This window comes from Agromyces sp. Soil535, assembly GCF_001428255.1.
In the GTDB taxonomy this organism is placed as follows: domain Bacteria; phylum Actinomycetota; class Actinomycetes; order Actinomycetales; family Microbacteriaceae; genus Agromyces.
The window spans coordinates 173,015-227,486 of the sequence record NZ_LMRW01000023.1 but is presented as its reverse complement, the minus strand read 5'-3'; the positions used below and the strand labels follow the sequence as shown (position 1 = coordinate 227,486).

The 54,472-nt window shown below is 68.2% G+C and carries 62 protein-coding genes (2 of these 62 cut by a window edge); 30 read left to right on the top strand and 32 right to left on the bottom strand.

Features of this window, described 5'->3' with window-relative positions; genetic code table 11:
* Positions 1 to 626 carry the 3' portion of an SDR family oxidoreductase gene (locus ASG80_RS14090; protein ID WP_056731759.1) on the top strand. It extends 142 nt beyond the left edge of the window, so 626 of the gene's 768 nt are visible here — the last part of the coding sequence; its start codon lies off the left edge, out of view; the stop codon is at positions 624 to 626.
* A gap of 78 nt (positions 627 to 704) precedes the next feature.
* On the opposite strand, the gene ASG80_RS14085 is transcribed toward ASG80_RS14090, so the two are convergent.
* Positions 705 to 1,319, bottom strand: coding sequence for an HdeD family acid-resistance protein (locus ASG80_RS14085; RefSeq protein ID WP_056731756.1), 615 nt, complete (start codon positions 1,317 to 1,319; stop codon positions 705 to 707).
* A 156-nt stretch (positions 1,320 to 1,475) separates the two neighbouring features.
* Between ASG80_RS14085 and ASG80_RS14080 the strand changes: the two genes are divergently transcribed.
* Positions 1,476 to 1,865 (top strand): META domain-containing protein, encoded by a 390-nt coding sequence (locus ASG80_RS14080; RefSeq protein ID WP_162256636.1) that lies wholly within the window; start codon positions 1,476 to 1,478, stop codon positions 1,863 to 1,865.
* A 3-nt stretch (positions 1,866 to 1,868) separates the two neighbouring features.
* On the opposite strand, the gene ASG80_RS14075 is transcribed toward ASG80_RS14080, so the two are convergent.
* The 4 genes from ASG80_RS14075 to ASG80_RS14060 all read right to left on the bottom strand — a co-directional run bounded on the left by ASG80_RS14075 (position 1,869) and on the right by ASG80_RS14060 (position 5,100).
* Positions 1,869 to 3,557, bottom strand: coding sequence for a SulP family inorganic anion transporter (locus tag ASG80_RS14075; RefSeq protein WP_200952584.1), 1,689 nt, complete (start codon positions 3,555 to 3,557; stop codon positions 1,869 to 1,871).
* Positions 3,558 to 3,601: 44 nt separating this feature from the next.
* On the bottom strand, positions 3,602 to 3,979 hold the full coding sequence (locus ASG80_RS14070; protein WP_056731752.1) for a metalloregulator ArsR/SmtB family transcription factor: 378 nt from the start codon (positions 3,977 to 3,979) through the stop codon (positions 3,602 to 3,604).
* A gap of 157 nt (positions 3,980 to 4,136) precedes the next feature.
* Entirely contained in the window at positions 4,137 to 4,700 is a 564-nt protein-coding gene (locus tag ASG80_RS14065; RefSeq protein WP_235508333.1) for an SRPBCC family protein, read from the bottom strand.
* A gap of 49 nt (positions 4,701 to 4,749) precedes the next feature.
* Positions 4,750 to 5,100: a helix-turn-helix transcriptional regulator gene (locus ASG80_RS14060; RefSeq protein WP_056731748.1), complete on the bottom strand. Its 351-nt coding sequence runs from the start codon at positions 5,098 to 5,100 to the stop codon at positions 4,750 to 4,752.
* A gap of 158 nt (positions 5,101 to 5,258) precedes the next feature.
* Here ASG80_RS14060 and ASG80_RS14055 point away from each other — a divergent pair, with 158 nt between their 5' ends.
* From ASG80_RS14055 to ASG80_RS14030, 6 genes are all read left to right on the top strand, one after another.
* A complete protein-coding gene (locus tag ASG80_RS14055; protein WP_056731746.1) occupies positions 5,259 to 5,699 on the top strand; it encodes a helix-turn-helix transcriptional regulator in 441 nt (146 codons plus the stop codon).
* 9 nt (positions 5,700 to 5,708) lie between these two features.
* The gene (locus ASG80_RS14050; RefSeq protein WP_056731744.1) at positions 5,709 to 6,113 is read left to right on the top strand and encodes a VOC family protein; all 405 of its coding nucleotides are present in this window, start codon (positions 5,709 to 5,711) and stop codon (positions 6,111 to 6,113) included.
* A gap of 53 nt (positions 6,114 to 6,166) precedes the next feature.
* Positions 6,167 to 6,622: a helix-turn-helix transcriptional regulator gene (locus tag ASG80_RS14045; protein WP_235508332.1), complete on the top strand. Its 456-nt coding sequence runs from the start codon at positions 6,167 to 6,169 to the stop codon at positions 6,620 to 6,622.
* Between the two features lie 5 nt (positions 6,623 to 6,627).
* Positions 6,628 to 7,038, top strand: coding sequence for a VOC family protein (locus ASG80_RS14040; RefSeq protein ID WP_056732166.1), 411 nt, complete (start codon positions 6,628 to 6,630; stop codon positions 7,036 to 7,038).
* Between the two features lie 198 nt (positions 7,039 to 7,236).
* Entirely contained in the window at positions 7,237 to 9,618 is a 2,382-nt protein-coding gene (locus ASG80_RS14035) for an excinuclease ABC subunit UvrA (RefSeq protein WP_200952582.1), read from the top strand.
* Between the two features lie 99 nt (positions 9,619 to 9,717).
* Complete coding sequence (locus ASG80_RS14030) at positions 9,718 to 10,176, top strand: iron chaperone (protein ID WP_056731740.1); 459 nt, start codon at positions 9,718 to 9,720, stop codon at positions 10,174 to 10,176.
* Positions 10,177 to 10,309: 133 nt separating this feature from the next.
* Here the strand turns inward: ASG80_RS14030 and ASG80_RS14025 are convergent, their stop codons facing one another.
* Entirely contained in the window at positions 10,310 to 10,762 is a 453-nt protein-coding gene (locus tag ASG80_RS14025; protein WP_056731738.1) for a MarR family winged helix-turn-helix transcriptional regulator, read from the bottom strand.
* A 61-nt stretch (positions 10,763 to 10,823) separates the two neighbouring features.
* Here ASG80_RS14025 and ASG80_RS14020 point away from each other — a divergent pair, with 61 nt between their 5' ends.
* Together ASG80_RS14020 and ASG80_RS14015 are read left to right on the top strand one after the other, a co-directional pair.
* Positions 10,824 to 11,192, top strand: coding sequence for a VOC family protein (locus ASG80_RS14020; protein ID WP_056731736.1), 369 nt, complete (start codon positions 10,824 to 10,826; stop codon positions 11,190 to 11,192).
* 351 nt (positions 11,193 to 11,543) lie between these two features.
* Positions 11,544 to 12,146, top strand: coding sequence for an aminoglycoside phosphotransferase (locus ASG80_RS14015; RefSeq protein ID WP_156401855.1), 603 nt, complete (start codon positions 11,544 to 11,546; stop codon positions 12,144 to 12,146).
* Positions 12,147 to 12,473: 327 nt separating this feature from the next.
* On the opposite strand, the gene ASG80_RS14010 is transcribed toward ASG80_RS14015, so the two are convergent.
* Together ASG80_RS14010 and ASG80_RS23630 are read right to left on the bottom strand one after the other, a co-directional pair.
* Positions 12,474 to 13,091: a DUF4232 domain-containing protein gene (locus ASG80_RS14010; protein ID WP_056731732.1), complete on the bottom strand. Its 618-nt coding sequence runs from the start codon at positions 13,089 to 13,091 to the stop codon at positions 12,474 to 12,476.
* A 292-nt stretch (positions 13,092 to 13,383) separates the two neighbouring features.
* A complete protein-coding gene (locus ASG80_RS23630) occupies positions 13,384 to 13,641 on the bottom strand; it encodes a hypothetical protein (protein WP_156401854.1) in 258 nt (85 codons plus the stop codon).
* 671 nt (positions 13,642 to 14,312) lie between these two features.
* On the opposite strand from ASG80_RS23630, the gene ASG80_RS14005 reads away from it, so the two are divergent.
* A complete protein-coding gene (locus ASG80_RS14005; protein ID WP_056732164.1) occupies positions 14,313 to 15,155 on the top strand; it encodes a UbiA family prenyltransferase in 843 nt (280 codons plus the stop codon).
* Positions 15,156 to 15,231: 76 nt separating this feature from the next.
* Here ASG80_RS14005 and ASG80_RS14000 read toward each other — a convergent pair whose 3' ends face one another.
* Entirely contained in the window at positions 15,232 to 15,834 is a 603-nt protein-coding gene (locus ASG80_RS14000; RefSeq protein WP_235508331.1) for a hemerythrin domain-containing protein, read from the bottom strand.
* Between ASG80_RS14000 and ASG80_RS24510 the strand changes: the two genes are divergently transcribed.
* Entirely contained in the window at positions 15,763 to 16,698 is a 936-nt protein-coding gene (locus ASG80_RS24510) for an SRPBCC family protein (protein WP_235508349.1), read from the top strand. The genes ASG80_RS14000 and ASG80_RS24510 overlap by 72 nt on opposite strands.
* A 159-nt stretch (positions 16,699 to 16,857) precedes the next feature.
* Here ASG80_RS24510 and ASG80_RS13990 read toward each other — a convergent pair whose 3' ends face one another.
* From ASG80_RS13990 to ASG80_RS13970, 5 genes are all read right to left on the bottom strand, one after another.
* A complete protein-coding gene (locus ASG80_RS13990; RefSeq protein WP_056731726.1) occupies positions 16,858 to 17,427 on the bottom strand; it encodes a dihydrofolate reductase family protein in 570 nt (189 codons plus the stop codon).
* Between the two features lie 378 nt (positions 17,428 to 17,805).
* The gene (locus ASG80_RS13985; RefSeq protein WP_156401852.1) at positions 17,806 to 18,036 is read right to left on the bottom strand and encodes a hypothetical protein; all 231 of its coding nucleotides are present in this window, start codon (positions 18,034 to 18,036) and stop codon (positions 17,806 to 17,808) included.
* A 28-nt stretch (positions 18,037 to 18,064) separates the two neighbouring features.
* Positions 18,065 to 18,490: a hypothetical protein gene (locus ASG80_RS13980; RefSeq protein ID WP_156401851.1), complete on the bottom strand. Its 426-nt coding sequence runs from the start codon at positions 18,488 to 18,490 to the stop codon at positions 18,065 to 18,067.
* A gap of 345 nt (positions 18,491 to 18,835) precedes the next feature.
* Positions 18,836 to 19,666: an MBL fold metallo-hydrolase gene (locus ASG80_RS13975; protein WP_056731720.1), complete on the bottom strand. Its 831-nt coding sequence runs from the start codon at positions 19,664 to 19,666 to the stop codon at positions 18,836 to 18,838.
* Positions 19,666 to 20,340, bottom strand: coding sequence for a dihydrofolate reductase family protein (locus tag ASG80_RS13970; protein WP_235508330.1), 675 nt, complete (start codon positions 20,338 to 20,340; stop codon positions 19,666 to 19,668). The genes ASG80_RS13975 and ASG80_RS13970 overlap by 1 nt, the downstream gene beginning before the upstream one ends.
* On the opposite strand from ASG80_RS13970, the gene ASG80_RS13965 reads away from it, so the two are divergent.
* Entirely contained in the window at positions 20,331 to 20,825 is a 495-nt protein-coding gene (locus ASG80_RS13965) for a helix-turn-helix domain-containing protein (protein WP_056731716.1), read from the top strand. The two genes, ASG80_RS13970 and ASG80_RS13965, sit on opposite strands and share 10 nt — an antisense overlap.
* Before the next feature lie 252 nt (positions 20,826 to 21,077).
* Here the strand turns inward: ASG80_RS13965 and ASG80_RS13960 are convergent, their stop codons facing one another.
* The gene (locus ASG80_RS13960) at positions 21,078 to 22,022 is read right to left on the bottom strand and encodes a patatin-like phospholipase family protein (protein WP_082590372.1); all 945 of its coding nucleotides are present in this window, start codon (positions 22,020 to 22,022) and stop codon (positions 21,078 to 21,080) included.
* 162 nt (positions 22,023 to 22,184) lie between these two features.
* Here ASG80_RS13960 and ASG80_RS13955 point away from each other — a divergent pair, with 162 nt between their 5' ends.
* Positions 22,185 to 22,352 (top strand): hypothetical protein, encoded by a 168-nt coding sequence (locus tag ASG80_RS13955; RefSeq protein WP_156401850.1) that lies wholly within the window; start codon positions 22,185 to 22,187, stop codon positions 22,350 to 22,352.
* 75 nt (positions 22,353 to 22,427) lie between these two features.
* On the opposite strand, the gene ASG80_RS13950 is transcribed toward ASG80_RS13955, so the two are convergent.
* The gene (locus ASG80_RS13950; RefSeq protein WP_200952573.1) at positions 22,428 to 22,970 is read right to left on the bottom strand and encodes a dihydrofolate reductase family protein; all 543 of its coding nucleotides are present in this window, start codon (positions 22,968 to 22,970) and stop codon (positions 22,428 to 22,430) included.
* Positions 22,971 to 23,167: 197 nt separating this feature from the next.
* Between ASG80_RS13950 and ASG80_RS13945 the strand changes: the two genes are divergently transcribed.
* The gene (locus ASG80_RS13945) at positions 23,168 to 24,022 is read left to right on the top strand and encodes a metalloregulator ArsR/SmtB family transcription factor (protein ID WP_056731710.1); all 855 of its coding nucleotides are present in this window, start codon (positions 23,168 to 23,170) and stop codon (positions 24,020 to 24,022) included.
* Positions 24,019 to 24,624 (top strand): dihydrofolate reductase family protein, encoded by a 606-nt coding sequence (locus ASG80_RS13940; protein WP_056731707.1) that lies wholly within the window; start codon positions 24,019 to 24,021, stop codon positions 24,622 to 24,624. Before ASG80_RS13945 ends, ASG80_RS13940 begins: the two co-directional genes overlap by 4 nt.
* A 113-nt stretch (positions 24,625 to 24,737) precedes the next feature.
* Here the strand turns inward: ASG80_RS13940 and ASG80_RS13935 are convergent, their stop codons facing one another.
* Positions 24,738 to 25,571 (bottom strand): SDR family oxidoreductase, encoded by an 834-nt coding sequence (locus ASG80_RS13935; protein ID WP_235508329.1) that lies wholly within the window; start codon positions 25,569 to 25,571, stop codon positions 24,738 to 24,740.
* A gap of 95 nt (positions 25,572 to 25,666) precedes the next feature.
* Here ASG80_RS13935 and sigJ point away from each other — a divergent pair, with 95 nt between their 5' ends.
* Complete coding sequence (sigJ, locus tag ASG80_RS13930; protein ID WP_056731705.1) at positions 25,667 to 26,548, top strand: RNA polymerase sigma factor SigJ; 882 nt, start codon at positions 25,667 to 25,669, stop codon at positions 26,546 to 26,548.
* Positions 26,549 to 26,573: 25 nt separating this feature from the next.
* Here sigJ and ASG80_RS13925 read toward each other — a convergent pair whose 3' ends face one another.
* Both ASG80_RS13925 and ASG80_RS13920 read right to left on the bottom strand, forming a co-directional pair.
* The gene (locus tag ASG80_RS13925; protein ID WP_056731704.1) at positions 26,574 to 26,759 is read right to left on the bottom strand and encodes a hypothetical protein; all 186 of its coding nucleotides are present in this window, start codon (positions 26,757 to 26,759) and stop codon (positions 26,574 to 26,576) included.
* Positions 26,756 to 27,088 carry a hypothetical protein gene (locus ASG80_RS13920; RefSeq protein WP_056731702.1) on the bottom strand — a complete coding sequence of 111 codons (333 nt, stop codon included), beginning with the start codon at positions 27,086 to 27,088 and terminating at the stop codon, positions 26,756 to 26,758. The genes ASG80_RS13925 and ASG80_RS13920 overlap by 4 nt, the downstream gene beginning before the upstream one ends.
* Before the next feature lie 68 nt (positions 27,089 to 27,156).
* Between ASG80_RS13920 and ASG80_RS13915 the strand changes: the two genes are divergently transcribed.
* A complete protein-coding gene (locus tag ASG80_RS13915; RefSeq protein WP_056731700.1) occupies positions 27,157 to 27,921 on the top strand; it encodes an SDR family NAD(P)-dependent oxidoreductase in 765 nt (254 codons plus the stop codon).
* A 20-nt stretch (positions 27,922 to 27,941) separates the two neighbouring features.
* Here the strand turns inward: ASG80_RS13915 and dhaM are convergent, their stop codons facing one another.
* The 3 genes from dhaM to dhaK are packed head-to-tail and all read right to left on the bottom strand — an operon-like array spanning position 27,942 to position 30,317.
* Complete coding sequence (dhaM, locus tag ASG80_RS13910; protein ID WP_056731697.1) at positions 27,942 to 28,655, bottom strand: dihydroxyacetone kinase phosphoryl donor subunit DhaM; 714 nt, start codon at positions 28,653 to 28,655, stop codon at positions 27,942 to 27,944.
* Position 28,656: 1 nt separating this feature from the next.
* The gene (dhaL, locus tag ASG80_RS13905; RefSeq protein WP_056731693.1) at positions 28,657 to 29,304 is read right to left on the bottom strand and encodes a dihydroxyacetone kinase subunit DhaL; all 648 of its coding nucleotides are present in this window, start codon (positions 29,302 to 29,304) and stop codon (positions 28,657 to 28,659) included.
* An 11-nt stretch (positions 29,305 to 29,315) separates the two neighbouring features.
* Positions 29,316 to 30,317 (bottom strand): dihydroxyacetone kinase subunit DhaK, encoded by a 1,002-nt coding sequence (dhaK, locus tag ASG80_RS13900; RefSeq protein WP_056731691.1) that lies wholly within the window; start codon positions 30,315 to 30,317, stop codon positions 29,316 to 29,318.
* Positions 30,318 to 30,525: 208 nt separating this feature from the next.
* On the opposite strand from dhaK, the gene ASG80_RS13895 reads away from it, so the two are divergent.
* Both ASG80_RS13895 and glpK read left to right on the top strand, forming a co-directional pair.
* Positions 30,526 to 31,311, top strand: a complete 786-nt coding sequence (locus tag ASG80_RS13895) for an MIP/aquaporin family protein (RefSeq protein ID WP_082590366.1) — start codon at positions 30,526 to 30,528, stop codon at positions 31,309 to 31,311.
* Between the two features lie 111 nt (positions 31,312 to 31,422).
* Positions 31,423 to 32,943 (top strand): glycerol kinase GlpK, encoded by a 1,521-nt coding sequence (gene glpK, locus ASG80_RS13890; protein ID WP_056731688.1) that lies wholly within the window; start codon positions 31,423 to 31,425, stop codon positions 32,941 to 32,943.
* A gap of 90 nt (positions 32,944 to 33,033) precedes the next feature.
* Here the strand turns inward: glpK and trpD are convergent, their stop codons facing one another.
* Positions 33,034 to 34,086 (bottom strand): anthranilate phosphoribosyltransferase, encoded by a 1,053-nt coding sequence (gene trpD, locus ASG80_RS13885; protein WP_056731687.1) that lies wholly within the window; start codon positions 34,084 to 34,086, stop codon positions 33,034 to 33,036.
* A 130-nt stretch (positions 34,087 to 34,216) separates the two neighbouring features.
* Between trpD and ASG80_RS13880 the strand changes: the two genes are divergently transcribed.
* The 6 genes from ASG80_RS13880 (at position 34,217) to ASG80_RS13855 (ending at position 40,076) form a co-directional block, all read left to right on the top strand.
* Positions 34,217 to 34,855: a heme-copper oxidase subunit III gene (locus ASG80_RS13880; protein WP_056731685.1), complete on the top strand. Its 639-nt coding sequence runs from the start codon at positions 34,217 to 34,219 to the stop codon at positions 34,853 to 34,855.
* Between the two features lie 49 nt (positions 34,856 to 34,904).
* A complete protein-coding gene (locus ASG80_RS13875) occupies positions 34,905 to 35,699 on the top strand; it encodes a c-type cytochrome (RefSeq protein WP_056731683.1) in 795 nt (264 codons plus the stop codon).
* Between the two features lie 38 nt (positions 35,700 to 35,737).
* Entirely contained in the window at positions 35,738 to 36,814 is a 1,077-nt protein-coding gene (locus ASG80_RS23620; RefSeq protein WP_056731681.1) for a ubiquinol-cytochrome c reductase iron-sulfur subunit, read from the top strand.
* Positions 36,811 to 38,445, top strand: coding sequence for a cytochrome bc complex cytochrome b subunit (locus ASG80_RS13865; RefSeq protein WP_056731678.1), 1,635 nt, complete (start codon positions 36,811 to 36,813; stop codon positions 38,443 to 38,445). Before ASG80_RS23620 ends, ASG80_RS13865 begins: the two co-directional genes overlap by 4 nt.
* Before the next feature lie 33 nt (positions 38,446 to 38,478).
* Entirely contained in the window at positions 38,479 to 39,339 is an 861-nt protein-coding gene (locus tag ASG80_RS13860) for a putative RNA methyltransferase (RefSeq protein WP_056731676.1), read from the top strand.
* Positions 39,340 to 39,419: 80 nt separating this feature from the next.
* Complete coding sequence (locus tag ASG80_RS13855) at positions 39,420 to 40,076, top strand: hypothetical protein (protein WP_056731675.1); 657 nt, start codon at positions 39,420 to 39,422, stop codon at positions 40,074 to 40,076.
* A gap of 87 nt (positions 40,077 to 40,163) precedes the next feature.
* Here ASG80_RS13855 and ASG80_RS13850 read toward each other — a convergent pair whose 3' ends face one another.
* The 5 genes from ASG80_RS13850 to ASG80_RS13830 all read right to left on the bottom strand — a co-directional run bounded on the left by ASG80_RS13850 (position 40,164) and on the right by ASG80_RS13830 (position 45,297).
* Entirely contained in the window at positions 40,164 to 40,580 is a 417-nt protein-coding gene (locus tag ASG80_RS13850; protein ID WP_056731673.1) for a cytochrome c oxidase subunit 4, read from the bottom strand.
* Positions 40,581 to 42,305, bottom strand: coding sequence for a cytochrome c oxidase subunit I (gene ctaD, locus ASG80_RS13845; protein WP_156401872.1), 1,725 nt, complete (start codon positions 42,303 to 42,305; stop codon positions 40,581 to 40,583).
* A gap of 15 nt (positions 42,306 to 42,320) precedes the next feature.
* Positions 42,321 to 43,214 carry a cytochrome c oxidase subunit II gene (gene coxB / locus ASG80_RS13840; RefSeq protein ID WP_056731668.1) on the bottom strand — a complete coding sequence of 298 codons (894 nt, stop codon included), beginning with the start codon at positions 43,212 to 43,214 and terminating at the stop codon, positions 42,321 to 42,323.
* A gap of 203 nt (positions 43,215 to 43,417) precedes the next feature.
* A complete protein-coding gene (gene erpA / locus ASG80_RS13835) occupies positions 43,418 to 43,768 on the bottom strand; it encodes an iron-sulfur cluster insertion protein ErpA (protein ID WP_056731666.1) in 351 nt (116 codons plus the stop codon).
* Between the two features lie 101 nt (positions 43,769 to 43,869).
* Entirely contained in the window at positions 43,870 to 45,297 is a 1,428-nt protein-coding gene (locus tag ASG80_RS13830) for a dipeptidase (RefSeq protein WP_056731664.1), read from the bottom strand.
* A 37-nt stretch (positions 45,298 to 45,334) separates the two neighbouring features.
* On the opposite strand from ASG80_RS13830, the gene ASG80_RS13825 reads away from it, so the two are divergent.
* Positions 45,335 to 45,922 carry a DUF3043 domain-containing protein gene (locus ASG80_RS13825; RefSeq protein ID WP_056731663.1) on the top strand — a complete coding sequence of 196 codons (588 nt, stop codon included), beginning with the start codon at positions 45,335 to 45,337 and terminating at the stop codon, positions 45,920 to 45,922.
* A 4-nt stretch (positions 45,923 to 45,926) separates the two neighbouring features.
* On the opposite strand, the gene ASG80_RS13820 is transcribed toward ASG80_RS13825, so the two are convergent.
* Complete coding sequence (locus tag ASG80_RS13820; protein ID WP_056731661.1) at positions 45,927 to 47,075, bottom strand: alkaline phosphatase family protein; 1,149 nt, start codon at positions 47,073 to 47,075, stop codon at positions 45,927 to 45,929.
* Between the two features lie 75 nt (positions 47,076 to 47,150).
* Here ASG80_RS13820 and ASG80_RS13815 point away from each other — a divergent pair, with 75 nt between their 5' ends.
* Positions 47,151 to 49,628, top strand: coding sequence for a DNA topoisomerase (ATP-hydrolyzing) subunit A (locus ASG80_RS13815; protein ID WP_056731659.1), 2,478 nt, complete (start codon positions 47,151 to 47,153; stop codon positions 49,626 to 49,628).
* A 127-nt stretch (positions 49,629 to 49,755) separates the two neighbouring features.
* Positions 49,756 to 51,090, top strand: a complete 1,335-nt coding sequence (locus ASG80_RS13810; protein WP_056731657.1) for an FAD-binding oxidoreductase — start codon at positions 49,756 to 49,758, stop codon at positions 51,088 to 51,090.
* 34 nt (positions 51,091 to 51,124) lie between these two features.
* On the opposite strand, the gene ASG80_RS13805 is transcribed toward ASG80_RS13810, so the two are convergent.
* The gene (locus ASG80_RS13805; RefSeq protein ID WP_056731655.1) at positions 51,125 to 53,218 is read right to left on the bottom strand and encodes a type IIA DNA topoisomerase subunit B; all 2,094 of its coding nucleotides are present in this window, start codon (positions 53,216 to 53,218) and stop codon (positions 51,125 to 51,127) included.
* 144 nt (positions 53,219 to 53,362) lie between these two features.
* Here ASG80_RS13805 and ASG80_RS13800 point away from each other — a divergent pair, with 144 nt between their 5' ends.
* On the top strand, positions 53,363 to 53,599 hold the full coding sequence (locus tag ASG80_RS13800; RefSeq protein ID WP_056731652.1) for a hypothetical protein: 237 nt from the start codon (positions 53,363 to 53,365) through the stop codon (positions 53,597 to 53,599).
* 75 nt (positions 53,600 to 53,674) lie between these two features.
* On the opposite strand, the gene ASG80_RS13795 is transcribed toward ASG80_RS13800, so the two are convergent.
* Positions 53,675 to 54,418: a type 1 glutamine amidotransferase gene (locus ASG80_RS13795; RefSeq protein ID WP_056731650.1), complete on the bottom strand. Its 744-nt coding sequence runs from the start codon at positions 54,416 to 54,418 to the stop codon at positions 53,675 to 53,677.
* On the bottom strand, positions 54,415 to 54,472 hold the 3' end of the coding sequence (locus ASG80_RS13790) for a MurT ligase domain-containing protein (RefSeq protein WP_056731648.1). Its footprint extends 1,199 nt past the window's final position; 58 of the gene's 1,257 nt are visible here — the last part of the coding sequence; its start codon lies off the right edge, out of view; its stop codon occupies positions 54,415 to 54,417. Before ASG80_RS13790 ends, ASG80_RS13795 begins: the two co-directional genes overlap by 4 nt.

Genomic DNA, 54,472 nt, shown 5'->3' with positions numbered 1-54,472 from the left:
CGCGGGCCGAGAAGGTCGCCGCCGAGATCACCGAGGCGGGCGGCCGCGCCATCGCAGTCGGGGCCGACCTCACCGACGCGGCATCCGTCGCCGAGATGTTCGAGCGCACCGCCGCCGAATTCGGCCCGATCGACATCGTCGTCCTGAATGCCTCGGGCGGCATGGAGTCGGGCATGGGGGAGGACTACGCGATGCGGCTCAACCGCGACGCGCAGGTCAACGTCGTCGAGGGCGCGCTGCCGCACCTCGCAGACGGCGCCCGCATCGTATTCGTCACGAGCCACCAGGCGCACTTCATCCGCACCACCCCCACGATGCCCGAATACGAGCCCGTGGCACTGTCCAAGCGCGCCGGCGAGGACGCGCTGCGCGCCAAGCTGCCCGAGTTCGACGCATCCGGCGTCGAGTTCGTGGTGGTGTCGGGCGACATGATCGAGGGCACGATCACCGCCACGTTGCTCGAGCGCGCGAACCCGGGCGCCATCGCCGCCCGCAAGGAGGACGCCGGGCGCCTCTACAACGTGTCGGAGTTCGCCGCGGAGGTGGCGTCGGCCGTCGTCGACCCTGTTCCGGCCGACCACACCCGCTACGTGGGTGACACGTCGGGCTTCACTCGCGAGGACTAGGCCGCGCATCGGCCATGGCGAACGGCCGGTTCCGGAGCGGTGCGCGCTCCGGAACCGGCCTTCGTCGTCGATCGGTCCCTACGCGGCTGCAGCAGCGCTCGCGCCCCGGCCGAACGTGAAGGCACGCACGATCTGCACGATGCCGAGCACGATCAGGCCGATGCCCGCGATGATGAAGAGCACGACCGTTCCCCACAGCGGCGAGAACAGCAACACGATGCCGGCGACGATGCTCAGGATGCCGAAGAAGATCGCCCACCCCCTCGACGGCGCATCGCCCGACTGCACGAGTGCGACGACCCCTTCGACGATCCACAGGATGCCGATGAGGAGGCCGAAGAACACCGCGAGCAGTTCGGCCGCGGCCTGGACGTTCGCGAGGGCGAGGATGCCGCCGATCACGAACAGGATCCCGAGGATGATGTCGAGCGTCCTTGCCCCGCCCGAGATGCCCCTGGAGAAGATGCCGAGGCCTGCGTACGCGAGCCCGGCGATGATGAAGTAGATACCCAGGATCACGGTGATCACGAGGAGGGAGTTCTTCGGCCAGAACGTGATCAGGATGCCGACGATGAGCGCGACGGCGCCCGTGATCCCGAGGGTCGTGCGCACGGTGTTGATCGCGGACTTCGACAGTTCCGCTGAGTCCAGCGTGAACGCGGCGAACCCCATATTGGACTGCGGCGTAGACATGAGATGCCCTTCCTTTTGAACGACGACGTGGTGCGTTGCAGGAGTCAGGCTATTCCTCCATGGCGGCTGAGTGTCGGATGTGAGGGCGCGCGTCCTCGTCGATTTGTCGGCGGGCGCATCGTCCACCGCGAGAACGGCGAGGGCTATGCTGCGAGCATGTCTCGGATGCGTGCTCCGTTCGCAGTGACCATCATCGTGGCCGCCGTGGCACTGGCCGGCTGCGCGACGTCGCCCGGCGATGAGCCGATCGATCCCGTCGGCACGTGGATCGAGTCCACCGACGAGGATGCGCCCTCACTCACGCTCGACGAGGGCGGCGTGCTCAGCGGAACCGACGGGTGCAACCGCCTGTCGGGCTCATGGCGGCTCGAGGACGACGACATCGTGTACTTCGACTCCGTGGCATCGACCCGGATGGCGTGCCCCGACGTCGACACCTGGCTCGACGGGCTGAGCCAGGCGACGATCTCCGGTTCGACGATGACGATCCTCGGGAGCGACGGCGCCCAGATCGGCCAGCTCGAGCGCAGCGGCGATTCCGGCTGATCGTCAGGGCTGCGACTGCTCGGCGGCTCGTCGCACATGACTTCGCGCATGCTCCACCGCGGGCTTGAGCTCGTCGAACAGGTGGTTCTGGTGCCGCAGCGATGCGATCACGCCGACGCGCTCCGCGAGTCGCAGGTGGCGGGTCTGGATTCCCTTCACGAGCACGGTCACCCCGCGGCGTTCGAGGGCGGTGATCAGTTCGGTGATCACCTGCGCGCCGGTGGCATCGAGGATCTGCAGCTGCGACATCCGGATGACGACGACCTCGATGTCGCGGATGTCGCCGACGCGCTCGAGCATGCGCTCGGCGGCGCCGAAGAACAGCGCGCCCTCGAGCCGGAACAGGGCGATGCGCTCGTCGCCGGGCTCGGCCGGGCCGGGCAGCTCCTCGCGATGCACCCCGCTCGAGCGGGCGAGGGCGCGCAGGGCGAAGAACGCGGCTGCGGCGATCCCGATGAGCACGGCGTAGATGAGGTCGAAGCTCACCGTGATGACGGCGGTGACGACGAACACGATGGCGTCGGCGCGGGTGGAACCGACGACGGTGCGCACGGTCGCGATCGAGATCATGCGGAACGCGGTGACCATGAGCACCCCCGCGAGCGCGGCGAGCGGGATGCGCGCGACGATCGCCGCCCCGAATGACACGACGCCGAGGAGCAGGACCGCGTGGGTGATCGCCGCGAGCCGGGTGCGACCACCTGAGCGCACGTTCACCGCGGTACGGGCGATCGCCCCGGTCGCCGGCATGCCGCCGAAGAACCCGGAGGCGATCGACGCCAGTCCCTGGCCGACGAGCTCCCGGTCGGCGTCGTACGGGCCGGTATCGGAGATCGACGCGGCGACCCGCGCCGAGAGGAGCGACTCGATCGCCGCGAGGGCCGCGATGGCGAGGGCGGGGCCGGCGAGGCTGGCGAGCGTCACCCAGTCGGCGGTCGGCAACGTCGGGGCAGGGAGTCCCGCGGGCAGCTGGCCGATCGTGTCGACGGGCAGGCCGGCGACGGCCGTGATGATGCTGACCACGACGATCGCCACGATGGAGCCCGGGAAGCGCGGGTGGATCCGAGGGGCGAGGACCATGATCGCCGCGACGACCGCGACGATCCCGAGCGTCCAGCCGACTTCGGGCCAGCTCGCGCTCGGCACGGCCCCGACCGCGGCGAGGAACGCGTTGGGGCTCGGCCAGGGGTCGGCGCCGATGGCCGCAGGAACCTGCTGCAGGAAGATGATGATCGCGATGCCGAGGGTGAAGCCCTCGATCACCGGCCAGGGAATGTACGTGACCGCGCGGCCAAGCCGAAGTACGCCGGCGACGATCACGATGAATCCCGCGAGTACGCACAGCACGGCCAGCACCCCGACGCCGTTCGCGGCGATGATCGGGCCGAGCACGACGACCATCGCGCCGGTCGGCCCCGACACCTGCACGTTCGAGCCGCCGAACACGGCAGCGACCAGCCCGGCGACGATCGCGGTCACGAGACCGCTCTCGGCGCCGGCGCCCGAGCTCACCCCGAAGGCGAGTGCGAGCGGCAGCGCGACGATGCCGACCGTGACCCCGGCCGCCAGGTCGCCGCGCCACGTGCGTCCCAGCCCTCGGTAGTCGGATGCCGCGGGCGCGAGGCTGCGCACGGCGGCCGCGGCGCGCTGCCATCGAGCGCGCGAGACGGATGCCACGGGGGAGTCGCCCATCGGTGCGTCCCCTCCGGGATCGGCGCCCGTGGAGGTGTCGTCGCTCACGTCGTCACGCTCACGGGAGGGATCTCGGGCAGCCCGTCCTGCTCGACGAGCTGGCGCTGGGTGGTCTCGAGGATCTCGCCGAGCAGCGCCCGCGCGACGCGCAGGAGGTCCGCCACCTGCGGATAGGCGAGCCGGTAGTACACGAGGCTTCCGCGCCGGTCCGCGACCACGAGCCGGTTGCGACGAAGGACCGCGAGGTGCTGCGAGAGATGGGAGGCCTCGAGCGAGGTCGCGGTGATGAGTTCCGAAACCGACGCTTCCGGGGCGGCCGAGAGCACCTCGAGGATGCGGATGCGGATGGGGTGCGCGAGCCCCTTGAACAGGCCCGCCTTCACCTCGTAGAGGGGGCGGTTGGGCTCGGATAGCACCGGCATCCTCCTGCGGCTTTACGACTTGATCAAACCATCATGCCACGCTCGGCTGCGGACTCGCACGACGCGGAGAGCGGAGAGGGATGGGGACCGCGAAACACACGTCGAGGAGCCGCCGAGCACCTGACGGTCGACTCCCGGCGGCTCTTCGGCTGTCGTATCAGGGCACGACGGTGTACCGGGCGACCGCCACCTCACGAGCGCCGGCGATCTCCTCTGCCGTCGCGGTGCCGGATGAGTCGATGGCTTCGACCCACCGATCAATCGACCCACGGTTGAACCCGACGACCTCGGGGGAGTTCGCCGCTTCCAGCGGGTCGCCGACCGCCTCTCCGCGCAGGTGGATGCCGAGCCCGAGCAGGGCCCCGTCCCAACCCGGCCCTACGAAGAGCGCCCCAGCCCCGCTCCCGGCCATCGCCAGCGGAACGGTGTGCGTGAGTTCGACGGTCGTCTCGGCGCCGGACTCGGAGAGACCGACTTCGACGACGCTGTCAGGGCCGCCGAAGGTCACCTGGAGCCGAGTCGGCCGGTCGCACTGACGGATCTCGCCGCCTGCATTGCCCTCGAACTGAAAGCTGCCTCCAATCCTCAGATCGCCACTGATCGGGTAGAACCAGCGGGGGAGGCGCTCGGGGTTGGTCAAGGCGTCCCAGACATCATCTGCGTCGGCCTCGTACGTACGGGCAAGCTTCAGCGAAACGGTCTCGCCGCCGTCGTCGCGCACGACGTCGCGGTGGATGGCGGCGAGTTCTTCGAACATGTCGAACACTTGGTCAATCCTCCTTGGTTGCGGTGCGAGCGCGCCGTTCTCGGCGCCCCCTGGCGAGCTCCGTGCCCAGGGCGTCGAGCCGCTGGGTCCAGAACTGCCGGAACGGCTGGAGCCATCGATCGACGTCCTGCAGTGGACTCGCATCGACGGCATACAGCCGGCGGGTGCCCTCGGCGCGAACGCGCGCGAACCCGTTCTCGCGGAGGACGCGAAGGTGTTGGGAGACGGCCGGTTGGGTGATGCCGAACTCCGCGCGGATGACCGCCACGATGTCACCCGACGACCGCTCATCGTCGACCAGCAGCTCGAGGATCCGACGGCGGACCGGATCACCGAGGACATCGAAGGCGTGCATGGGCAGAGAATATCAAGCACGGCTTAGATAAGTCAATGCTTATAGATGATCCGCCGACGGCTCGTTCTGCTTCTGCCTTCGTCGACGCCGGGATCGACGGCCGACCTGGAGTCGCAGGGGCACCTGACATCCGACGCGCTGGATGCTAGCGTCGAATCATGACCCCGCAGGAGCTCGAGAGCCTCGCATACCTGCGGCGTGCCCGGGATCTGATCGACCGTGAGTACGCGAAACCGCTCGACGTCCCGACCATGGCCGAGCGGGCGCTCATGTCGCCCGCGCACTTCTCGCGCCGGTTCCGCGCGGCATACGGCGAGACGCCGTACAGCTACCTGATGACCCGCAGGATCGAGCGCGCGATGGCGCTGCTGCGGGCGGGCATGAGCGTCACCGACGCCTGCATGGCGGTCGGCTGTACCTCCCTCGGCTCGTTCAGCTCGCGGTTCGCCGAGATCGTCGGGGAGACCCCGACGGCATACCGGAGCCGCGAGCACGACGCGGTCAACGCCATGCCGGCCTGTGTGGCGAAGACGTACACGCGCCCGGTCCGGAAGGATTCGAGCAGGATCGGAGAAGCGACCGGCCAGGCCGCGGCCTAGAGTCACGGTATGACCATCGCACTCCAGTACACCAACATCACCGTCAGCGACGTCGACGAGGCGATCACCTTCTACCGGGACGCGCTCGGCCTCGAGGTGCAGAACGACGTGTCCTCCGGACCGTACCGCTGGGTCACCCTCGGCAGCGACGCTCAGCCCGGACTCGGCATCGTGCTCTCCGAGCCGCATGCCGGCCGTTCGAAGGCCGACGGCGACGCGATGCAGGAGCTCCTCACCAAGGGCGTCCTGCCGATGCTCGTGTTCAGCACCGACGACGTCGATGCGACGTTCGAGACAGTGCGCGCTACCGGCGCGGAGGTCCTCCAGGAGCCCATCGACCAGGGCTGGGGCCCGCGCGACTGCGCGTTCCGCGACCCGTCGGGCAACACCGTCCGGATCTCCCAGGCGGCCTGATCGCGGCAGCCGCCCTCGAGAACCTAGCCACAGTTCACGGCACTCACAACGTCATGCAGGTGACCAGCAGACCCGCCGCAACGCGGCACCTGCGCGACCTCGCGCGGCTGCGCCGCGTCCGCGACCGGATCGACCGGGAGTACGCACAGCCGCTGGACGTGGAGGCGCTCGCCCGCGGCGTGAACATGTCGGCTGGGCACCTCAGCCGCCAGTTCCGGCTCGCCTACGGCGAGTCGCCGTACGGCTACCTGATGACGCGGCGGATCGAGCGCGCGATGGCGCTGCTTCGTCGTGGCGACCTCAGCGTCACTGAGGTGTGCTTCGAGGTCGGATGCTCGTCGTTGGGCACCTTCAGCAGTCGCTTCACGGAGCTGGTCGGTGTGCCGCCCAGCGTCTATCGGCGCCGAGCGGCACGCGCGACGGCGGGGATGCCGTCCTGCGTGGCGAAACAGGTGACCAAACCGATCAGGAATCGAGAAGCGCGGGCCCCCGAGCCGCAATTAGCGTGATTGCCATGGACATCACCATTCACGCGAGTTTCCTCCCGCACACCGACCCGGACGCCTCCCTGGCGTTCTACCGCAACACGCTCGGCTTCGAGGTCCGCAACGACGTCGGATACGAGGGGATGCGCTGGATCACGGTCGGCCCTGCCGACCAGCCCGGCACATCCATCGTCCTGGAACCGCCGGCCGCCGACCCCGGCGTCACCGACGACGAGCGCCGCACCATCGTCGAGATGATGGCCAAGGGCACCTATGCCGGCATCCTTCTGGCCACCGCCGACCTCGACGGCACCTTCGCGCGGCTGCAGGCCAGCGGCGCCGAGGTCGTCCAGGAGCCGATCGCGCAGGACTACGGAGTTCGCGACTGCGCCGTCCGCGATCCCGCAGGCAACCTGATCCGCATCCAGGAGCTGCACTGAGCTGTGCGGCGATGGCAGCCGTGGCGTGCACAGACGGCCCCATGAAGGAGCCCGCGCACGACGTCGGTGGCGGCTGCTGGTTGTGATCGCTGCCGAAGGAGAACCCGACGTGCTGCTCGAAGCTGGTTGAATCGAACCAGACGACGCGGACGGAGACCGCGAAGGCGGCATCGCCCAACAGATGGAGACACGATGAGCATGGCCACGAGGGCTGACACGCAGTCGCCGGCGCTGCAGGCTGCCGACAGCCACGACCTGATCCGCGTGCAGGGTGCGCGCGTGAACAACCTGAAGGACGTCAGTGTCGAGATCCCGAAGCGCCGGCTGACGGTGTTCACCGGTGTCTCCGGTTCGGGCAAGAGCTCACTCGTGTTCGACACGATCGCTGCGGAGTCGCAGCGGATGATCAATGAGACCTACAGCGCGTTCGTGCAGGGTTTCATGCCCACGCTTGCGCGGCCCGACGTCGATGTGCTGGATGGGCTGACGACCGCCATCATCGTCGACCAGGAGCGGATGGGATCCAATGCGCGCTCCACCGTCGGCACCGTCACTGATGCCAACGCGATGCTGCGCATCCTGTTCAGCCGACTCGGCCGGCCGCATATCGGCTCACCGCAGGCGTTCTCATTCAACATCCCCACGGTGCACGGGGGCGGTGCGATCACGATGGAGCGCGGCGACCAGAAGACGGTGACGAGGGAATTCGCGCAGCTCGGCGGAATGTGTCCGCGCTGCGAGGGCATGGGAACGGTCTCCGAGATCGACCTGAGCCGGCTCTACGACGAGAGCAAGTCGCTCGCCGGGGGCGCGATCACGGTTCCCGGTTACACCGCTGACGGTTGGTCGACGCGGATGTTCTCCGAGTCGGGCTACTTCGACCCCGAGAAGCCGATCCGGGACTACAGCGAGACCGAGCTGCGAGACTTCCTCTATCGCGAGCCGACCAAGGTGAAGATCAACGGCATCAACCTCACCTATGAGGGCCTGGTCCCGAGGGTCCAGAAGTCCTTCCTGTCCAAGGACGTGGACGCGATGCAGCCGCACATCCGCGCGTTCGTCGAGCGAGCGGTGACGTTCGCACCGTGTCCCGACTGCGGCGGCACCCGCCTCAACGATGGCGCCCGGTCGTCGAAGATCCAACGGATCAGCATCGCCGATGCCTGCGCGATGCAGATCAGCGACCTGGCCGAATGGGTCCGCGGTCTCGACGAACCATCGGTTGCGCCGCTGCTCGCCACGCTCCAGCAGATCCTCGACTCGTTCGTCGAGATCGGACTGGGCTACCTCTCGCTCGACCGGTCGTCGGGAACGCTGTCCGGTGGCGAGGCGCAGCGCACCAAGATGATCCGTCACCTCGGCTCATCGCTCACCGACGTCACCTACGTCTTCGACGAGCCGACCGTCGGGCTGCATCCGCACGACATCCAGCGGATGAACCGCCTGCTGTTCCAGCTGCGGGACAAGGGCAATACCGTGCTCGTCGTCGAACACAAGCCGGAGGTCATCGAGATCGCCGATCACGTGGTCGATCTCGGACCGCACGCCGGCGCGGCCGGAGGCGAAGTGGTCTTCGAGGGCTCCGTGGACGAGCTGCGGACCAGCGGCACCCTCACGGGACGGCATCTGGATGATCGAGCCTCCGTGAAGCGGGAGGTACGGACGTCCACCGGTGCACTGGAAGTCCGCGCCGCCGACGAGCACAACCTGCAGGACGTCGACGTCGATATCCCGCTCGGCGTGCTGGTTCTCGTCACGGGCGTCGCGGGTTCGGGCAAGAGCTCGCTGATCCAGGGCTCCGTGGCCGGGCGCGAGGGCGTCGTGTCGGTCGATCAAGGTGCGATCAAGGGGTCGCGTCGGAGCAACCCGGCGACGTACACCGGGATGCTCGAGCCGATCCGCAAGGCGTTCGCGAAGGCGAACGGCGTGAAGCCGGCGCTGTTCAGCGCCAACTCCGAGGGAGCGTGCCCGAACTGCAACGGCGCCGGCGTCATCTACACCGACCTCGGTCCGATGGCGGGCGTCTCCACCGTCTGCGAGGTGTGCGAGGGCAAGCGGTTCGACGCATCCGTGCTGGACTACCATATCGGCGGGCGCGACATCAGCGAGGTGCTCGCGATGTCGGTGACCGAGGCCGAGGAGTTCTTCGGCACGGGGGAGGCGCGGATCCCGGCGGCTCATGCGATCCTGCAGCGGCTCGCCGACGTCGGGCTCGGCTACCTCACCATCGGCCAGCCGCTCACGACGCTGTCCGGCGGTGAACGCCAGCGGCTGAAGCTGGCGACGCACATGGCCGAGAAGGGCGGAATCTACGTGCTCGACGAGCCGACCACGGGCCTGCACCTCGCCGACGTCGAGAACCTCCTGGGTCTTCTGGATCGACTCGTCGACTCCGGGAAGTCGGTGATCGTGATCGAGCACCACCAGGCGGTCATGGCGCACGCGGACTGGATCATCGACCTCGGCCCGGGCGCGGGGCACGACGGCGGCCGCATCGTCTTCGAGGGCACGCCCGCCGATCTCGTCGCCACCCGCTCGACCCTCACTGGCGAGCACCTCGCCGCATACGTGGGTTCCTGACGGGGATTCGCGCGTGACGCGCTTCGAGCAGTTCTGGAGAAGCCCGCGGTCGGCTCGTGTCAGTAGGGTCGTTCACAATCGCTCAGAAAGGAACCTGCAATGACCGACACGTCCAAGCCGGCCACGAGCAACACCGCGAAAGGCAAGTCGTACGAGGGATTCACGGCCGAGGAACGAGCCGCGATGAGGGAGCGGGCAAAGGAGCTGAAGGCGTCCGCGAGCCGGGCCGAGGCGGAGCAGGCCGTACTCGACGCGATCGCAGAGATGCCGGAGTCGGATCGCGTGCTCGCCGAGCGACTCCATGCCATCATCACGGCGAATGCGCCCGAACTCGAGCCGAGGCTCTGGTACGGGCAGCCCGCGTACGCCAAGTCCGGCAAGGTCGTCTGCTTCTTCCAGAACGCGGGGAAGTTCAAGACCCGGTACGCGACGCTCGGCTTCAACGACCCGGCGAACCTCGATGAGGGCTCCATGTGGCCGACCGCGTTCGCACTGACGGCATTGACCGACGACGACGAGAAGAGGATCGCGGCGCTCGTGAAGCGGGCCGTGAGCTGAGTTCCACCTCGTCACGGGGCGTCCCGCCTCGGGTGGGAGGGCCCGAGCCGTCGGGCCTGCCAATCACTTCTCGATCGGCTGCCCGTCAGCTCAAAGCCGGCTGACCAGGAGGTTGAACACTTCGCCTTCGAGTTCACTGGGCGGTCGAGGCCAGCGACGCGATGCATGCGCCGAGCAGACGTCGAAGGTGTTCTTGTTCGCCGGCATCGAGGTCCCGTCGCATCCTGTCCTCCACGGCCTTGACCTTCGCGCTGGCGGCTTCCAGTCGTCGCCTGCCGAGTTCAGTGAGCTCCGTCGGAAGTGCGCGCCCGGTCGGGGGTTCGGCCGAGCGCACGACGAGTCCATCGCGTTCGAGTGACTGCATGACGATGTTCATCGACTGCCGTGAGATGAACGCGCCACGGGCAAGTTGCGAGTTGGACAGACCTGGCCGTTGAGCGAGGAGTTCCAGGCACGCGTACTGGCTGATGTTCATGCCCAACGGGCGGAGAACACCCTCCATCGCCGCTCGGAGACCGCTCGCCGCTTCCTTCAGCAAGTAGCCCAACGAGGTCTCCAAGTCGACGCCACGGCTGTGTTGACTCATGTCAGTAGTCTGACATACAATCCCTCATGTCAACAAACTGACATACGTTAGGAGTCTCATCATGTCGGCCAACGGACCCGGCTTCATCTCTCTTCAGGTGCGCGACCTGGAGGCATCAGCAGCGTTCTACGAGCAGCAGCTGGGCCTCCTTCGAGCCCAGAACGGGCCGCCGCACGCGGTCGTGTTCGACACAGCGCCAGCCGCGTTCGCGGTTCGCGACATCGCCCCGGGTGTCGACCTCTCCGCGGCGCCGCAGCCGGGACTCGGCGTCGGAATCTGGCTGCACGCCCCGAACACCCAGGCCATTCACGAGGCGCTCGTGGCGAGCGGCACACCCATCGTCGTCGAACCGTTCGAGGGGCCATTCGGTCAGACCTTCGCGTTCGCCGACCCGGACGGCTATACGATCACGCTCCACAGCCGCGCCTGAGGAAGACCCGCTGCGCACCTCATGGGCATCCGGGAGGTGCGCAGCCGTGGTCGCATACTGGCACGTACTCGTTGGCCCCGAGTTGGTCGGTGCCGTCGGCATCCTCACGACGCCATTTCCGATCGAGGTGCTGACGGATAGCATCACAGGATGCACCCGCCGGCACACGTCCTCGAGGCGTTCGGCGCTGACGGTCCGGCCCTGAAGTTGCCTGGAGGCCGGGGGACTGCGTGGCGAGTCGGCAACGTGGTGCTCAAACCACTCGACGTGCTTCCCAGTGAGCTTGAGTGGCTTCACGAGATCACATGGTGCGACACGAGCCCCGATGACATCCGGCTGAGCCTTCCCATTATGAGCCGGACAGGGGAGCTGGTCGTCGACGGATGGACTGCGTTCCCGGTGCTCGATGGAGAGCACAAGACGGAGAGATGGGCGGAGATCGCCACGGTGGCTCGCGGGTTCGCGGACCGATTCAGGGGAGTCGACCGACCCGCCTTCCTCGACGATCGTTCGCACGGGTGGGCCCGAGCCGATCGTCTCGCATGGGGTGAGGTTGAACCGGCCGATATCGACGGTGCTCCCTTTCTTACTGAGCTCCTCGCAGCTCGCCGGGTTGTGTCGGATCCGCAGGGCATCATCCACGGTGACCTCACTGGGAACGTGTTGTTCGACGAAGTAAAGGCGCCTGCCGTCCTCGACCTCACCCTGTACTGGCGGCCAGTCCGGTACGCCATCGCGATCATCGCAGTCGACGCCGTGTGCTTCGAAGGTGCGCCCATGTCGCTTCTTGAAACGATCGAACCAACAGACGGCTTCGCGCAGTACCTCGTGCGCGGACTCGTCTTCCGTATCGCGACCGATTGGTTCAACCAATTGGACCGACCCGCGCTCAACGTCTACCAGGACATCAGCGTGCGTGTGCTCGACCTCGTCTCGGATGACGATGAGGTCTGAGGCAACTCGAGACAGAGTGCACGTCAGCGATCCGATCCTCGAAATCCGTGGCTTGCCAGACGCACGGAACCTCGCCGGTGTACGCCTGGAACCGCAACGGGATCGACAGGCGATCAGAGATCCGCGGAGTCATGCGGAAGTATCGCTCTGACCCGAGTTCTCGCATCAGATGCAACTCGCATGGGTTAGTTGGTAGAGCCTCGTATTCGAGGGTCTCGAGTTCGTCCGTTCAACGCACAGCCGGACGCCACCCGCAGCCCGCAAACCATTTACTGCGAGCCTCCGTCGACTACCGATGCGGCTTCACGTACCGTACACGGACCTTCGTCATCCTCCGGTTGAAGCGGGTCGGGGTTGTGAATCGATGGGGCCGACTTGGAGGTCATCAGCGTCCGTATCGAGACATACTTCCGCGTCGGCGGGCGCGACGACCGGTGTGGATGCGTCGGGCAGCATCAAGGTGACGCCGGTCATTGCGACGGGGAGCCTGCAAGGGTCATCGCTGGTCCGGTCTGCGGTCCGTCCGATTCTGGCCCAAATGAAGGCGCGCTCTCCCGGGTCGACCGTCACGACTTCGCCTGCCCGGCCGTACGCGTCGGCCGTCGGCGCGCCCTCCAAGTCGTAGCCCAGAGTCTCGATCGGGCTGCCGGACGCGCTCAGGAACGCCGTCTCGCTCGGGAATCCGGACAGGGAGCAGGCCGCGTCACCCGTATTGGTGACTGCGATGTACGCGGTGTTCGGAGCAGCGGGATCGGTTCCCCACTCGATCTCAGCAGCGAAGTGGTCTTGGCATCGAACGTCCTCCGAGGGCGTCGGCGCGGCAGCGGCGGTCGGTGCTGGTGCGGGTTGCGACGCCTGGGTGTCCGATGCCGTGCACGCGGCTAGGGTCGCGGCCGTCGAAATCGCCACGAGGCCGACCAGGAATGTGGATGCTGCGCTTCTCATGTCCCGAATCGTACGGGCTCGATTGCATTATGGGCACATATCTTCCTATAGTTTCGGTCTGCCGCGACGACGACCCGGGGTCGATCTCCCACTCGAGCTGGCGATCCTCGATGCGGGCTCGACCCTGCAGGCCGCGGAGGGGTCGTTCTTCGGGTTCGGTCTGGCACGTGCGCTGGCGGATCAGGATGGATCGGCCCTGCCCTTGTGCGCCGATAATGCACATTATGTCCGATGGTAAATCCACAACCTGCAGAAACTGCAGGATTTAGGCGCTCCCCCGCAAGAGGATCGCTCAGTGCAATTCCTTTCGCGCCTGGTGCCTGTCGCCGTTCGGACGGGTCCATCGCACCGTCACGGCGATGAAGTCTGGTGCATTGCCACCGCGCCACCCGTCGAAGAGAACCACTGCGCCAGGTCGTATTTCGCTTGGCACGGGATCGGAGCGCATCGAGAACGCTCTGTCAGGTGGATCGATCTCGACACTCACATCGTGCACGGCTTCGGTGCCACCCAAAGCAAGCTTCCAGCGCTTTACACCGATGCCCTGCACATACTCTTCGCCGATCCCAAACGGCGTCTCATACTTCTCGGCCGCGGCGCGCTCCCGCTGTTCTGTTCCTCGATCGCCGCCGCAATGCGCTCAGATGCCGCGACTGCGCGTTGCTCGTGATCTTGAGCGTCGCTTGCAGATCGCTGGGCCTCTTTTCGTGATTTACGCGCTTCCCACGCTTGCCAGCCTGTGAAAATCGCGGCGACGACCGCGATCGACATTGCGATCCATTCCATGTTCGAGACGCTATCCATGACATACGACCTCCCAACCGATGCGCGCGCAGCACCTCGCTGAGCGATCGCTCATCGGGCGAAGTTGAGACAGGGAGTTCGCGGTGCAATGGCGCGCCCGGTCGCGGGTGTGAGACGGTCGTGTTACAGCCGGTGGAGAACTTGAAGAGTTCCTATGCCCGGCGCCGGCGCCGCCATTGGGCAATTGCCCCCAACGCCCAGAAGAGGGCCAGCATGGACGCAACAATTAGCCACGGGGCTGGATCGCGTTGGAACGCTTTCCAGAGTTGAGCAGGCACTCCCGCCATCGCGTTGAGCAGCATCTCGCCGACGCCCACTGTCTCCAAGGTCGTGCCATCGACGCCGCCGCGACGACATCGTGGTCTTCCAGCCGCTCACCGAAGACGACCCGCTGCGGGACGTGAGAGCATCGTGCGCGTGAGCACACCTGGGGCGCTGTGGCGATCGTCGCACCCCGGGCCGACCTCGATCGTCACCGCCCTCGCGTTGGCATTCGGGTGGGCGGCCGGGCTCGACCCGGCCCGCGCCGGGCTGCTCGCGCTCGCGGTCTTCGCCGGCCAGCTCTCGGTCGGAATCTCCAACGACGCGATCGACGCGCCGCGAGACAGGATGGCGTCGCGACCGGACAAGCCGATCGCGCGCGGCGACGTCGGACTCCCCGTCGCCTGGGGTGCCGCCCTCGCTGCGCTGGCAGCGGCCCTGATGCTGTCGGCACTGCTCGGTTGGCGGATGCTCGCCGCACACGCGCTCGCCCTCGGGTCGGCGTGGGCGTACAACGCCGGGCTCAAGTCAACGGCGGCGTCGATCGTCCCGTTCCTCGTGAGCTTCGGGATCTTCCCGAGCCTGGCAACCCTCTCGGCACCGCAGCCCGCCTTCGCCCCGCCGTGGGCTTGGATCGCCGGCGCTGCGCTCGGCGCGGCGGTGCATCTGACGAACGTGCTGCCCGACCTGGATCAGGATGCCGCCACAGGGGTCCGGGGACTTCCGCACCGCTGGGGACCGAGGGTGGCGACGACCGTCGCCGCCTGCGCGGTGGTCGCAGGTGCAGTGATGGTGCTCATCGGCTCGGCCGGCGGCGACCTGTCCGGGGTTTCGGCGGTCTCGTGGGTGTTCTTCGCGGGTGTAGTCGTAGTCGCGGCCGCGACGGTCACCGCAGCGTTCCTGCGTCCCCCGTCGCGCGCGCTCTTCCGCCTCGTCATGCTCGCCGCGCTGCTCCTGGCCGCTCAGCTCATCGCGGCCGACCCCGTTCTCGCAGCGTGACCCGACCCCGCGAGGGTCGACGCGCCGGTGGTCGAGGCCCATGACCCGGACGCGCGCGATCGATCGCTCCGCCGGGTCAGAACATCGCCGGCACGGGCCGGTCGGGATACAGTTCCCGCATCGCGCGGTCGTACCTTCTCTTCATCAGCAGGGAGTAGAGCAGCCGGATCGGTGCGGGAACATTCGCGTGATACCACTCGTCACGCTCTGCCTCGGGAACGCTGGCGAGAAGCAGACCGAGTTGCAGCGACAGCACGTCCCTCGGAAAGTCCTTGCGGTGCGCCAGGAGCGTGGCACGCGTATGGGCCTCCAGCTCGTCCCATTCCTGCTGGGACATCACCGCGCCGGCGACCGGGAGGATGTCGTCCTCCTCCTCGCCGAGGTGCCCGTACAGTGTGTCGCGGAGGACTTCGATATCTGCGGCGAACGTGTCGCGAAGTCCCGCATCTGCGGTTTCCACCCATGGAGCGAGCTGAGGCTCGATGCGGGCGAGGTGCGATGCGACCTCGGCATGCTGCGCGCGCATCAGATCCACGTGCGCGGCGCAGGCGGGATCACGCGTGGCCAGGCGATCCCAGAGCACGGTGTCCTCCGTTCGATGGTGCAGATGGAGGGCGAAGAAGTCAAGCTTCGCGTACACCCCGACGACTCCGGCACGTGTCACGTCGTCGGCTTCCACCTCGCGGACGAGGAGTGGAAGCTCTCGGTACAGCCAGCGGAAGATGCGATGGACGAGGATCATGCCCGACGTATCGCACCCGGCGGTCTGCCCGTCAGGCGGAAGCCCGGACGACGGCAGCTGCTCAGCCATCTTCCACCCCGATCTCGCCACGAAGCGGCGGGCGGATGCCGCTTCCCGCGGCGAACACCCCGCATCCTACACCCCGCTACGTTCCACATCGTGGTCAAGTTCCGGGACGTGCAGTGCGGGCCACGAATCGATTGCGCGCGCTGCGAGCCGCGGAATACACTCACGCCCGTGGAAGATGACGCGCTTGGGGGCGAGAGTCCGACCGACGAACTCCGACCCTGGCCCATGACGACGGTGCGTCGCTGGGAGCGTCATGTCGTCGTGCATGCCACGGTCGACCACCGGATCGAGGCGGTGTTCCCCTACTTGGCCGACCCGACGAAATGGCACGACTTCGCCCCAGCCGTCGAGTACCGAAAGCGGATCGACGACGGACAGCTCCGCGTCGGCATGAGGTGGATGGCCACGGACCGCATCGGCCCGTTCAGAGTTCACTTCGTCGACGAGCTGGAGTCGCTCGACGAGAACCGGCGCGTGGTGTGGCTGTCGTCTGCGCCTTGGAATGCGCGCGTTGAATACGCATGCACGGCGTCCGGCGCGGTGACGCACATCAGGGCCGACTACTCGGGCGACCTGGGCGACTCCCTGCGCTGGCAGGTCGGGTGGCTCCCGGGGTGGGCGACGCACCTGATCCTAGCCCAGGATTTCCGCCGGCTGGATCGTCTGCTGACACGGAAGGCCCGTGCAGCCCGGCGATGGTATCAGCACCACGAGACGGCGTCGAGTCGTTAGCCTGCCCGCACCCCGCCGATATGCTCGCCCCATGGGTTCCCGCCTGCAGGATCTGGCCGTCGAGCACCTCGGCTCGCGGATCGTGGCGGGCGAGCTCGAGCCGGGGGCGAAACGGCTATCGTTCGCTCCTCCGCTGAACACCGCGCTCCAGCAGGCGGGTCAACGATCACCAGTGGCGGGCCGGTATCGCAGGGCGACCGCCCCCGACCGGAACTCATGGCGGTCCACGAGCTCGAGCTGGATGCGCTCGCGCAGACCGGCGAGCAACGTCGGCCCGTGTCCGGCAAGGACCGGCTGCACAAGGAACTCGTACTCATCGATCAGTCCCAGGTCTGCCAACGCCAGGGGGAGCGTCACTCCGCCCACCCACAGGCCCTCACCTGGCTCCTGCTTGAGCCGCTGAACCACTTGCGCCAAGTCGCCTCGCACCAGCTCGGCATTCCAGTCGACCCCGCTCAGCGTGCTCGACACGACGTACTTCTTCGCCCGGTCGATGGTCTCGGCGAACGGGACCTCCCACTCACCCATCCAGTCAGGCCACGTGCCCGTGGTCGGCTTCCGCCACGCCGACTCCATCATTTCGTAGGTCACCCGGCCGAAAAGCAGGGCATCGGCTCGTGCCATCTCAGCGGTCCAGTAGCGCATCGACTCCTCGTCCGGCGGGAGCCCTGCCTCGTGATGGCAGCAGCCGTCGAGCGTGACATTGATCGAGTATCGAAGTGATCTCATCTCGTTGCTCTCCCGTGATTCAGGCAGGGCAGGATGGGGTAGCTGCGTTCGCCGGTCACGCCCTCATTCTCGCAGGGCCCAGCTCTCGACGAGGAAGCGCGAGCCCGCGACCGTTAGGGAAGAAGCGGATAACGCACTTCATCAGCAGCGTAAATCACAAAGGTCAAATCTTGCACTTTGTTGAAACTACGCCAAGCCCTCCCCTTGCTCGTGTAAATAGCGTTTGACCAGCTGTTTGAGTGGAGGCAAAATTACGATTCGCGAACTGCGGCGGCCCGCCTCAGCCCGCACCCACCGGCCCCAGAATGGTCCACTGGCCTGCGATTGGCGCCCGACGAGCCTCCGGGTCCGTCGCGCCTCCTCGGTACTGCCGGCGGGTCATTCCACCCGGAACTCACAGCGTGGGTACGCCGCCTCGAACGTCGCCGGTTTGCTTTCGCCCTCTCGCAGGTCATCGACGTACTCCGCAGCCTTGTTGACCGCATCCGTGATGGCGTAGACCGCATCAGCGATGCACTGCGCCTTCTCCTCGGCCGTGTTATCCCTGAGTCGTGCCAACGTGAGTGCGTAGAAGACATCCTCCACGCGCTCGCCGAGCCCTTCAGCCAACGGGGAACGATCCGGGATGACCTCGGGGCTATCGCACTCCCAAGTATCCAGGGTGCTCTGGGAGCAACTCCTTCTCCACCTCGGGTGAGCGGACCACCACATCGGTGATCGGTACTTCCCGCCCATCCAAGTCCGTTAGCTCAGTGCTATTCCATTCCAAAATCAACGTGGCCGAGTTGGAGAAGACCTGAACCAGCGCCGCCACACAGGCAGCACGCGACGAATCGATGCGGGCGGCCTTCGCTTCTTCCACCGAGGCGATATTTGCGTCAGCTGCCCGGTTGGCGGCGACCGTGCTCACGACCGCGACGACCACCGACGCGACGACCAGGGCGGTGCTCACAAAGGCGAGGAGGAGCGACCACCGCTGGACGGACATCTGCTCGCGGTGCCGCTTCTCGGTTACCGAGGTGGCGCGCGTATTCTCCGACGGCTCCGGTGTCTCATCCTTCATGTGGTCACCTTGGCCGTGCATAACAGCGCGAGGCAACCCCGCGTTCAGGGCGCTCACACCGCGCCGCACCCACCAACAAACCGGTGCGAGCGGAACTGAAGGTACTCGCGGTCTCGAACCTGACCTCGCTCGGCCTTTTGAGTAACGCCGCGGGCTCGTCGCCTAGGTGCGGGGCTCACACGCATAGCCGAACATAGGAGCGAGCGAAGTAGCGCCCTCATGCCGCGGAGAGCTTTGTAGAAGTCCGGTTAAGCGACTTCACCATCAAACCTCATCTTCTGCAAACAGGTTGCAAAACGGCGGCCGATGCGACGTCCTCCATCTTCGCTCGCCGCTGCCCGCTCGCTAGTCGGGCGCACCATCGCGCTCGCTTCTTTGGGCGAGGCTTTGCAGTTGCCATGTGTGCACGTCGCTCACCCATTCCCAACCGGGCTTGGCCGATGAGCCGATCCGCGGGTCGCTGGGAACGTGGCCGTTCCGCATGGCGTTCACATAGGCCCGATCTTGGTCGATCCGTGCGCGCAACTGGCCAGCGCCGCCGACGGACCCGTGGCCAGGGATGACGACATCCACGCGGTCCGCCACGCGCTCAAGCAACTCCAGTGCGGCGAGGTAGTCCTCGATCGGGTTCGCGGCCTGCAGGTCGAGCATCGGAATCAGGACGTCGGAAAGCATGTCGCCGGCGACGAGAACGCCGCACTCCTCGATCAACAGCGCCGCATGGCCTGGCGCATGCGCCTGATGCTCGATGATCCGGACCTTGGGGCCATCCCAAGGAATCTCCGCAGCTTCGGCGGGCAGACCGGTGATGAGACCGAGCAGCTCCATCGGGACATCATCGGCAACCTCCGGCGGCAGCCCCTCGGCCACCTGGGCCTCCCAGTCGGCCTTCGACAGCAGATCTCGGAGAGAAGCCGCGCAGCGGGCTGTGCCGTAACGAGGCGCGTTGCCGAGCGCGGGGTGCCAGAGCACGTGGTCCCAATCGGGATGCGTCGAGAAACCTGCCACGACAGGCTGGCCCAACTCGCGAAGGTCGTTCGCGAGGGTCGCCATTTCGTCGCCCGTGATACCCGCGTCGATGAGCAGCACGCCGGCATCGCCCTCCACGACAACTGCGTTGCTCTGGATGCACTCGCTCTCGTGGACCAGTACGCCACCGGCAACCTGCTTCAGCATCAGCTGGCCTCGCTCACATCGCGGATGGCGTAGTGGTGCATCGTGACGCCCGATTCGAACGATCGATGCTCGAGCAGATCGAGTTCGATCGGCATGTCGTAATCGTCGAACAGCGGCCTGCCGAAGCCGAGGATCGTGGGATGCGTAGCGAGGAGCAGCTCGTCGAGCAGACTCGCCCGGAGCAGCTGCGTCGCCAGCGCTGCGCCCCCTACCCCGATTGTGCCGTCGGTCTCGGCTCGAAGGGCGGCGAGCTGCTCGATCGCGTCGTCTCCCCCGATGATCCGGGTGTTGTGATCGGCGCTTTGTCGGGTGCGGGAGACGAGCACCTTTGGCTTGGCGGTCCAGATCTCGGCGTACTCGCGCATGTAGTCCGGCAGCGACACGTCCTCGCGCGCCCGCGGCCAATATTCCTCCATGATCTCGTACACGACCCGGCCCAGGACCATGAGTGCGAGCGCCTGCTCCTGCGCGTTCCACTCGCGGTGCAGTTCCTCATCGATGCGCACCCACTCGCCAGCCCCGTTGTCCCCAGGGACCTGCTCGATCCGCAGGTCGAGGGACACGTTCATCCCGTAGACAAACCGGCCCATCGGCTCCTCTTCCCAATAGTGATTGCACTTTGCAACTACTATAGTGAGAAGCAAATGCCTGTCAAGGAGGAATCGTGGAACCACGCTCCGGGAGCCCGATCAACGCGGCCGTCGAGGTGCTCGGAGACCGCTGGTCGCTGCTCATACTTCGCGACGTCATCTTCGGCGACCGCCGCTACTTCCGCGCGCTGCTCACCGGATCAATCGAGGGCATCGCCTCGAACATCCTCGCCGACCGCCTCGTGAGGCTCATCGATGCAGGCATCCTCACCCGCGGCACCGCCGCAAGAGGGCAGCGGGCTCGCTACAGCCTCACTGAAGCCGGCATCCAGACCCTCCCGATCATCTACGCCCTCGGCAACTGGGGCCTCGACTGGCGTTCCGGCAGCGCCGAGCTCCGGGCCCGGCAGCAACTCATGCGCGATGAGGGTCCGGCGTTCATCGAGGAGCTCATGGACGAGCTCCGCGCCCGCCACCTCGGCGCCCCGCCAAAGCCGCACGGCGGCTCAGGCCCGTTCGAGCGCCTCGACGCCGCCTACGCCGCAGCATCCGACCCGACATCACCGTGACCGACCTGCATGCCGTGCTGGTCGGCGCAATCGCGATCGAGCGCGCGGCCCGCCGATCAGGTTAGTCTCGGCCTCGACGTCGTGCTCCGCGGCCTACGGGTCGAAGGCACATGATCCAGCCCAGCCCGACTCGAATAGTACGAAAACGGATAACGCGCTTCACCACCAAAAGCACGCTATGTGCGAAATCTGCACATAGAGCGAAATTGGATATCGCTTGGGCCTCCCCTACGTCGGCTGGCTTCGCAGGCGTCAGCGCCAGAATTCGGTGAGCTGCTCGGCAAGGGCTCTGCCTTGGTCGTAACCAGCTCGAGCAGCAGGCGGACGCAGCGACAGATCCATCGCATTGGCGCCGAACATGTGCTCGGAGCTGCTGTCCGGGAAGATGGTCTCGACCCAGCTACCGCCTGCGCGGAGTTCGTCGACCTGCGCCGCGAGCTGCATGCCCCAGTTCAGCGGTAGCAGCGTTCTGCCGCCGAGTGGAGACAGCACCAGCACGCGCTCGTATCCGGCTGCCAGATCGGCATTCTCGGCGTTGGATCGGTAACCGCCGTCGATGTATCGGTCGTCCCCGATCCTGTAGGGAAGGCCACCACCGGCACAGCTGGCGGCCACGGCGTCCACCAGGTCGACCCCGCTGTGGCGGTCGAACATGACCGGATCACCGGTATGTGCATCGACCGCCGTGATGAGCACGGTTCGTTGCGGCCAGCGCTGACTGGGCAGTCGCGCGGCGACGGTGCCGCGCCACTGAGTTGGCCAGGAGCCGTCCGACGCCGCATCCATTTCGAGTGCCGCCGCGCCCATTCTGCGGCGCATGTCGGCCGCATCCTCAGCGGAGGCGATGATCTTTTTCATCCTCTCCAGATGGTCCGTCGTGGGCCTGCTCGCAACACGTGCATGGTCGGATCCGACCAGACCGGTCCGCTGCTGGGGGGCAATGGCAAGGATGGCGGCAAGCAGCTCGGTCGGGGTCGCGCCAGCTATCTGGGCCGCGGCCGTCGAGCCGGCTGACGTCCCGATGGTCAGGTCGGCTGTGGTCACGTCCAGCCCGGCATCGAACAGGCCGGCGATGACGCCGATCAGCCACGCGTTGCCCGTCGATCCGCCACCACCGAGGACCAACGCCGTGCAGGAGTGGCGTTCCGAGACGTTGTGAGAAGTCGCCTCCGAGTTGAACGGAAGTGAATGATTCATAGTCGTAGCTTTCTGAGAGTGCATGCAGCGCTCCCCGCGACGGCTACGTCAGTCGCGCGATCGTGAACTCGAAGGAGCGCCCAGAGTGGACAGTGTGTGCATCGGGCTCACCTCCTCGAATCGTGTCACGTTCGCCGAGAACTTTACCGGTTGGGGCTCGGCGTGCCAACCGACGAGTTCTGGTTGGACCTGCCCAAATCCGCCCCACCCCACCGCTCGACCCTCGGCTACATCGACAGCGATGCAGTGCTGACGATCGAGCGCGGCGACCACCACCGGGCCGGCCTTGAGTGTGACGAGCTTCGTGCCGCCGGGCATGTCGCTGATTGACACGGGCAACTCACGCTTCTCCTGCGAGGGATCGGACCAACCGACGGTGCGATGGAGGTTGGGTGCGACCGACGCCTACCCGATGACGCGGTAGTCGAGAAGCAGGTGGCTTGTTGGGGAGATCACGTTTCGGATCGGGACGAGGCGGATCGGCGGCAACCCGTCAAGGAGTCTTCGCCCGGCGCCGGCGATCGTCGGCGCGATCACGAGCCTGAGTTCGTCGACGACGCCTGCGGTCAGCAGTGTCTGCGCGACCGAGATGCTGGCGTGGACGCCGATGTCGCCTCCGGGCCGGTTCTTCAGGTCTCGCACGAAATCGACCAGCCCGCCTGCGACCGCACTCGCGTGGGCCCACTCGCGGTCGATCGGTGCGGATGTCGCGACGTACTTCGCGACCGTGTTGATGAACGTCGCGAACGGCTCGATCTCGCTGCCCGGCCAGAACCCAACCCATTCGTCGTAGCTGCGACGGCCCAGGATCACAGCGTCTTGCGTTGCGATCACATCGGCGATGGTGGCGTCCACTGCGTCGTCCCAGTCGGTGAGGAAACCGGCGGGATTCTCGGCGACACCGTCGAGTGACATCAACTCGTACACGACGACTTTTCTCGAGCTCACCGACCGATCATGCCAGCCGATGTGAACTGTGTCCATATCGGCTGCGCTCCGGCGGTACGACGAAGACAACCTTGCCCAGTGCTCGCTCCTCTCCTGCCGCGTCTGCGGCGCTGCTGGTGAGTCGGAGCGGTGCGGGGTGACTCGACATCGCGAATTAGTCCTTGACATGAATATTCACTCCGATGAATACTTAAGCCATGCACGAACAGCTCGCCGCCCTTGCAGACGCCGCCCGGTGGCGGATCGTCCAGCTCCTCGCCGAGCGGCCCCGATCGGTCGGCGTCGTTGCCGAACTCGCCGGTCTGCGCCAGCCGCAGGCGACCAAGCACCTGCAGACGCTCGAGCGGGCGGGGCTCGTCATCGCCCGCCGCTCCGGACAGCGGCGCATCTACGCCCTGCAGACCGAGGCGCTCCTGTCAGTCATGGCGGAGCTGGGGCGGGTCGCGGACCTCGCCGACGCGAACCGCAGCGACCGGGACGCGTTCGACCAGTACTTCGCGAGCGTCGAGGCCGAGACCCTCGCCGCCGACCGTGACCGGTGGGCCGACGAACGCGACTACGTGTTCCGCCGCACGCTCGCCGCATCCCGCGACACCGTGTGGGATCACCTGACCCAGCCCGCGCTGCTCGCCGAGTGGTGGGCGCCGGCCGACCTGCGGCTCGCGCACGTCGAGTTCGGCACCCGGCCCGGCGACCGCCTCGTGCAGGAGTACTCCGATGCCGACGACCGCATAGGCGTGGACGGCGTGGTCGGCCGGGCCGAGGGGGTGGTCGACGACGTGAAGGCGGCGGAGCACCTCGCGTTCCGCCTCTCGCCGTTGCTGCCGGACGGCACGACCGCGTTCACGGCGCACTACTCGTACTCGCTCGCGGATGCGGGGGCGGGGACCGACCTCGAGGTGCGGCTGCGCATCAGCGACAGCACCGTCCCCTCGGCGGAGTTCATCGCGGGCATCCAGCTCGGCTGGGACCAGTGCCTCGACAAGCTCGCCGCGACCGTCGCGGCGAGCACCATCACCAGTCACACCATCACCAGTGAGGAAGCGCAATGAATACCAACGGACGCCGCGTGGTCGTCAACATCATCCTCAGCATCGACGGGTACTACCACGGCCCGGGTGGTCCCCAGGACATGGGCTTCGTGATGCCGTACGCGCTCACCGACGTTGCGCGCGACCACCTCACCGGGCTCTGGCAGCCGGCAACGACAGCGCTGCTCGGCCGCACGAACGCCGAGGGCTTCATGGGCTACTGGCCGCCGGTCGCCGACCAGGCTGACGCCGACCCGCGGGACCGCGGCTACGCCGCCTGGATGCGCGACGCCGAGAAGGTCGTGCTCTCCAGCACGCTCACCGAGGCGCCGTGGGAGCGAACGCGGGTCTTCGACGAGCCGGCCGAGGACGTCGTCGACCGGCTGAGGGCGGAAGAGGGCGGCGACATCGTCGTGTTCTCGAGCGCGAGCGTGATCAAGGCGCTGCTCGCCGCCGATCGCGTCGACCGGCTCTCGTTCATGATCTTCCCGGAGATCCTCGGCGGCGGCGCGCGGTTGTTCGAGGACGGCCTGCCGGCAACCAAATGGGGCCTCGCCAAGGCGGTGACCGGCGAGCACGGGGTCGTCTCCCTCGCCTACGACCGGCTGCGCGCCGACGATTAGGGAAGACCTCGCGGCGACGCGTCTCGAAATCAGGACGAGCGGATGCCGCTGGCTCCTGCTCCCATACTCCGGTGGGGGCCCAGCGGCATCCTCTACATCCTTCAGACCGCGGTTCAGACCACGACGCGCTCCCCGACCCGCTCGGCGAGGAACTCCTCCCAGGTGTGCTCCCCCACCGCCCGGTCTGGCGACAGGTTCGCACCGCCCAGCATCGCGCGCGCCGCACCACCGGGCAGCCCGATCCGCACGATCGGACGGCGTCGACCCGTCGCCCGAAGGTAGCCCCGCATGACTTCCGCGGCGTCGTAGATCCGGGGTCCCGCAAGGTCCGGGACGAGCCCCGCCGGTGCGCCGAGCGCGAGCTCGACCAGTCGGTCCGCCACCTCCCCGGCGTCGACGGGCTGGACGCGCATCCGGCGCGGCAGTAGGACGACCGGAAGCTTCGCCATCTGCTCGGCGACCATGAACACGAGGTCGTGGAACTGGGTGGCGCGAAGCGAGGTCCACGGGATGCCGGACTCGGTGATCACGCGCTCGGCGCCCGCCTTCTCGGCGAAGTAGCCGAACATGCGCCGGTCGGTGGCGCTCACGACCGGCATCCGGTCGGCGCCGACGACCGAGATGTAGACGATGTGCCGCACCCCTGCGAGCTTCGCCGCCTCGACGAGCCTGCGCGCCTTGCCCTCGTCGCCGGTGCCGCTGCCAGCACAGTGGACGACGACCTCGATCCCCGCCATCGCTGCCTCGACGCCCTCGCCTGACTCGAGGTCGGCGGCGGCGAACTCCACCCCGTCGATTCCTGTCGCCGGCGCCGTCCGTCCCAGCACGCGCACCTGACGGTCCGCCTCTCGCAACCGGGCGACGACGAGCCGGCCGAGCGTGCCCGTGCCACCAGTGACGAGGATCGTGACGTTCCGGCTGTTCTCCTGGTGCATCGGCTCCTGCATGATCGTGCTCTCCCTCGTGTCGTATGCCGCTCCGCGCCGTGCCGGCCGGAACGTGTTTCACTGCATTGACACGCCCCACTGAGAGAATGTGACAGATGCCCGACCTCGATCTGCTGGCCGAACGATTCGACGCGCACCGCGGCCATCTCCGTGCCGTGGCCTACCGGATGCTCGGCTCGTTGAGCGAAAGCGACGATGCCGTGCAGGAGGCGTGGCTGCGTGCCAGCCGCGCCGACGCGAGCAAGGTCGAGAACCTCGGCGGCTGGCTCACCACGATCGTCGCTCGCGTCTGCCTGAACATCCTGAGGGCGCGTGCGACACGACCCGAGCAGCCGTATGGCATCCATATGCCCGATCCCGTCCTGAGCCGCGCCGAAGCGGTCGATCCCGAGCGCGAGGCCGTCCTGGCCGACTCGGTCGGGCTCGCCCTCCTCGTCGTCCTCGACACCTTGACCCCTGCCGAGCGCCTGTGCTTCGTCCTGCACGACATGTTCGCGGTGCCGTTCGACGAGATCGCGCCGATCGTGCCGTGCACGCCGGCTGCAGCGCGCCAGCTCGCCAGTCGCGCTCGCCGGCGGGTGCAGCAGGCGCCGACTCCCGACCGCGACCCGGTCCGGCAGCGGGAGGTGGTCGACGCCTTCTTCGCGGCCTCCCGGAACGGCGACTTCGAGGCACTCGTCGCGGTGCTGCATCCCGATGTCGTGTTGCGATCCGACGGGGGCACCGGGCGCCCGGCGGCATCCTTGTTCTTCCGCGGCGCCCAGGAGGTGGCGGGCAACGCGGTCATGTACGGCGTCCTCGCGCCGCATGCCCGCCCGGTGCTCGTCAACGGCGCGCCCGGCGTCGTCGTCGTGCCGCGCAAGGAGGCGGTCTCGGTGATGGCGTTCACCGTGAACGACGGCCTGATCGTCGCGATCGACGTGCTCGCCGACCCCGATCGGCTCCGGACCCTCGGCGTCTCGTCGCTGGCCGGCTGAGTGCCCGGCCCCGGCTGCCGCTCTGTCAGGCGTCGACCGCGGGCTCCAGCAGGGTGACGGATGCCGCGTCGGCATCGACCTCGGCGAGCACCCCGAGTGGCAGCGGCACGTTCGGCGCCTCGTCCTCGTCGAGGCCACCCGACAGCGCCGCGACCGTGACGGTATCGCCAGGCCGGAGGGCCCTCCCCCGCAGCACCTCCGCCACGGTCACTGCGGCTCGGTGCGCTCTTCGAACTTCTCGAGTCGGCGCCCGGTCGCCGGCATTCCCAGCTCGTTGTACGGTCCCGTCATATCCTGCTCCGGGAGCCGTTCGTCGGTCGGGCAGACGAGCACGGTGTTCGGGGTCGAATGGTCGATGACATGCTCGAACATCGGATGCCCGCAGATCGGGCAGGTCTGCTGGTCGGCGGGGATCGCGGGTCTCTCGTCATCGGCCGTGATCGGCGGAGGGCCGAACACGGGCTCCAGCGCCCGGTCCACGCGTTCGAAGAACCTCGTGAACGAGTTGCCCTCAGGCGGGCTGGCCTCTTCGCGTGCCATGCGCTGATGGTACGCCCGCTCCCCTCGACGGCGCCATACCCGCATTCGTGCGCCATAGGCTGGTGGCCATGCAGTCGGATGCCGCCAGCCGCCCTGTCACCGTCGTCACTGGCGCCAGCCGGGGCATCGGGGCCGCCGTCGCCGAACGGCTCGCCGCCGACGGCCACGACCTGGTGCTCACCTACCGGGACCGGGAGGCGGACGCCACCGAGGTCGTGCGCGCCTGCGAGGCATCCGGCGCGCGGGTGCAGCTGATGCGCGTCGACCTGGCCGACCTGGACGCGGCCGCGACGGTGCTCCCAGCTGCGATCGAGCGGTTCGGCACGGTCACAGGGCTCGTGAACAACGCCGGCATCACCGGGCGGATCGGCGGATTCCTCGATGGCTCCGTCGAGGAATCCGAGCTCGTGTTCCGCATCAACGTGCTCGCGCCCATTGTGCTGACCCGCGCGGCGATCACGCACATGGCCACCGACCGAGGCGGTGCCGGCGGCTGCATCGTGAACATCTCCTCGGGCGCGGCCACCACGGGTGCGCCGAACACGTACATCCCGTACTCGATGAGCAAGGCGGCCCTGAATGCGCTCACGACGGGCGCGTCGAAGGAATTCGGTCCGGTGGGCGTGCGCGTGAACACGGTCTCACCGGGCACGACCCGCACCGAGATCCACGCGGCGGCGGGGCGACCGAACGCGCCCGACGAGCGCGCAACGCACATCCCCATGCGTCGACCGGGCGAGGTCCACGAGATCGCGGGTGCGGTGGCCTACCTGTTCTCGGCGGATGCCTCCTATACGTCGGGCGCCGACATCCGCGTGGCCGGCGGCAACTGACGCCGCAGCCGGCCGCCCGCTCAGCCCTCGCCGAATCCCGACTCCGCCAGCGCGGCGATCGCGTCGACAGCCTCGCGCCCGTTCGGATCCTCACTCAAGAGCTCCACCGTCGCGCCCTTCGTGAGGCCGAGCGACATGATGGCGAGCAGGCTCTTCGCGTCGGTTCCGTTCACCGTGACCTTCTGCGGGAACGTGGTCGCGAGCTTGACCAGCTCCGCGGCGGGTCGCGCGTGCAGCCCGTCGGCGTTGATGAGCGTGACGACCCGCGAGTAGGCGGATGCCGCGGTACCGCCCTCCCGCGGTTCCGGCGCTCCCGAGACGTTCGCCGCCTCGGCGGCCGCGCCGCCGCCCGCCGATTCGGCCGCCGCGACGACCTGTTGGAGGTCGTCGCCGGCCTCCGCCGACACGGCCGCCGCGACGCCGCCCTCGACGAGCGGGGCGTCGGCGATGCGCACGCGGGCGCGCGTCTCGTCGTCGAGGAAGTCGAGTGCCGTCTCGGCGGTGAGGATCGCCGACCCGAGGTCGCACAGCACGGCCACGCCCTCGCCGGAGTCCGCCTCCGCGATCCCGGAGCTCACCAGGTCGAAGCTCGTGCCGATCCGCCCGTCGTCGGTGCCACCCGCGGCGATCAGCGCCGCGGTCGGCGCCATCTGCCGTGCGAGGTCGACGAGGCCGTCCGCGATCCGCGCGGAGTGGGAGACGAAGACGACGCCGACCTTGCCGGGTGTCGCCACCTCACGCCCCTGCCGATACGGACGCCGTATCGGCCGCAGCCCGGAGCAGCAGCGCGCTCGACTGGGCGCCGGGGTCGCGATGTCCGGCGGAGCGCTCGCCGAGATAGCTCGCCCGGCCCTTGCGCGCCACGAGCGGCACGGTCGCATCGGAGCCGGCACGTGCGGCGTCGGCCGCGGCCGCGAGGACCGCGGCCGCATCCGCCCCGTTCGAGGCCGCCAGCGCCGCGGCCTCGACCGCCGGCGTCCAGGCGTCGACCATGGTCTTGTCGCCCGTCTCGGCCTTGCCGCGCGCGACGATGCCGTCGCGCGCCGCGGCCAGTACGGCGGCGACCGCCGCCCCGTCGAGCGAGGCCGCCGACCCCGCCGCGACCGCGCCCCTCAGGTACGCGGTGCCGTAGAGGGGGCCGGCCGCCCCGCCGACGGTCGAGATCAGCGTCGTCGCGACGAGCTTCAGGACATCCCCGGGCGTGGACCCGGCTGGCAGGTCGTCGAGCTTCGGGAGCACGGCCTGGAAGCCGCGATCCATGTTCTCGCCGTGATCGCCGTCGCCGATCTCGCGGTCGAGCGTGATGAGCTCGACGCGGTGCTCGGCGATCACGTCGGCGCTCTGCCTGACCCAGTCCACCGCCCAGGTGATGTCCAGTCCCACTGATACCTCCCCTATCGTCCCCACCGGAGTGCCGCGGTCTGCACCGGGGCATCCCACAGCTCGATCATCTCGTCGTCGAGCCTCAGCAGGGTGAGCGACATCCCCTGCATCTCGAGCGAGGTGATGTAGTTGCCCACGAGCGATCGCGCGATCATGATGCCGCGCTCCTCCAGCACCTCCGCAGCGCGACGGTATGCGAGGTACAGCTCGATGAGCGGCGTACCGCCCATGCCGTTGACGAAGAGCAGCACGCGATCGCCGGTCGCGTACGGGAGGTCGTCGAGCACCGGTTCGATGAGACGGTCGACGAGCCGGTCGGCGGGCTCGAGCTTGATGCGCTCGCGGCCGGGCTCGCCGTGGATGCCGATGCCGATCTCGATCTCGTCCTCTGCGAGGGTGAAGCTCGGCTCCCCCGCATGCGGCACGACGCACGGCGTCAGGGCGAGCCCCATCGACCGCGCGTTGGCATTGACGCGTTCGGCGAGGTCGGCGACCTCATCGAGCGAGTCACCGCGTTCGGCGGCGGCACCCGCGATCTTCTCGACGAGCACCGTTCCGCCGACCCCTCGGCGACCCGCAGTGTAGAGCGAGTCCTTCACTGCGACGTCGTCGTTCGTCACGATCGCGCGCACGGTGATGCCGTCGGCGGATGCCAGGTCGGCCGCGGTCTCGAAGTTGAGCACGTCGCCCGTGTAGTTCTTGACGATGTGCAGCACCCCGGCGCCACCGTCGACGGCCTTCGTCGCGGCGAGGATGGGGTCGGGCGTCGGCGATGTGAACACGGCCCCGGGCACAGCGGCATCCAGCATGCCGAACCCGACGTACCCGGCGTGGAGCGGCTCGTGCCCGCTGCCGCCGCCGCTCACGATGCCGACCTTCCCTGCGACGGGCGCGTCGGCGCGCACCACATGGATCGGATCCATCTCCACGCGGACGATGTCGGCGTGGGCCAGGCCGAACCCGGCGACCGATTCGTCGACGACGCGCTTTGGATCGTTGATGATCTTCTTCACGGGTATCCCTTCCCCAGGGCTGCCGAACGCCGCGCGACCATGCGTCGGCGCCGACGCAGCACTTCCCAGTCAACCTACGCCCGACGACGGGCCTGCGGTAAGTGCTTCCATCAAATCCGGCGCGGCCATTCCGCGGGCAGCATGCCCTGAGTATGGTGGGCAGTGTTCCGCCCCTGGGCGAAGCCCTCGGGCCAAGCGAAAAGGATGGATGGTCAACGTGGACGATCTCTGGAAATTGGCCCTCAGCGAGCTCGTGGGCACGGCGATGCTCGTGCTCCTCGGCTGCGGCGTCGTCGCCAACGTCTTGCTCGGCAAGACGAAGGGCTTCAACGGAGGATTCCTCATGATAACGTTCGGCTGGGGCTTCGCGGTCTTCTCCGGCGTCATCGTCGCGTTCGCATCGGGCGCGCACATCAACCCGGCGGTGACACTCGGGCTCGTGGCCAACGGGGCGACCGAGTTCGGCAACGCAGCACTCGGGCTCACCGTCCCGGTCGATCTCCTGTCGGTCACCGCCTACATCGGCGCGCAGCTCATCGGCGGGATTATCGGCGCCGTCGTCATGTGGCTCGCGTACAGGCAGCACTTCGACGAGGAGGTGCCGGCTACCTTGAAGCTCATCGTGTTCTCGACCGTCCCGGCGATCCGCTCGTACGGGTGGAACCTCGTCACCGAGATCATCGGCACGTTCGTGCTGGTCTTCGTCGTCATCGGCTTCGGCGGCGGTCGCCAGGGCGAGGGCGGGCTCGCCGCGCTCGGCGCGCTGCCTGTGGCGCTGCTCGTGATCGGTATCGGCGTGTCCCTCGGTGGTCCGACCGGCTATGCGATCAACCCCGCCCGCGACCTCGGACCGCGCATCGCACACGCGTTCCTCCCCTTCAAGGGCAAGGGCGCCTCCGACTGGGCATACTCCTGGGTGCCCGTCGTCGGACCGATCATCGGCGGACTCATCGCCGGTTGGTCGGCCATCTGGCTGATTCCGATCATCACCTGATCATCCGGCGGGGCCGGCCGGCGAAGGGCCGGCCCCGCTTCAGTTCCGCACGCGCACGTGCGCCCGCCGACGCCGATGCCGGCGGGGCATCCGCAAGATTGAGAGGAAGTCATGGCTGACTACATCCTGGCGATCGACCAGGGAACGACGAGCTCGCGCTCGATCATCTTCGACAGGAAGGGTTCCATCGTCGCGTCGGGTCAGCTCGAGCACGAGCAGATCTTCCCGAAGGCCGGCTGGGTCGAGCACGACCCGATGGAGATCTGGCGCAACACGCGCGAGGTGATCGGGCAGGCGCTCGGCAAGGCCGACCTCACGAGACACGACATCGCCGCGGTTGGCATCACCAACCAGCGGGAGACATCCGTGGTCTGGGACAAGAACACGGGCCAGCCCGTGTACAACGCGATCGTGTGGCAGGACACCCGCACCCAGCCGATCGTCGACCGCCTCGCGGCCGACGGCGGCGTCGAACGGTTCAAGCAGCAGGTCGGCTTGCCGCTCGCGACGTACTTCTCGGGCACCAAGATCGTGTGGATTCTCGAGAACGTGCCCGGTGCGCGGGAGAAGGCCGAGGCAGGTGACCTGCTGTTCGGCACGACCGACACGTGGGTGCTCTGGAATCTCACGGGCGGGGTCGAGGGCGGCGTGCACGCGACAGACGTCACGAACGCCTCGCGGACCATGTTCATGGACCTCGAGACCCTCGCGTGGGACGACGGGATCCTCGCCGCCTTCGGCGTGCCCAAGTCGATGCTCCCCGAGATCAAGGCCTCCTCCGAGGTCTACGGCACAGTCGAGCCGTCGAGCCTCCTGAGGGAGGTACCGGTCGCGGGCATCCTCGGCGACCAGCAGGCCGCGACGTTCGGGCAGGCTGCGTTCGATCCGGGCGAGTCCAAGAACACGTACGGCACCGGCAACTTCCTGATCTTCAACACGGGCGAGGAGATCGTCCACTCGAAGCACGGGCTGCTCACGACACTCGGGTACAAGCTCGGCGACGACAAGCCGCACTATGCACTCGAGGGCGCGATCGCCATCACGGGCGCACTCGTCCAGTGGCTGCGCGACAACCTCGGGCTCATCTCAAGCGCGCCTGAGATCGAGGACCTCGCGAAGACCGTCGAGGACAACGGCGGCGCGTACTTCGTGCCGGCGTTCTCGGGCCTGTTCGCCCCGTACTGGCGCCCCGACGCACGTGGTGCCCTCGTCGGCCTCACCCGATACGTGAACAAGGGCCACATCGCCCGCGCCGCCCTCGAGGCGACCGCGTTCCAGACCCGCGAGGTGCTCGACGCGGTCAACGCGGACTCGGGGGTCGACCTCACCGAGTTGAAGGTCGACGGCGGCATGATCGCCAACAACACGCTCATGCAGTTCCAGGCCGACATCCTCGGCGTGCCCGTCGTGCGCCCGGTGGTCGCCGAGACCACCGCACTCGGGGCGGCCTACGCGGCCGGCCTGGCGGTGGGCTTCTGGTCCGATCTCGACGAGCTCCGCGCGCACTGGCAGGAGGACTCCCGCTGGGAGCCGCAGATGGAGCCGGCCGAGCGCGACCGTCAGCTCCGTCTCTGGAAGAAGGCCGTCACGAAGACGTTCGGCTGGATGGACGACGACGTGTCGCACGGGTGACGCCGAGGGCGTCGCACGAGTGACACGAAGGGCCCCGCGGCATCCGCGGGGCCACTTCGTCGTGGTCCGGCGATCAGACGGATGCCACGCTCACACCTTCGTCGCGGCGATCCACTGATCGAGCTTGCGCGCTACCGCACCGCTGTCGATCGCCTCCTCGGCGACCGCCATCTTGTCGCGGAACCGGTCGAGGATCGCCCGCTGGAACTGGCTCGGGTCCTTCGCGAGCTCGAACGCCACGAGCCCGGCGGCCGCGTTCAGCACGACGATGTCGCGGACCGGTCCCCGTTCCCCTGCGAAGACCCGGTGCACGATCTCGGCGTTGTGGGCCGCATCGCCGCCGACCAGGTCTTCGATGCTCGCGCGCTGGATGCCGAGCTCCCGCGGATCGAGGTCATGCTCCTTGACCGTGCCGCGGGAGACCTCCCACATGTGGCTGTGGCCCGTCGTCGTGAGCTCGTCGAGCCCGTCGTCGCCGCGGAACACGAGGGCGGTCGCGCCGCGAGTCTGGAACACGCCGACGATGAGCGGCACCCGGTCGAGGTGCGCGACCCCCACCGCCGACGCCTCGGGGCGGGCGGGGTTGCAGAGCGGCCCGAGGAAGTTGAAGACCGTCGGAACGCCGAGCTCGGCACGCACCGGACCGGCGTGCTTGAAGCCGGGATGAAACGCCGCGGCGAACGCGAACGTGATGCCGGTCTCGCCGAGCACCTCGGCCACCCGATCGGCAGGCAGCGAGAGGTCGAGGCCCAGCGCGGCGAGCACGTCGGACGAGCCCGACGACGAGCTCGCGGCGCGGTTGCCGTGCTTGATCACGGGAACACCCGATGCCGCGGCCACGATGGAGGCCATCGTCGACACGTTCACCGTGCCGAACCGGTCGCCGCCCGTGCCCACGATGTCGAGCGCCATCGGGTCGACCTGCAGCGGCACCGCATGCTCCAGCACGGCGTCGCGGAACCCGACGATCTCGTCGACGGTCTCCCCCTTCACGCGCAGCGCGATCAGGAAGCCGGCGAGCTGCGCAGACGTCGCGGTGCCCGTCATGACCTGCTCCATGCACCACGCCGCATCCGACACGCTCAGGTCCTCGCCGTCGAGCAGCGCGGAGATGATGTTCGGCCAGTTCTGTTGGGCGGGCATGCGTCGATCCTATCGAGCGGTTTCAGGGCGGATTCACGGCGCAAACCCATGAGAAGTTAGGCTTCCCTAACCGTTCGACGTCGAAACGACTCCCCCGGTTGACGAAAACTCAGGCTTGATTTCAGCCATAATGGGGAGCGTGACGAGCACCTCAATCACTTATCAGGCGACCGCGCCCGTGATCAAGCGCCCCAACACCGTTGCAGTGGGCACGATCGTGTGGCTCGGCAGCGAGGTCATGTTCTTCGCGGGGCTCTTCGCGATCTACTTCACGCTGCGGTCGACGTCGCCCGCCCTCTGGGAATTCGAGGCGGATCGCCTGAACTTCCCGTACTCGCTGACGAACACGATCATCCTCGTCTCATCGTCGTTCACCTGCCAGTTCGGCGTGTTCGCGGCGGAGCGACTCCAGCCGTACGCGACCGGCTGGAAGCCGACGCAGTGGGGCATGACCGAGTGGTTCTTCCTCACGTACGCATTGGGTGCCATCTTCGTCGCCGGCCAGATCTGGGAGTACGCCACGCTCGTCTCCGAGGGCATCGCCATCGACTCCAACTCCTACGGGTCCGCGTTCTACCTCACCACCGGCTTCCACGGCCTGCACGTCACGGGCGGCCTGATCGCGTTCCTCCTCGTCATCGGCCGCGTCTTCTCGGTGAAGAACTTCGGCCACCGCGAGGCGACCAGCGCCATCGTCGTCTCGTACTACTGGCACTTCGTCGACGTCGTCTGGATCGGCCTGTTCCTCGTCATCTACGTCCTCAAATAGTCGCACCAGGAGCGCCACGAACAGCATGCCTGCGAACAGGAAGAACTCAATGAACCGCTCGAAGCGACGCACCGGTCGCCGGCACCCGCTCGCCACCGTCGCGCTCCTCGCGCTCGGCCTCGTCTTCACCGGCGGCGCGTACGCGGCGATCAGCAGCGGCACCGCGGCGCAGGCCGAGGCGAAGCCCACGTCGCAGGAGACGATCGAGGAGGGCAAGAAGCTCTTCCAGGCCAACTGCGCCACCTGTCACGGTCTCGAGGCGCAGGGCACCGCGAACGGGCCGGGCCTCATCGGCGTCGGCGCGGCCGCCGTGGACTTCCAGGTCGGCACCGGCCGCATGCCGATGCAGATGCAGGGTCCGCAGGCACAGCAGAAGCCGCCGCAGTTCACCGACGAGCAGGTCAAGCAGCTCGCCTACTACGTCGCCTCGCTCGGCCCCGGCCCAGACATCCCCGCCGACCACCTGGTCAACGGCGGCGGCGACGCAGCGAACGGCGCCGAGTTGTTCCGCATCAACTGCGCAATGTGCCACAACGTGGCGGGCGCCGGCGGCGCACTCACCGAGGGCAAGTTCGCTCCTCCGCTCACGAATGTCTCGGGCGTGCACGCCTACGAGGCAATGGTCACCGGTCCGCAGAACATGCCGGTGTTCAACGACCTGAACATCTCTCCCGAGGACAAGCGCGACATCATCACGTACCTCAAGTACGTGCAGGACAACCGCTCGCCCGGCGGTTTCGAGCTCGGCTCGCTCGGACCCGTAGCGGAGGGCCTGTTCATCTGGATCTTCGGTCTCGGCGCGATCGTCGCGGTCACCATATGGATCACGGCGAAGTCCAATTAGCGCACGCCCCGCACCGAAGTACCTGAAAGAGGAGAACCATGGCACAGGACGACCACAGCGGCACTGAGCTCGCCGCTGCCGACTCGTCGCACGCCGAGCAGGAATTCGCCGGCTCGACCGGCACAGCGGTCATTCCCCACGACGGCTTCACGAATCCCGGCTTCGAGCCGCACCGTCCTCGCGTCACCGACGAGGACCCCAAGCGCGAGAAGCGCGCCCAGCGCACGGTCTACACCCTCTTCTACCTCTCGATCCTCGGGAGCGTGTGGGCGATCGCCGCGTACATGCTCTTCCCGATCGAGGGGAATGACGTCGGTGCCGTCCGCCTGAACAACATGTTCATCGGCTTCGGGGTGACGCTCGCGCTGCTCGGCATCGGCTTCGGCGCCGTGCACTGGGGCAAGTCGCTCATGACCTCCCCCGAGTCCATCGACATCCGCCACCCCATCGGGGGCACGGAGGCGACCAAGCAGGGCGCCGTCGAGGTCTTCCGCGAGGCCGACGAGGAATCGGGGTTCACTCGGCGCTCGGTCATCCGCAACAGCCTCATCGCAGCGCTCCTCGCGCTTCCGATTCCGGCCGTCGTGCTGTTCCGCGGTCTCGCTCCTCAAGACCAGCTTCCCGTCGAGCTCCTCAGCCACACCATGTGGGCGAAGGGCACGCGCCTCACTCTCGACCCGTCGGGCGTGCCGATCAGGGCTTCGGATGTCACGATCGGCAGCGCGTTCCACGTGATCCCAGAAGGTCTGGCCGAGCTCGAGCAGGGCAGGCTCGAGGAGAAGGCGAAGGCCGCCGTGCTCCTCATGCGCCTCGAGCCGAGCGAGCTCAACCCGGCGCCAGGCCGTGAGTCGTGGGCGTATGACGGCATCGTGGCCTACTCGAAGATCTGCACGCACGTCGGATGCCCCGTCGCCCTCTACGAGCAGCACACGCACCACCTGCTCTGCCCCTGCCACCAGTCGCAGTTCGACGTGTCGAACAACTGCGAGGTCATCTTCGGCCCGGCCAAGCGACCGCTGCCGCAGCTGCCGATCGCCGTCGACGACGAGGGCTACCTCATCGCGCAGAGCGACTTCACCGAACCCGTCGGCCCGAGCTTCTGGGAGCGAAATTGACCACCGCACCGACACGACCATCCGCGCCCGCCAAGCGCACGTTCACGGCGGCGGCGTCGGACTACCTGAATGACCGCACCGGTCTCGCCGTCGCGATCAAGGGTCTCGGACGCAAGGCGTTCCCCGACCACTGGTCGTTCCTGCTCGGCGAGGTGGCGCTCTTCAGCTTCGTCCTGGTCCTGCTCTCGGGAACGTTCCTGACGTTCTTCTTCCAGGCCTCCCAGGCCGAGGTGCACTACGACGGCTCCTACGTTCCCCTCAAGGGCGTGGAGATGTCGGTCGCCATGGCATCGACGCTCGACATCTCGTTCGACATCCGCGGTGGGCTCTTCATTCGCCAGATGCACCACTGGGCCGCCCTGCTGTTCGTGGCCGCCATCGGCCTGCACATGCTCCGGGTGTTCTTCACCGGCGCGTTCCGCAAGCCCCGCGAGATCAACTGGGTGTTCGGCTTCACGCTGTTCGTCCTCGCGATGGCGGAGGGCTTCACCGGGTACTCGCTCCCCGACGACCTGCTGTCGGGCAACGGCCTCCGCATCATCGACGGCATGGTCAAGGGCATGCCGGTGATCGGAACGTGGACCTCCTTCCTGCTGTTCGGCGGGGAGTTCCCGGGCACGGCCATCGTCGGCCGCCTCTACACGCTGCACATCCTGCTGCTGCCGGCGCTCGTGGTCGCCCTCGTCGCGATCCACGTGGGGTACGTGTTCATCCACAAGCACACGCAGTTCGCCGGTCCTGGACGCCAGCCCACGAACTCGGTCGGCCCGCCCATCCTGCCGATCTACGCGGCGAAGGCCGGCGGCTTCATGTTCATCATCTTCGGCGTCATCTCCCTCATCGCGGCGCTCTTCACGATCAACCCGATCTGGAACTACGGACCGTACGACCCGTCTCCGGTGTCGGCCGGTACGCAGCCCGACTGGTACATCGGCTTCGCCGACGGTGCCCTGCGCCTGATCCCGCCGGGTTGGGAGTTCGTATGGCTCGACCGCACATGGTCGTTCAACATCCTGGTGCCGCTCATCGGCATCGGCCTCTTCCTGGTGCTCGTGGTCAGCTACCCGTTCATCGAGGCGTGGGTGAAGGGCGACAAGCGCGAGCACCACATCGCCGATCGTCCGCGCAACGCGCCGACCCGCACCGCCATCGGTGCGGCCGGGGTCACGTTCTACGCGGGCCTGTGGGCCGCGGCGAGCTCGGACATCCTCGCGACGCACTTCTCGCTCACGATGGAGGGCGTGATCCACGCGCTCCAGGCCGTGGTCATCATCGGGCCGTTCATCGCGTACTTCCTCGCCAAGCGCGTCTGCATCGCGCTGGAGAAGAAGGATCGCGAGATCGTGCTGCACGGTTACGAGTCCGGCCGCATCGTGAAGCTCCCGGGCGGTGAGTTCATCGAGGTGCACCAGCCCCTCGACGAGTTCGACCGCTGGAGGCTCGTGAGCTACGAGTCGTACGCGCCGCTCATGCTGCGCCCCAACGCCCGCGGCAAGATCACGTTCGGCCAGCAGCTCCGTGCGGGCTTCTCACGCTGGTTCTTCGAGGACCGGATCGCGCCGGTGACCAGGGGCGAGCTCGAGGCATCGCACTCGACGCATCACGAGGTCACGCAGTCCGAGCAGCACTGAGCCTTCCCGCTCACCGATTCGGGCACCGGTTCCATGTCGATCGACACGACATGGCTCCGGTGCCCGAACTGCTTCCTGCCGCTTGAGGCCGTCGACGCGCGCGTGCTCGGCTGCGGTGCCGGTCACCGGTTCGACCTCTCGAAGCACGGCTTCGTCACGCTGCTGCCTCCGAAGGCGCCGACGACGAAGGGCGACGATCGCGGGATGCTCGCGGCTCGCTCGTCCCTGCTCGACGGGGGTGCCTACGCCCCGATCGCTGCAGCGATCGCCGACGTCGCCGCGGCCGTGCCTCCGAGCGCGTCCGGAGCGCCGCTGCGCATCGCCGACCTCGGCTGCGGAACCGGCTACTACTCGGCGACGCTCGCTCGAGCAGTGCCCGGAGCTGCGTTCCTCCTTGCCGATCGATCGCCCGACGCAGTGCGAATGAGCCTGCGCGCCCTCCCCGGCGCGACCGGGGTCGTGCTCGATCTCTGGCGCCCCCTTCCGATTCGCGACGGCGTCGTCGACGTCGCCCTCAACGTCTTCGCGCCGCGCAACGGTGTCGAGTTCGCTCGCGTCCTCAGGCCGAACGGCCGACTCGTCGTCGTCGTCCCGGCCGCCGAGCACCTGCACGAGCTTCGGCGAAGTGGAGCGCTCCTGGATGTCCCCCCAGGCAAGGCCGACCGAGTTGCCGAGCAACTCGGCGAGTCCGGTTTCGAGCTGAAGTCGAAGACGTCGATCGAGTATGCCCTCGAGACGGATGCTGCGACCCGCAGTCTCCTCGCTGGCATGGGCCCGTCGGCTCACCACGCGGCCAGCCTGTCGCCAGTCACCGGATCGAACGATGACCTCATCGGCGTCACGATCGCGGTGGACCTCCTGGTCTTCGCACGCTCACCTTGGTCTCCGGCATGAGCCGGTCGCCCGCGGACGTGAGGGCCAGTCTCAGGCCCCGTCGTCGGGACAAACCGACCCATCGGCTCCATACTGATGGCATGGACGAGTGCTGCGGCGCGCAGAGCCCGGAGGGGTACGAGGAGGTCTTCGACGCGCGATTCGCCGGGAAGGCCGCGCGTCGGTATCGCCGGAAGGGGCTCACACCGACGGAACGGCGGCTCGTGGGGTTCCTCTCCTCGACCGGCATCGAAGACGCCTCGGTGCTCGAGGTGGGCGGTGGCATCGGTGAGATCCAACTGGAGTTGCTCGCTCGAGGAGCGGCGCGCACGACCAACCTCGAACTCTCCGGCGCGTACGAGGCGGATGCGGGACGACTGATCGACGAGGCAGGGGTCGGAGACCGCGTCACCAGGATCCTCGGCGTGGATCTCGCGACGTCTCCCGAGGCGGTCGACCGGGCCGACGTCGTCGTGCTGCATCGAGTGGTGTGCTGCTACCCGGAGTACGAGCGACTGCTCGGGGCCGCAGCCGATCGGGCTCTTCGCACCGTCGTCTTCACCCATCCGCCGCGGACGATTCGGACTCGTGCGATGGTCGGTCTCGGCAACCTCATGGGCCGGCTCTCGGGGCGCGCCTATCGGGGATTCGTCCACTCGCCCGACGCGATGGCCGACGTCGTTCGCCGACACGGCTTCGAACTCCGGTATCGCCATCGCGGCCTGTCGTGGTGTGTCGTCGGCGCGGTGCGCGGTTGATCCGGGCGGCACCGATCGGCGCGCGTGCGATGCGCGAAGCCCCGGCGCAATGCACCGGGGCTTCGTCGAGATGGAGGGATTCGTTCGCTATCGCGCGAAGTTGCCGCGGTAGTACTCCAATACCCACCCGACCAGCGCGATCACCACGATCGGGATCGCGAGGAACGAGATCCAGAAGCCGATGGCGAGCCCGAGGAACGCGAGGGCGGCCCCGCCTGCCATGATGATGGGCCACCAGCTCCAGGGGCTGAAGAAGCCGAGCTCCGCGTCACCGTCGTCGATGTTGGCGTCGAGCCGGTCCTCAGGGAGTTCGGCGCCCTGCGCACTGCGCACTCGTCCGAGGTAGAAGGCGATGAATGCGCCGAGGACGCCGCTGAGCGTGAGGGCGACGGTACCAGCCGGCTCAGGAGTGCCGTACGCGGCGATCGACCACACGACGTAGATCGCCGCCGTGAGGGCGAAGAAGACGGCGAGGATCCAGAAGAGGATGGCATTGGCGCGCATTTACTTGACTCCCTTCGTCGCCGCGTCGTAGACCGGAGCCTGCGGGGCGTCCTTCGCCGGGCCGATGCCCACGGGGATGCCCGCCTCGGGGTGGTTGAGGTCGAACGCCGGCGCCTCCGAACGGATGCGCGGGATCGACGTGAAGTTGTGGCGCGGCGGCGGGCAGCTCGTCGCCCACTCGAGCGATCGTCCGTAGCCCCACGGGTCGTTGACGGTCACCTTCGGCGCACGGCGCGCAGTGATGTAGACGTTCAGGAGGAACGGGATCATCGACACCGCGAGGATGCCCGCACCGATCGTCGAGAGCTGGTTCATCCAGGTGATGTTGTCCTCGGGCAGGTACGAGTAGTACCGACGTGGCATCGCGACGACGCCGAGCCAGTGCTGGATGAGGAACGTCGTGTGGAAGCCGATGAAGAGCAGCCAGAAGTGCCACTTGCCGAGCGACTCGTTCAGCATCTTGCCGGTCCACTTCGGCCACCAGAAGTAGAAGCCCGCGAACATCGCGAACACGACCGTGCCGAACACGACATAGTGGAAGTGCGCGACCACGAAGTACGTGTCGGAGACGTGGAAGTCGAGCGGCGGAGACGCGAGGATCACGCCGGTGAGACCACCGAACACGAACGTGATGAGGAAGCCGATCGCCCACACGAGCGGCGTCTCGAACGTGATGGAGCCGCGCCACATCGTGCCGATCCAGTTGAAGATCTTCACGCCCGTCGGCACCGCGATGAGCATCGTCATCAGCGCGAAGAACGGAAGGAGAACGGATCCGGTCACGTACATGTGGTGCGCCCAGACGGTCATCGAGAGGGCGGCGATCGTGATCGTCGCATAGATGAGCGTCTTGTAGCCGAAGATCGGCTTGCGGCTGAAGACCGGGAAGATCTCGGACACGATGCCGAAGAACGGCAGCGCGATGATGTACACCTCGGGGTGCCCGAAGAACCAGAACAGGTGCTGCCACAGGAGGACCCCGCCATTGGCCGGGTTGTAGATGTGCGCCCCGAAGATGCGATCGGCGCCGCCTGCGAGGAGCGCGGCGGCGAGCACGGGGAATGCCATCAGGATCATGATCGACGTGATGAGCGTGTTCCACGTGAAGATCGGCATGCGGAACATCGTCATGCCCGGCGCGCGCATCGTGATGATCGTGGTGATGAAGTTCACCGCGCCGAGGATCGTGCCGAAGCCCGAGAGGCCGAGGCCGAGCATCCAGAGGTTGCCTCCGATCCCCGGCGAGAAGGTCGTCGACGCGAGCGGCTGGTAGGCGAACCAGCCGAAGGATGCGGCACCCTGCGGCGTGAAGAAGCCGGCCACCGCCATCAGCGAACCGAAGTTGAACAGCCAGTACGCGAACGCGTTGAGGCGCGGGAATGCGACATCGGGCGCACCGATCTGCAGCGGCATCAGCACGTTCGCGAAGCCCGCGAAGAGCGGCGTCGCGAACATCAGCAGCATGATCGTGCCGTGCATGGTGAACAGCTGGTTGTACTGCTCCCGGGTCTGGACGATCTCGAGGCCGGGCTGGAACAGCTGCGCGCGGATGATGAGGGCCATCACGCCGCCGATGGCGAAGTAGATGAACGAGGTGATCAGGTAGAGGTACCCGATGACCTTGTGGTCGGTGGAGGTGATCCACCGGACCAGGACGTTGCCCTTGCGCTCGACCTTGCGAGTGCCGAACGGCGAGGTGCTCGCGGGACGAGCCGGTGCGGTCATGGTGCTCATCGCGGCTTACTCTTCCTCTTTCAGCTCGGGCTCGCCCGTACCGGGCAGGTTCTGGCGGCGGTCGTACTCGTTCGAGAGCTGGCCCTCCTGGCCGAGGTCGCGAAGCGAGTCGATGTACTCCTCGTACTCGGCCTCGGAGACGACCTCGACGTTGAAGAGCATGAGCGAGTGGTACTCGCCGCAGAGCTCGGCGCACTTGCCCGCGTAGGTGCCCTCGCGCTCGGGAACGAACGACATGTAGTTCGTCTTGCCCGGGAAGATGTCCTTCTTGTAGAGGAAGTCGACGACCCAGAACGAGTGGATGACGTCACGTGAATTGAGTTCGATCTCGACGTTCTTGCCGACGGGAAGGTAGAGCGTCGGGAGCTCCGACTGCACGAGCGAGCCCTGCGGACCCTCGTCGGCGAGCTGGCCCTGGATGCCGGGCGAGTAGACGTCTTCGTTGACGTAGTTGAAGTCCCAGGCCCACTGCTTGGCGATGACCTCGACCTTGACGTCGATCTCGTCCTCGGCGAAGCGCTGCTCGATCACCTGCTGGTCGCGCGCCGTGAAGGCGAAGAAGCCGAGCACGAGGATGAGCGGCACGATCGTGTAGAAGACCTCGATCGGCATGTTGTAACGCAGCTGCACGGGCAGGCCGGTCTGGCCCTTGCGCCGGCGGTAGGCGATGACGGCCCAGATCGTGAGGCCCCAGGTGATGAGGCCGACGATGAGCAGCACGATCCACGACGTGACCCACAGACCCGACACGAGTTCCGTGTGGTTGGTGACTGGGGGCTCCCCCTCCTCGAACCCCGGAAGGTATCCGTTCAGCTGGGCCTGCGTGCATCCTGCGAGGACGAGGCTGAGCGACGCTGCGATCGGGATTGCAGCCCATCGGAGACGGCGATTATGGCGCACCGGTGACCTTTCGGGAGACTCGAAGGCGCTTCACAGCGAAGCGCGGTGATCGATGCCTAGCCTACTCCGACTCCGCCGCCCGGGTGTGCACCGGCAGTCGGTGTCGGGCGGGTGCTCGCACGGATTCCGCGCCGCACCGGCGGAAACGCCGAAGGGAGGCCGCCTGCGCGGCCTCCCTTCGGGGAGTTTCGGGTGGGCCCCGGTCAGTGGAACGAGTCGCCGCAGGCGCAGCTGCCCTGCGCGTTCGGGTTGTCGATCGTGAAGCCCTGCTTCTGGATGGTGTCCTCGAAGTCGATCGACGCACCGTCGAGGTACGGCACGCTCATCTTGTCGACCACGACCTCGACGCCCGAGAAGTCGACGACCGCGTCACCGTCGAGCAGCCGCTCGTCGAAGTAGAGCTGGTAGATGAGGCCGGAGCATCCGCCGGGCTGCACCGCGACCCGCAGTCGCAGGTCGTCGCGCCCCTCCTGTTCGAGGAGGTTGCGCACCTTGTCGGCGGCGGGTTCGCTCAGCTTCACGCCGTGCGCGGTCTCGGTGATCGTGTCGCTCATGTCTCTCCTCGGTGCGTCAGGGAACGCGGAAACCCTCCCTCCATGGTAACCGCGGAAACGGAGTACGCGTCCGGTCGTTGCTCAGGAAGTCGTCTCAGGGGTCACGACGAGGTCACGCGCGCGTCGAGCCGGGCCAGGAAGAGGGCTTCGCTGAGCAGGGCGCGCTTGAACACGCCGAGGTGCAGGGACTCGTTCGGGCTGTGGGGGCGGGAGTCGGGATCCTCCACTCCCGTCACGAGGATCTGCGCGTCAGGGAACTCCTCGACGAGTTCGGCGATGAACGGGATCGACCCGCCGACGCCGATCTCAACGGGGTCGCGGCCCCATCCCTCGGCCATCGCGGCGCGCGTCTCCGCGACCGCCCAGCCGCTCGTGTCCACGAGGAAGGGCTGGCCGGCGTCGACCTCCTCGAAGGTGAGCCGGGCGCCGAACGGCGCATGCGCTTCGAGATGCGCCCGGATCGCGGCGAAGGCCTCGTCGGCATCCTGTCCCGGTGCGACACGCGCGCTCACGCGCACGCGGACCCCTGGCAGCAACGTGTTCGAGGCGTTCGCCACATCCGGTGCGTCGATGCCCGTGATGGTGATCGCCGGCTGCGCCCAGATGCGCGAGAGGATCGTGCCGTTGCCGATGGGGGTCACGCCGTCGAGCAGCCCGGCCTCGGCACGCAGCTGCGCCTCGTCGTAGTCGGGCGTCTCGAGGTCGGCGCTCCGGAGGCCCTCGACGGCGACGGAGCCGTTGTCGTCCCACAGCGTGTCGAGGAGCCGGATGGCGGCGAGCATCGCGTCGGGCACCGCGCCGCCGTACATGCCGGAGTGCGAGGCGTGCGCGAGCGTGTCGACGCGGAAGTTGAAGGCGACTGCACCGCGGAGCGCGACCGTGATCGCCGGCGTCTCCACGTCCCAGTTGCCGGAGTCGGCGACGACGATCGCATCGGCGGCGAGCAGGTCGCGATTCTCGCGGAGGAAGTTCGCGAAGGAGCGCGACGCCCACTCCTCCTCGCCCTCGATGAACACGGCGATGCCCAGGTCGAAGTCGCCCGCGGCCTCGGCGAAGGCGCGGATGGCGCCGACGTGCGCCATGACGCCGGCCTTGTCGTCGGCGGCGCCCCGGCCGTGCAGGCGGTCGCCGCGCTGCGTCGGCTCGAAGGGCGGCGTCTCCCAGTCCTCGTCCTTGCCGGGCGGCTGCACGTCGTGGTGCGCGTAGAGCAGCACCGTGGGACGACCGTTGCGCGCGTGCCGGCTCGCCACGACGGCGGGCTGGCCGAGCTCCGATCCGTCCCCCACTGCCGCGCGTCGCACCTCGACGAGCTCGAACACCCCGGTCCCGCGGAGGAGCTCGGCGACCGCCTCTGCACTCGCGGCGACGTGCGCGGGGTCGAACGCCGGCCATGAGACGGATGGGATGCGCACGAGCCGCGCGAGGTCCGCGACGGCGGCCGGGAACCCCGCATCCACGGCGGCGTGGATCGGTCCGGTCGTCACGGGGGCGGGCGCAGCTGAGGACTGGGTGGGATGGGGCTGGGTCATGCCGGTAATCTTAAGGGCAACCGATTCGAGGACTCCCGTGGCAAAGCACCCGACCAACACCCCCGCGCCCGAAGCCGGCGCCGACGACGCAGCACCCGAGTCGACCTCGAAGGTCGGCAAGGGCGCCCCCACTCCGAGCCGTGCAGAGCAGGAAGCGGCCCGCAAGCGCCCGCTCGTGCCCAACGACCGCAAGGAGGCGGCGAAGCAGGCGCGGGCCAAGCAGGCCGAGGCCCGCGAGCGCGCGCGGGTCGGCATGGCCCTCGGTGAAGACCGCTACCTGCCCGCGCGCGATCGCGGCCCGCAGAAGAAGTTCGTGCGCGACTACGTCGATGCGCGCTTCAGCATCGGCGAGGTGCTCATCCCCGTGATGTTCGCCGTCATCCTGCTCACGCTCGTCCCGAACGCCCAGATGCAGACGATCGGCATCCTCGCCCTGTGGGCGTTCTTCCTCGTGGCCGTGATCGACGTCGTCATCGTCGGTTTCCTCGTGACGCGCAAGCTCAGGGCGAAGTTCGGCGAGGACAAGGCCGAGCGCGTGCGCTGGTACGCGGCGATGCGCGCCCTGCAGCTCCGCCCGCTGCGCCTGCCGAAGCCGCAGGTAAAGCGCGGACAGTACCCGTCCTGATCGCTCAGGCTCTCGCGTAGGCGCCCGCCCGGATGAGCGGGACCCGGGTCTCCTCATCGCTCAGCGATCCGTGCTGCCCGATCATCGCCTCCGGCTTCCGGTTGGGCTCTCGGCGGTCGTAGTAGGCGACGCCGGAGCGGGCGGCGACGAGCACATCGCCGATGCGGGGGCGCACCTCGTCGGCCACCGGGCCATAGAGCCCCGAGGCGATCGCCTCGTCGCGGTCGAGCACCCATGCCCGGTGCTCCTCCGCGGCACGCCAGCCGGCGACGAGCCTCGATCGCTCCGCGTCGGCGAGGCCGGGCTCGAAGTACAGGGAGAGGAAGCGCGGCTCGCCGCCCACATGGCGTACCCCGTCGAGCAGGTCGGGACGTGCGTCGACGAAGACGTGGCGGTGCGCCGGCACGTCGATCACCCCGTGATCCGCGGTGACGAGGAGTCCGGCGCCACGCGGCATCCGGCGCTCGAAGGCGGCGAGCTCGGCGTCGAGCTGCTCGAGGATGCCCAGCCAGCGATCCGACTCCCACCCGTGCGCGTGCGCGGCCTGGTCGAGCTCGGGCACGTAGAGGTAGACGAGCGCGCCGGCCTCGCGTTCCAGCAGCAGCCGCGCCGCCTCGAAACGCTCGGCGAACGACGCGGCGACGTGGTACTCCGCACCGCGCAGCACCGCACGCGTGTATCCCGAGTCGGCGTACCGCGCCGCGCCGATCGCGAAACTCGGACGCCCCTGCTCGGCGGCGGCCTCGAAGAGCGTGGCCGAGCGCTGCCACGTCTCGGGCACCATCCCCGCGTCCCAGCCGTTCAGCTGGTTGACCAGTCGGTCGCGCGCCGCGTCGAGCACGCGGTAGCCGACGAGGCCGTGCTCACCCGGCATCCGTCCGGTCGTGAAGGTCGCGAGGGCGGCGGCCGTCGTCGACGGCAGCACCGTGCGGATCACGTCGCGCCGCGACATCCGCGACGCCAGGAAGCGCGCGTGGCCGGCACGGGCCTGGAGGTTCGCCGCGCCGAGGCCGTCGACGAGCACGACGACCGCACCGGATGCCGCGGGCAGGCCGAACTCGTTCCCATCCCCACTGAGGCTCGCGAGCGAACTGGCGAGCACCCCGGCAAGCCTCGGAGCGCTGACGGCAGGCACCGGTAGCATTGCAGGCATCGCGCCCAGTCTGGCACAGGCCGGGCGCGCCCCAGTTCCACCGCGTGCGCCGCACGCCCGCTCCAGAGACCACGGATGACCCGAGCCAAGCACCCGCCCGCCGACGAGCCGATCGTCGAACGCATCGAAGACGTCGACGTCGCCACCGAGATGCAGGGCTCGTTCCTCGAGTACGCCTACTCGGTCATCTACTCGCGGGCCCTGCCCGACGCCCGCGACGGCCTCAAGCCGGTGCAGCGCCGCATCCTCTACCAGATGACCGAGATGGGCCTGCGTCCCGACCGGGGTCATGTGAAGTCGGCGCGCGTCGTCGGCGAGGTGATGGGCAAGCTCCACCCGCACGGCGACACCGCGATCTACGACGCGCTCGTGCGCATGGCGCAGGCGTTCACCCTGCGAGTGCCGCTCATCGACGGCCACGGCAACTTCGGCTCGCTCGACGACGGGCCCGCCGCGCCCCGCTACACCGAGGCTCGGCTCGCCTCCCCCGCGCTCGCCATGACCGAGGGTCTCGACGAGGACGTCGTCGACTTCGTGCCGAACTACGACAACCAGCTGACCCAGCCCGACGTGCTGCCGTCGGCCTACCCGAACCTGCTCGTCAACGGCGCGAGCGGCATCGCCGTCGGCATGGCCACGAACATGGCGCCCCACAACCTCATCGAGGTCGTGGGCGCTGCCCGCCACTTGCTCGCCCACCCGAACGCGACCCTCGACGAGCTCATGGAGTTCGTGCCGGGCCCCGACCTGCCCACCGGCGGCACGATCGTCGGTCTCGCCGGCATCAAGGACGCATACGCCACGGGCCGCGGCAGCTTCAAGACCCGCGCCAAGGTGAGCGTCGAGAGCATCAGCGCGCGCAAGACCGGGCTCGTGGTCACCGAGCTGCCCTATCTCGTCGGCCCCGAGAAGGTCATCGAGAAGATCAAGGACGGCGTGAATGCCAAGAAGATCAGCGGCATCTCGGATGTCACCGATCTGACCGACCGCACGAACGGACTCCGCCTCGTCATCGGCATCAAGACGGGGTTCAGCCCAGAGGCGGTGCTCGAGCAGCTCTACCGCCTGACGCCCCTCGAGGACTCGTTCAACATCAACAACGTGGCCCTCGTCGACGGCGGACCCCAGACGCTCGGACTCCGCGAGCTCCTGCAGGTCTACGTCGCCCACCGCATCGAGGTCGTCACGCGCCGGTCGCAGTACCGGCTCGCGCGCCGCAAGGAGCGCCTGCACCTCGTCGAGGGCCTGCTCGTCGCGATCCTCGACATCGACGAGGTCATCCAGGTCATCCGCACGAGTGACGACGCGGCGGCCGCGCGCACCCGGCTCATGGAGGTCTTCGACCTCAGTCGCGTGCAGGCGGAATACATCCTCGAGCTGCAGCTGCGTCGCCTCACCAAGTTCTCGCGCCTCGAGCTCGAGGCGGAGCGTGACAAGCTCCGTGTCGAGATCGAGGAGCTCGAGGCGCTGCTCGCGAGCCGTCACCGCATCGAGGCGCTCGTCTCCGACGAGCTCGCCGAGGTCGCCGAGCGCTACGGCACTCCCCGTCGCACGCTGCTCACCGATGCGCGTCCGTCGATCGCCGGAGCCACCGCGAAGCGTGCCGCGGCGGCCGCGCTCGAGGTGGCGGATGTCCCGTGCCGCGTGTTCCTCAGCGCGACCGGACGCATCGCCCGCGTCGACCTGCCCGACGGCCCCGACGGTCCGCCCACCATCACGCCGCCCGCGCGCCGCAGCAAGCACGATGCGATCCGCTCGACGCTCGACACCACGAGCCGCAGCGACATCGGCGCGGTCACGAGCCTCGGTCGCCTCATCCGGTTCACCCCGGTCGACCTGCCGATACTGCCGCCCACGTCGGTGCAGCTCGGCGCGGGCGTGCGCGTGGGCGACTACCTCGCGTTGCCGAACCGCGACGAGAAGGTGCTCGCGATCGTCTCGCTCGACGCCGATCGCTGCATCGCGCTCGGCACGAAGCAGGGCGTCGTGAAGCGCGTCGCCACGGGCGCGTACCCGAACAAGCCCGAGTTCGAGGTCATCGGCCTGAAGGCCGGCGACGAGGTCGTGGGCGCCGTGCAGGGCGACGAGGCCGACGAGCTCGTGTTCGTCGCATCCGATACCCAACTGCTGCGGTTCGCCGCGGCATCCGTTCGACCGCAGGGATGCCCCGCCGGAGGCATGGCCGGCATCAACCTGGGCGCCGGCGCGCACGCCATCCACTTCACGAGCGTTCCCGCGGATGCGGCGGACGACACCGTCGTGGTCACGGTCGCGGCGAGCGGCGAGACGCTGCTCGGCACCGACCCCGGCAGTGCCAAGGTGAGTTCTTTCGCGGAGTTCCCGGCGAAGGGACGCTCAACGGGCGGCGTACGCTCGCAACGGTTCCTGAAGGGCGAGGATGCGCTGCACCTCGCCTGGGTGGGCCGCTCCCCCGCACTCGCAGTCGGCACCGACGGCACGGCGCGGCAGCTGCCCGACGGCGGGGCGAAGCGCGACGCATCCGGACAGGCGCTCGAGGCCGTCGTCGCCGCCGTAGGCACGCGCATCGGCTGACCGACCGTCGCCTGCCCCGCGCACGTCGTTCTTGACACGGGCGGTCCCGAGCGGCATATTCGGGCGTGGCCGGCGAAGGCTGCCGCATCGACGTCGACTTCCGGCCCGACGGGTGAGAGGGCGACTCATGACGCAAGCGGACCTTCAGGCGACGATCAACGGCCGGGTGCTCGTGCCGGGAGCGGCCGGCTACGACGAGGCGCGGACCGTGTGGAACGCCATGGTCGACCGGCGGCCCCGGTACATCGTGCAGTGCGTCGACGCCGTCGATGTCGTGGCTGCGGTGCGATTCGCCGAGGAGCACGACCTCGGGTTGGGGATCCGCTGCGGCGGCCACGGCATCGTCGGCCACGCCGTGCCCGACGACGGTCTGATGATCGACCTGCGCCCGATGGGAGGCGTGACCGTCGATCCAACCACCAGGCGCGCTCGGGTCCAGGGTGGCGCGCTGCTCGGGGCGCTCGATCAGGCGGCGCAGGCGCACGGCCTCGCGACGACGGCCGGCAACGTGTCGCACACCGGGGTCGGCGGGCTCACGCTCGGAGGCGGGATGGGGTGGCTTGCCAGGCGGCACGGACTGTCGTGCGACAACGTGATCTCGTTCGAGGTGGTCACCGCGGCCGGCGACACGCTGCGTGCGAGCGCCGATGAGCACCCCGACCTGTACTGGGCGCTGCGCGGCGGCGGCGGCAACTTCGGCGTCGTCACCGAGTTCGAGTTCGCGTTGCATCCGGAGCCCGGGCAGGCGATCTCGGCGGAGTTCCACTACCCGGTCGCCCAAGCGGGACCGCCGATGCGGCGGTGGCGGGACCTGAGCGGCGCCGCACCCCGACAGGCGACGTACAACGCGACCATCGTGGAGCAGGATGTCGCGCTCGGCCTCGTCTGGGTCGGCGACCCCGACGATGGGGACGCGGTGATCGCCGCCCTCGGCGACGAGCTGGCCGACGTCGCGGAACCCGCGGCCCGGATCGTCGAGCCGATGTCGTACCTGCAGCTCCAGATCCGCGAGGACGACATCGAGGGCCACGCGTTGCGACGGTACTGGAAGGGCCACTACTTCCAAGCGCTCGATGACGAGCTCCTCGACGCGCTGCTCGCCCGGGACGGATCCGACCTGCCGAACGTGAGCCTCCAGGCGTACGGCGGCGCGATCGCCGACGTCGCCGACGCGGCGACGGCGTTCTCCCAGCGCGATACGGCGTTCGAGTTCGTCGCCGCCGCACGCTGGGCCGACCCCGACGACGACGAGCGGCGCATGTCCGCGGCGCGCCGCTATGCCGGAACGATGGATCGGTTCGCGAGCGGAGCGTACGTCAACGTGCTCGGGGACGACGGCGTCGCCGGGCTCCGCCTCGCGTACTCCGAGGAGAAGCTCGCGCGACTGACAGCCGTGAAGGACGAGGTGGACCCCGAAAACGTCTTCCACTTCAACCAGAACATCCCGCCGTCGACGGCGTAGCGGTCGGGCATCAGGACGGGTCGCCCGATGACGGTCAGGCGTCGATGCGGTCGCGCTCCAGCGCGTCGGAGCTGTCGATGATGAACTCCTTGCGGGGCGCCACGTCGTTGCCCATGAGCAGCTCGAACACGCGTCCGGCGTTCTCGGCGTCGCCGAGGCCGACGCGGCGCAGCGTGCGGTGGCGCTTGTCCATCGTCGTCGTCGCGAGCTGGTCGGCGTCCATCTCGCCGAGGCCCTTGTAGCGCTGGATCGGGTCCTGATATCGCCGGTTCTGCTTCTTGAGCGTCGCCAGTACGCCTTGGAGATCGGGCTCCGAGTAGGTGTAGACGGTCTCGTTGGGCTTCGAGCCGGGGTTCATCACGACCACGCGGTGCAGCGGCGGCACGGCCGCGAAGACCCGGCCCTCTTCGATCATCGGTCGCATGTAGCGGAAGAAGAGCGTGAGCAGCAGCGTGCGGATGTGGGCGCCGTCGACGTCGGCGTCGCTCATGATGATGACCTTGCCGTAGCGGGCAGCCGACAGGTCGAAGCTGCGCCCGGAGCCTGCCCCGATCACCTGGATGATCGAGGCGCACTCGGCGTTGCCGAGCATGTCGGACACGCTCGCCTTCTGCACGTTGAGGATCTTGCCGCGGATCGGCAGCAGCGCCTGGTGTTCGCTGTCGCGTGCGAGCTTCGCGGTGCCGAGCGCCGAGTCGCCCTCGACGATGAACAGCTCGCTGTGCGCGATGTCGCTCGAGCGGCAGTCCACGAGCTTCGCCGGCAGCGACGAGCTCTCGAGCGCGTTCTTGCGCCGCTGCGTCTCCTTGTGCGCGCGGGCCGAGATGCGCGACTTCATCTCTGCGACGACCTTGTCGAGGAGCAGCGCCGACTGCGCCTTGTCGTCGCGCTTCGTGGAGGCGAACCTCGCGCCGAGTTCGTTCGTGAGCACGTTCGTCACGATGGAGCGCACCGCCGGGGTGCCGAGCACCTCCTTGGTCTGGCCCTCGAACTGCGGCTCCGGCAGGCGGACGGTGATGACCGCCGTGAGCCCGGCGAGCACGTCATCCTTCTCCAGCTTGCCACCTCCTGTGAACGCTGCGCCGGCCTTCAGCCGGCGGGCGTTCTGCTCGACCTGCTGGCGCATGAACCTGAGGAGGCCCTGGTCGAAGCCCGTCTGGTGTGTGCCGCCCTTCGGCGTGGCGATGATGTTGACGAAGGACTTCACCACGGTGTCGTAGCCGGTGCCCCAGCGCAGGGCGATGTCGACGTGGCATTCGCGCCGCAGTTCGGTCGGCACCATCGCGCCCCCGTCGGTCAGTACCGGCACCGTCTCGCTGAAGCCGCCATCGCCTGTGATGCGCCACACGTCGGTCAGCGGGGCATCGGTCGCGAGGTGCTCGACGAACTCGGAGATGCCGCCGTCGAACTGGAACGACGTCGTGTGCGGCTCCGTACCGCGCTCGTCGGTGACGTCGATGACGAGCCCCGGCACGAGGAACGCCGTCTGGCGTGCCCGTGCGAGCAGTTCGTCGGTCTGGAACTCCGCGCCCTTCGTGAAGGTCTGCCGGTCGGCCCAGTACCGGATGCGCGTGCCGGTGACGCCCTTGGCCACCTTGCCGACGACCCGCAGCTCGCTGCGCACCTCGAAGGGGGTGAACGGCGCGTCGGGCGACGGCGCACCGGTGTCGGCGAACACACCGGGCTCGCCACGGTGGAAGGACATCGCCCAGGTCTTGCCGCCGCGGTCGACCTCGACGTCGAGCCGCTCCGACAGCGCGTTCACGACGGATGCCCCGACGCCGTGCAGGCCGCCCGACGCCGCGTACGAGCCCGAGCCGAACTTGCCGCCCGCATGCAGCTTCGTGAACACGACCTCGACGCCGGAGAGCCCCGTCTTGGGCTCGATGTCCACCGGGATCCCGCGGGCGCGGTCGCGCACCTCGACGCTGCCATCGGGGTGGAGGATGACCCCGATCTCGTTGCCGTGGCCGGCGAGGGCCTCGTCGACCGAGTTGTCGATGATCTCCCAGAGGCAGTGCATCAGCCCGCGCGAGTCGGTCGAGCCGACGTACATGCCGGGCCGTTTGCGCACCGCCTCGAGTCCCTCGAGGACGGAGAGATGGCGGGCGGAATAGTCGGAGCTCACGTCGCACAAGCCTACTGACGCGGGACGACACCGCGTGCGAGGCGCTACGCGCTGAGCGAAATGCCCGCCAAACGGAACGAAGTGCGTCGGTGCCGTGTTTTCATTGATGCACGGAATATCACGCGTGAGCCAGGAGGAGGAGCCATGACGAACCACGCCGACACCAGCGGTGCGGTCGACGAACTCGACACCCCGTATGAACTCACCGCGCTCGACCGCTGCGACGCATGCGGCGCCCAGGCGTACATCCGGGTCGTCGTCGCGAGCGGCGAACTGCTCTTCTGCGCCCATCACGGCCGCAAGCACGAGGAGAAGCTCTCGCAGATCGCCCACAGCTGGCACGACGAGTCGAGCCGACTCCTCGTCGACGGTCGCGACTGACCCCATCGAATACGACATGAACGCCCCGGTGATCACCGGGGCGTTCGTCGTTCGGCGGCGCCACCGCCTGGAACGTCAGGCGTCGTCGACGGATGCCGCCGCCCGCGCCGCGCCCAGCTGGGCATCGCGGGCGGCCGCCGCGTATCCGTCGACGAGCGCGGCCCGCTCGCCGGGCGCGTACTCGAGCCCCGAGCGCTGGGCCATCATGCCGAGCAGCTGATCGGCGAACGCCGGGTTCTTCGCGAGCACCGGGCCGTGCAGGTGTGTGCCGATGACGGCGCCCATGACGACGCCCTCCTGGCCCCCGTCGCGCCCGTTGCCGCTCCCGGAGCGCACGCGCCCGAGCGGCGAACCCTCGGCGCCGACATAGTCGCGCGCGTGGTTCTCGAAACCGACGAGCAGCCCGAACCGGGACGAGGCCACCACGAGGTCGCCCGTGACCCTGGCCCCCCGCGGCACGGCACGACCCGGGAGGACGCCGAGGCCCTCGAGGCTCGAGCCGTCGGCGCGCTCGATGCCCCAGCTCAGCAGCTCCCAGCCGGTGCCCACCGCGAGGATCGGGATGCCCTCGGTGCCCCACACGCGGAGCTCGTCGTGCATCGTCAGCAGGGCGTCGCGACTCGCCTCGAGCGAGGAGTCGCTGCCCGAGCCGAGCACGACGGCGTCGACGCGCTCGGGCAGGTCGTCGCGGGAGTCGACCGCGATCACGCGTGCGTCGAGGCCCGCCCACTGGGCCCGCCTGACGAGCACGGTCGCATTCTCGGCGTCGCCGTTCGTGTTCTGCAGGCCGGGCAGGAGCGTCACGATCGTCAGGGTCATTCCGCTCCCGTGAGTCCGAGGTGGGCGCGCGTACGGCGCATCGCGTCGGCCGAG

Excerpts from the sequence above, each read along its gene's own strand:
- ASG80_RS14085 (WP_056731756.1), bottom strand. The coding sequence starts at position 1,319 with ATGTCTACGCCGCAGTCCAATATGGGGTTCGCCGCGTTCACGCTGGAC.
- ASG80_RS14080 (WP_162256636.1), top strand. The coding sequence starts at position 1,476 with ATGTCTCGGATGCGTGCTCCGTTCGCAGTGACCATCATCGTGGCCGCC.
- ASG80_RS14075 (WP_200952584.1), bottom strand. The coding sequence starts at position 3,557 with ATGGGCGACTCCCCCGTGGCATCCGTCTCGCGCGCTCGATGGCAGCGC.
- ASG80_RS14070 (WP_056731752.1), bottom strand. The coding sequence starts at position 3,979 with ATGCCGGTGCTATCCGAGCCCAACCGCCCCCTCTACGAGGTGAAGGCG.
- ASG80_RS14060 (WP_056731748.1), bottom strand. The coding sequence starts at position 5,100 with ATGCACGCCTTCGATGTCCTCGGTGATCCGGTCCGCCGTCGGATCCTC.
- ASG80_RS14055 (WP_056731746.1), top strand. The coding sequence starts at position 5,259 with ATGACCCCGCAGGAGCTCGAGAGCCTCGCATACCTGCGGCGTGCCCGG.
- ASG80_RS14050 (WP_056731744.1), top strand. The coding sequence starts at position 5,709 with ATGACCATCGCACTCCAGTACACCAACATCACCGTCAGCGACGTCGAC.
- ASG80_RS14045 (WP_235508332.1), top strand. The coding sequence starts at position 6,167 with ATGCAGGTGACCAGCAGACCCGCCGCAACGCGGCACCTGCGCGACCTC.
- ASG80_RS14040 (WP_056732166.1), top strand. The coding sequence starts at position 6,628 with ATGGACATCACCATTCACGCGAGTTTCCTCCCGCACACCGACCCGGAC.
- ASG80_RS14035 (WP_200952582.1), top strand. The coding sequence starts at position 7,237 with ATGGCCACGAGGGCTGACACGCAGTCGCCGGCGCTGCAGGCTGCCGAC.
- ASG80_RS14030 (WP_056731740.1), top strand. The coding sequence starts at position 9,718 with ATGACCGACACGTCCAAGCCGGCCACGAGCAACACCGCGAAAGGCAAG.
- ASG80_RS14025 (WP_056731738.1), bottom strand. The coding sequence starts at position 10,762 with ATGAGTCAACACAGCCGTGGCGTCGACTTGGAGACCTCGTTGGGCTAC.
- ASG80_RS14020 (WP_056731736.1), top strand. The coding sequence starts at position 10,824 with ATGTCGGCCAACGGACCCGGCTTCATCTCTCTTCAGGTGCGCGACCTG.
- ASG80_RS14015 (WP_156401855.1), top strand. The coding sequence starts at position 11,544 with ATGAGCCGGACAGGGGAGCTGGTCGTCGACGGATGGACTGCGTTCCCG.
- ASG80_RS14010 (WP_056731732.1), bottom strand. The coding sequence starts at position 13,091 with ATGAGAAGCGCAGCATCCACATTCCTGGTCGGCCTCGTGGCGATTTCG.
- ASG80_RS24510 (WP_235508349.1), top strand. The coding sequence starts at position 15,763 with ATGGAGGGCGAAGAAGTCAAGCTTCGCGTACACCCCGACGACTCCGGC.
- ASG80_RS13990 (WP_056731726.1), bottom strand. The coding sequence starts at position 17,427 with ATGAGATCACTTCGATACTCGATCAATGTCACGCTCGACGGCTGCTGC.
- ASG80_RS13980 (WP_156401851.1), bottom strand. The coding sequence starts at position 18,490 with ATGAAGGATGAGACACCGGAGCCGTCGGAGAATACGCGCGCCACCTCG.
- ASG80_RS13975 (WP_056731720.1), bottom strand. The coding sequence starts at position 19,666 with ATGCTGAAGCAGGTTGCCGGTGGCGTACTGGTCCACGAGAGCGAGTGC.
- ASG80_RS13960 (WP_082590372.1), bottom strand. The coding sequence starts at position 22,022 with ATGAATCATTCACTTCCGTTCAACTCGGAGGCGACTTCTCACAACGTC.
- ASG80_RS13945 (WP_056731710.1), top strand. The coding sequence starts at position 23,168 with ATGCACGAACAGCTCGCCGCCCTTGCAGACGCCGCCCGGTGGCGGATC.
- ASG80_RS13940 (WP_056731707.1), top strand. The coding sequence starts at position 24,019 with ATGAATACCAACGGACGCCGCGTGGTCGTCAACATCATCCTCAGCATC.
- ASG80_RS13935 (WP_235508329.1), bottom strand. The coding sequence starts at position 25,571 with ATGCAGGAGCCGATGCACCAGGAGAACAGCCGGAACGTCACGATCCTC.
- sigJ (WP_056731705.1), top strand. The coding sequence starts at position 25,667 with ATGCCCGACCTCGATCTGCTGGCCGAACGATTCGACGCGCACCGCGGC.
- ASG80_RS13920 (WP_056731702.1), bottom strand. The coding sequence starts at position 27,088 with ATGGCACGCGAAGAGGCCAGCCCGCCTGAGGGCAACTCGTTCACGAGG.
- ASG80_RS13915 (WP_056731700.1), top strand. The coding sequence starts at position 27,157 with ATGCAGTCGGATGCCGCCAGCCGCCCTGTCACCGTCGTCACTGGCGCC.
- ASG80_RS13895 (WP_082590366.1), top strand. The coding sequence starts at position 30,526 with ATGGTCAACGTGGACGATCTCTGGAAATTGGCCCTCAGCGAGCTCGTG.
- glpK (WP_056731688.1), top strand. The coding sequence starts at position 31,423 with ATGGCTGACTACATCCTGGCGATCGACCAGGGAACGACGAGCTCGCGC.
- trpD (WP_056731687.1), bottom strand. The coding sequence starts at position 34,086 with ATGCCCGCCCAACAGAACTGGCCGAACATCATCTCCGCGCTGCTCGAC.
- ASG80_RS13880 (WP_056731685.1), top strand. The coding sequence starts at position 34,217 with ATGGGGAGCGTGACGAGCACCTCAATCACTTATCAGGCGACCGCGCCC.
- ASG80_RS13875 (WP_056731683.1), top strand. The coding sequence starts at position 34,905 with ATGAACCGCTCGAAGCGACGCACCGGTCGCCGGCACCCGCTCGCCACC.
- ASG80_RS23620 (WP_056731681.1), top strand. The coding sequence starts at position 35,738 with ATGGCACAGGACGACCACAGCGGCACTGAGCTCGCCGCTGCCGACTCG.
- ASG80_RS13860 (WP_056731676.1), top strand. The coding sequence starts at position 38,479 with ATGTCGATCGACACGACATGGCTCCGGTGCCCGAACTGCTTCCTGCCG.
- ASG80_RS13855 (WP_056731675.1), top strand. The coding sequence starts at position 39,420 with ATGGACGAGTGCTGCGGCGCGCAGAGCCCGGAGGGGTACGAGGAGGTC.
- ASG80_RS13850 (WP_056731673.1), bottom strand. The coding sequence starts at position 40,580 with ATGCGCGCCAATGCCATCCTCTTCTGGATCCTCGCCGTCTTCTTCGCC.
- ctaD (WP_156401872.1), bottom strand. The coding sequence starts at position 42,305 with ATGACCGCACCGGCTCGTCCCGCGAGCACCTCGCCGTTCGGCACTCGC.
- erpA (WP_056731666.1), bottom strand. The coding sequence starts at position 43,768 with ATGAGCGACACGATCACCGAGACCGCGCACGGCGTGAAGCTGAGCGAA.
- ASG80_RS13830 (WP_056731664.1), bottom strand. The coding sequence starts at position 45,297 with ATGACCCAGCCCCATCCCACCCAGTCCTCAGCTGCGCCCGCCCCCGTG.
- ASG80_RS13820 (WP_056731661.1), bottom strand. The coding sequence starts at position 47,075 with ATGCCTGCAATGCTACCGGTGCCTGCCGTCAGCGCTCCGAGGCTTGCC.
- ASG80_RS13815 (WP_056731659.1), top strand. The coding sequence starts at position 47,151 with ATGACCCGAGCCAAGCACCCGCCCGCCGACGAGCCGATCGTCGAACGC.
- ASG80_RS13810 (WP_056731657.1), top strand. The coding sequence starts at position 49,756 with ATGACGCAAGCGGACCTTCAGGCGACGATCAACGGCCGGGTGCTCGTG.
- ASG80_RS13800 (WP_056731652.1), top strand. The coding sequence starts at position 53,363 with ATGACGAACCACGCCGACACCAGCGGTGCGGTCGACGAACTCGACACC.
- ASG80_RS13795 (WP_056731650.1), bottom strand. The coding sequence starts at position 54,418 with ATGACCCTGACGATCGTGACGCTCCTGCCCGGCCTGCAGAACACGAAC.